Annotated in this window: 52 protein-coding genes (1 of these 52 running past the window's edge); 34 read left to right on the top strand and 18 right to left on the bottom strand. The window is 41.4% G+C overall.

The window, feature by feature from the left end; all coding sequences use genetic code 11:
- The 3 genes from F9Y84_RS10445 to F9Y84_RS10435 form a co-directional block, all read left to right on the top strand.
- Window positions 1-176, top strand: partial view of a DUF642 domain-containing protein gene (locus F9Y84_RS10445; protein WP_168756757.1) — the end only. It extends 1,048 nt beyond the left edge of the window; the window shows 176 of its 1,224 coding nt (coding positions 1,049-1,224); the start codon falls outside the window, past its left edge; the stop codon is at window positions 174-176.
- Window positions 177-541: 365 nt separating this feature from the next.
- Window positions 542-1,765, top strand: a complete 1,224-nt coding sequence (locus F9Y84_RS10440) for a DUF642 domain-containing protein (RefSeq protein ID WP_168756756.1) — start codon at window positions 542-544, stop codon at window positions 1,763-1,765.
- Between the two features lie 737 nt (window positions 1,766-2,502).
- Window positions 2,503-3,711 (top strand): tyrosine-type recombinase/integrase, encoded by a 1,209-nt coding sequence (locus F9Y84_RS10435; RefSeq protein ID WP_147391372.1) that lies wholly within the window; start codon window positions 2,503-2,505, stop codon window positions 3,709-3,711.
- A gap of 192 nt (window positions 3,712-3,903) precedes the next feature.
- Here F9Y84_RS10435 and F9Y84_RS10430 read toward each other — a convergent pair whose 3' ends face one another.
- Window positions 3,904-5,457, bottom strand: a complete 1,554-nt coding sequence (locus F9Y84_RS10430) for a methyl-accepting chemotaxis protein (protein ID WP_125252948.1) — start codon at window positions 5,455-5,457, stop codon at window positions 3,904-3,906.
- Window positions 5,458-5,691: 234 nt separating this feature from the next.
- Here F9Y84_RS10430 and hemH point away from each other — a divergent pair, with 234 nt between their 5' ends.
- Window positions 5,692-6,711 (top strand): ferrochelatase, encoded by a 1,020-nt coding sequence (hemH, locus tag F9Y84_RS10425; RefSeq protein WP_125252947.1) that lies wholly within the window; start codon window positions 5,692-5,694, stop codon window positions 6,709-6,711.
- 524 nt (window positions 6,712-7,235) lie between these two features.
- On the opposite strand, the gene F9Y84_RS10420 is transcribed toward hemH, so the two are convergent.
- Complete coding sequence (locus F9Y84_RS10420; RefSeq protein WP_244297415.1) at window positions 7,236-9,332, bottom strand: putative bifunctional diguanylate cyclase/phosphodiesterase; 2,097 nt, start codon at window positions 9,330-9,332, stop codon at window positions 7,236-7,238.
- A gap of 18 nt (window positions 9,333-9,350) precedes the next feature.
- Window positions 9,351-9,794: a GAF domain-containing protein gene (locus tag F9Y84_RS22175; protein WP_225740821.1), complete on the bottom strand. Its 444-nt coding sequence runs from the start codon at window positions 9,792-9,794 to the stop codon at window positions 9,351-9,353.
- Between the two features lie 306 nt (window positions 9,795-10,100).
- Here F9Y84_RS22175 and F9Y84_RS10415 point away from each other — a divergent pair, with 306 nt between their 5' ends.
- The gene (locus F9Y84_RS10415) at window positions 10,101-10,349 is read left to right on the top strand and encodes a hypothetical protein (RefSeq protein WP_147390883.1); all 249 of its coding nucleotides are present in this window, start codon (window positions 10,101-10,103) and stop codon (window positions 10,347-10,349) included.
- 32 nt (window positions 10,350-10,381) lie between these two features.
- Here the strand turns inward: F9Y84_RS10415 and F9Y84_RS10410 are convergent, their stop codons facing one another.
- Together F9Y84_RS10410 and F9Y84_RS10405 are read right to left on the bottom strand one after the other, a co-directional pair.
- Window positions 10,382-11,791, bottom strand: a complete 1,410-nt coding sequence (locus tag F9Y84_RS10410; protein WP_128731515.1) for a YfcC family protein — start codon at window positions 11,789-11,791, stop codon at window positions 10,382-10,384.
- A 92-nt stretch (window positions 11,792-11,883) separates the two neighbouring features.
- A complete protein-coding gene (locus F9Y84_RS10405; RefSeq protein ID WP_147390882.1) occupies window positions 11,884-13,473 on the bottom strand; it encodes a sensor domain-containing diguanylate cyclase in 1,590 nt (529 codons plus the stop codon).
- 227 nt (window positions 13,474-13,700) lie between these two features.
- Here F9Y84_RS10405 and F9Y84_RS10400 point away from each other — a divergent pair, with 227 nt between their 5' ends.
- Complete coding sequence (locus F9Y84_RS10400) at window positions 13,701-13,910, top strand: hypothetical protein (RefSeq protein ID WP_147390881.1); 210 nt, start codon at window positions 13,701-13,703, stop codon at window positions 13,908-13,910.
- Between the two features lie 402 nt (window positions 13,911-14,312).
- Here the strand turns inward: F9Y84_RS10400 and F9Y84_RS10395 are convergent, their stop codons facing one another.
- Complete coding sequence (locus tag F9Y84_RS10395; protein ID WP_147390880.1) at window positions 14,313-15,497, bottom strand: alkaline phosphatase family protein; 1,185 nt, start codon at window positions 15,495-15,497, stop codon at window positions 14,313-14,315.
- 242 nt (window positions 15,498-15,739) lie between these two features.
- Between F9Y84_RS10395 and F9Y84_RS10390 the strand changes: the two genes are divergently transcribed.
- Genes F9Y84_RS10390 through F9Y84_RS10380 form a run of 3 tightly spaced genes read left to right on the top strand, consistent with a single transcriptional unit; the run spans window position 15,740 to window position 18,639 of the window.
- On the top strand, window positions 15,740-16,285 hold the full coding sequence (locus F9Y84_RS10390) for a GbsR/MarR family transcriptional regulator (protein ID WP_125252941.1): 546 nt from the start codon (window positions 15,740-15,742) through the stop codon (window positions 16,283-16,285).
- Between the two features lie 16 nt (window positions 16,286-16,301).
- Window positions 16,302-17,648, top strand: a complete 1,347-nt coding sequence (locus F9Y84_RS10385; protein ID WP_147390879.1) for a cytochrome ubiquinol oxidase subunit I — start codon at window positions 16,302-16,304, stop codon at window positions 17,646-17,648.
- Entirely contained in the window at window positions 17,641-18,639 is a 999-nt protein-coding gene (locus tag F9Y84_RS10380) for a cytochrome d ubiquinol oxidase subunit II (RefSeq protein ID WP_147390878.1), read from the top strand. The genes F9Y84_RS10385 and F9Y84_RS10380 overlap by 8 nt, the downstream gene beginning before the upstream one ends.
- Window positions 18,640-18,716: 77 nt before the next feature.
- Here F9Y84_RS10380 and F9Y84_RS10375 read toward each other — a convergent pair whose 3' ends face one another.
- Window positions 18,717-19,733: a lytic murein transglycosylase gene (locus F9Y84_RS10375; RefSeq protein WP_125252938.1), complete on the bottom strand. Its 1,017-nt coding sequence runs from the start codon at window positions 19,731-19,733 to the stop codon at window positions 18,717-18,719.
- Window positions 19,730-20,011, bottom strand: a complete 282-nt coding sequence (locus F9Y84_RS10370) for a YcgL domain-containing protein (protein WP_125252937.1) — start codon at window positions 20,009-20,011, stop codon at window positions 19,730-19,732. The genes F9Y84_RS10375 and F9Y84_RS10370 overlap by 4 nt, the downstream gene beginning before the upstream one ends.
- Before the next feature lie 135 nt (window positions 20,012-20,146).
- Here F9Y84_RS10370 and minC point away from each other — a divergent pair, with 135 nt between their 5' ends.
- The 3 genes from minC to minE are packed head-to-tail and all read left to right on the top strand — an operon-like array spanning window position 20,147 to window position 21,928.
- Window positions 20,147-20,851 carry a septum site-determining protein MinC gene (gene minC / locus F9Y84_RS10365; RefSeq protein WP_125252936.1) on the top strand — a complete coding sequence of 235 codons (705 nt, stop codon included), beginning with the start codon at window positions 20,147-20,149 and terminating at the stop codon, window positions 20,849-20,851.
- Window positions 20,852-20,856: 5 nt separating this feature from the next.
- Window positions 20,857-21,666: a septum site-determining protein MinD gene (gene minD, locus F9Y84_RS10360; protein ID WP_147390877.1), complete on the top strand. Its 810-nt coding sequence runs from the start codon at window positions 20,857-20,859 to the stop codon at window positions 21,664-21,666.
- A 1-nt stretch (window position 21,667) separates the two neighbouring features.
- The gene (minE, locus tag F9Y84_RS10355; protein ID WP_010372964.1) at window positions 21,668-21,928 is read left to right on the top strand and encodes a cell division topological specificity factor MinE; all 261 of its coding nucleotides are present in this window, start codon (window positions 21,668-21,670) and stop codon (window positions 21,926-21,928) included.
- 195 nt (window positions 21,929-22,123) lie between these two features.
- Here minE and rnd read toward each other — a convergent pair whose 3' ends face one another.
- The 3 genes from rnd to F9Y84_RS10340 form a co-directional block, all read right to left on the bottom strand.
- Window positions 22,124-23,251, bottom strand: a complete 1,128-nt coding sequence (gene rnd, locus F9Y84_RS10350) for a ribonuclease D (RefSeq protein ID WP_147389859.1) — start codon at window positions 23,249-23,251, stop codon at window positions 22,124-22,126.
- Window positions 23,252-23,329: 78 nt separating this feature from the next.
- On the bottom strand, window positions 23,330-24,982 hold the full coding sequence (gene fadD, locus F9Y84_RS10345; protein ID WP_147389857.1) for a long-chain-fatty-acid--CoA ligase FadD: 1,653 nt from the start codon (window positions 24,980-24,982) through the stop codon (window positions 23,330-23,332).
- Window positions 24,983-25,227: 245 nt separating this feature from the next.
- A complete protein-coding gene (locus F9Y84_RS10340; protein ID WP_147389855.1) occupies window positions 25,228-26,082 on the bottom strand; it encodes an alpha/beta fold hydrolase in 855 nt (284 codons plus the stop codon).
- A gap of 174 nt (window positions 26,083-26,256) precedes the next feature.
- On the opposite strand from F9Y84_RS10340, the gene F9Y84_RS10335 reads away from it, so the two are divergent.
- Entirely contained in the window at window positions 26,257-27,549 is a 1,293-nt protein-coding gene (locus tag F9Y84_RS10335; protein ID WP_147389853.1) for an alkaline phosphatase, read from the top strand.
- 142 nt (window positions 27,550-27,691) lie between these two features.
- Here the strand turns inward: F9Y84_RS10335 and F9Y84_RS10330 are convergent, their stop codons facing one another.
- The 5 genes from F9Y84_RS10330 to F9Y84_RS10310 all read right to left on the bottom strand — a co-directional run bounded on the left by F9Y84_RS10330 (window position 27,692) and on the right by F9Y84_RS10310 (window position 31,473).
- A complete protein-coding gene (locus tag F9Y84_RS10330; RefSeq protein ID WP_147389851.1) occupies window positions 27,692-27,988 on the bottom strand; it encodes a hypothetical protein in 297 nt (98 codons plus the stop codon).
- 43 nt (window positions 27,989-28,031) lie between these two features.
- On the bottom strand, window positions 28,032-28,718 hold the full coding sequence (gene tsaB, locus F9Y84_RS10325; protein WP_147389850.1) for a tRNA (adenosine(37)-N6)-threonylcarbamoyltransferase complex dimerization subunit type 1 TsaB: 687 nt from the start codon (window positions 28,716-28,718) through the stop codon (window positions 28,032-28,034).
- Entirely contained in the window at window positions 28,708-30,630 is a 1,923-nt protein-coding gene (yoaA, locus tag F9Y84_RS10320; protein ID WP_167508254.1) for a DNA repair helicase YoaA, read from the bottom strand. Before yoaA ends, tsaB begins: the two co-directional genes overlap by 11 nt.
- Before the next feature lie 98 nt (window positions 30,631-30,728).
- Window positions 30,729-31,073 (bottom strand): hypothetical protein, encoded by a 345-nt coding sequence (locus tag F9Y84_RS10315; protein WP_128731530.1) that lies wholly within the window; start codon window positions 31,071-31,073, stop codon window positions 30,729-30,731.
- Between the two features lie 154 nt (window positions 31,074-31,227).
- The gene (locus tag F9Y84_RS10310; RefSeq protein ID WP_147389847.1) at window positions 31,228-31,473 is read right to left on the bottom strand and encodes a hypothetical protein; all 246 of its coding nucleotides are present in this window, start codon (window positions 31,471-31,473) and stop codon (window positions 31,228-31,230) included.
- Between the two features lie 336 nt (window positions 31,474-31,809).
- Here F9Y84_RS10310 and hisG point away from each other — a divergent pair, with 336 nt between their 5' ends.
- From hisG to F9Y84_RS10250, 12 genes are all read left to right on the top strand, one after another.
- The gene (gene hisG, locus F9Y84_RS10305; RefSeq protein WP_125252925.1) at window positions 31,810-32,709 is read left to right on the top strand and encodes an ATP phosphoribosyltransferase; all 900 of its coding nucleotides are present in this window, start codon (window positions 31,810-31,812) and stop codon (window positions 32,707-32,709) included.
- 4 nt (window positions 32,710-32,713) lie between these two features.
- Window positions 32,714-34,009 (top strand): histidinol dehydrogenase, encoded by a 1,296-nt coding sequence (hisD, locus tag F9Y84_RS10300; RefSeq protein WP_147389846.1) that lies wholly within the window; start codon window positions 32,714-32,716, stop codon window positions 34,007-34,009.
- The gene (gene hisC / locus F9Y84_RS10295; RefSeq protein WP_125252923.1) at window positions 34,002-35,069 is read left to right on the top strand and encodes a histidinol-phosphate transaminase; all 1,068 of its coding nucleotides are present in this window, start codon (window positions 34,002-34,004) and stop codon (window positions 35,067-35,069) included. Before hisD ends, hisC begins: the two co-directional genes overlap by 8 nt.
- Window positions 35,066-36,127, top strand: a complete 1,062-nt coding sequence (hisB, locus tag F9Y84_RS10290; protein WP_125252922.1) for a bifunctional histidinol-phosphatase/imidazoleglycerol-phosphate dehydratase HisB — start codon at window positions 35,066-35,068, stop codon at window positions 36,125-36,127. The genes hisC and hisB overlap by 4 nt, the downstream gene beginning before the upstream one ends.
- Window positions 36,124-36,714 (top strand): imidazole glycerol phosphate synthase subunit HisH, encoded by a 591-nt coding sequence (hisH, locus tag F9Y84_RS10285; RefSeq protein ID WP_147389844.1) that lies wholly within the window; start codon window positions 36,124-36,126, stop codon window positions 36,712-36,714. Before hisB ends, hisH begins: the two co-directional genes overlap by 4 nt.
- An 11-nt stretch (window positions 36,715-36,725) precedes the next feature.
- A complete protein-coding gene (locus tag F9Y84_RS10280; protein WP_125252920.1) occupies window positions 36,726-37,460 on the top strand; it encodes a 1-(5-phosphoribosyl)-5-[(5-phosphoribosylamino)methylideneamino] imidazole-4-carboxamide isomerase in 735 nt (244 codons plus the stop codon).
- Window positions 37,442-38,215 carry an imidazole glycerol phosphate synthase subunit HisF gene (hisF, locus tag F9Y84_RS10275; RefSeq protein ID WP_147389842.1) on the top strand — a complete coding sequence of 258 codons (774 nt, stop codon included), beginning with the start codon at window positions 37,442-37,444 and terminating at the stop codon, window positions 38,213-38,215. The genes F9Y84_RS10280 and hisF overlap by 19 nt, the downstream gene beginning before the upstream one ends.
- Entirely contained in the window at window positions 38,212-38,823 is a 612-nt protein-coding gene (hisIE, locus tag F9Y84_RS10270; RefSeq protein WP_147389840.1) for a bifunctional phosphoribosyl-AMP cyclohydrolase/phosphoribosyl-ATP diphosphatase HisIE, read from the top strand. The genes hisF and hisIE overlap by 4 nt, the downstream gene beginning before the upstream one ends.
- Before the next feature lie 190 nt (window positions 38,824-39,013).
- The gene (locus F9Y84_RS10265) at window positions 39,014-39,289 is read left to right on the top strand and encodes a hypothetical protein (RefSeq protein WP_147389838.1); all 276 of its coding nucleotides are present in this window, start codon (window positions 39,014-39,016) and stop codon (window positions 39,287-39,289) included.
- Window positions 39,290-39,377: 88 nt separating this feature from the next.
- Window positions 39,378-39,878, top strand: coding sequence for a hypothetical protein (locus F9Y84_RS10260; RefSeq protein WP_147389836.1), 501 nt, complete (start codon window positions 39,378-39,380; stop codon window positions 39,876-39,878).
- A gap of 182 nt (window positions 39,879-40,060) precedes the next feature.
- A complete protein-coding gene (locus tag F9Y84_RS10255) occupies window positions 40,061-40,822 on the top strand; it encodes a glycosyltransferase family 25 protein (RefSeq protein WP_147389834.1) in 762 nt (253 codons plus the stop codon).
- A 184-nt stretch (window positions 40,823-41,006) separates the two neighbouring features.
- On the top strand, window positions 41,007-41,555 hold the full coding sequence (locus F9Y84_RS10250; protein WP_147389832.1) for a YkvA family protein: 549 nt from the start codon (window positions 41,007-41,009) through the stop codon (window positions 41,553-41,555).
- Window positions 41,556-41,627: 72 nt separating this feature from the next.
- Here F9Y84_RS10250 and F9Y84_RS10245 read toward each other — a convergent pair whose 3' ends face one another.
- A complete protein-coding gene (locus F9Y84_RS10245; protein WP_147389830.1) occupies window positions 41,628-43,406 on the bottom strand; it encodes a M61 family metallopeptidase in 1,779 nt (592 codons plus the stop codon).
- Window positions 43,407-43,582: 176 nt separating this feature from the next.
- Here F9Y84_RS10245 and F9Y84_RS10240 point away from each other — a divergent pair, with 176 nt between their 5' ends.
- From F9Y84_RS10240 to F9Y84_RS10215, 6 genes are all read left to right on the top strand, one after another.
- A complete protein-coding gene (locus F9Y84_RS10240) occupies window positions 43,583-45,115 on the top strand; it encodes a GGDEF domain-containing protein (RefSeq protein WP_125252912.1) in 1,533 nt (510 codons plus the stop codon).
- A gap of 104 nt (window positions 45,116-45,219) precedes the next feature.
- Window positions 45,220-46,563, top strand: coding sequence for a nucleotide 5'-monophosphate nucleosidase PpnN (gene ppnN / locus F9Y84_RS10235; RefSeq protein ID WP_147389828.1), 1,344 nt, complete (start codon window positions 45,220-45,222; stop codon window positions 46,561-46,563).
- Between the two features lie 5 nt (window positions 46,564-46,568).
- On the top strand, window positions 46,569-47,339 hold the full coding sequence (gene xni / locus F9Y84_RS10230) for a flap endonuclease Xni (RefSeq protein WP_128731544.1): 771 nt from the start codon (window positions 46,569-46,571) through the stop codon (window positions 47,337-47,339).
- A 574-nt stretch (window positions 47,340-47,913) separates the two neighbouring features.
- Window positions 47,914-48,297 carry a DUF3192 domain-containing protein gene (locus F9Y84_RS10225; RefSeq protein WP_125252909.1) on the top strand — a complete coding sequence of 128 codons (384 nt, stop codon included), beginning with the start codon at window positions 47,914-47,916 and terminating at the stop codon, window positions 48,295-48,297.
- A 5-nt stretch (window positions 48,298-48,302) separates the two neighbouring features.
- Window positions 48,303-49,994, top strand: coding sequence for a hypothetical protein (locus tag F9Y84_RS10220; RefSeq protein ID WP_147389826.1), 1,692 nt, complete (start codon window positions 48,303-48,305; stop codon window positions 49,992-49,994).
- A gap of 196 nt (window positions 49,995-50,190) precedes the next feature.
- Window positions 50,191-51,198, top strand: coding sequence for an isocitrate dehydrogenase (locus F9Y84_RS10215; RefSeq protein ID WP_128731546.1), 1,008 nt, complete (start codon window positions 50,191-50,193; stop codon window positions 51,196-51,198).
- A 121-nt stretch (window positions 51,199-51,319) separates the two neighbouring features.
- Here F9Y84_RS10215 and F9Y84_RS10210 read toward each other — a convergent pair whose 3' ends face one another.
- Window positions 51,320-54,301: an immune inhibitor A domain-containing protein gene (locus F9Y84_RS10210; protein WP_147389823.1), complete on the bottom strand. Its 2,982-nt coding sequence runs from the start codon at window positions 54,299-54,301 to the stop codon at window positions 51,320-51,322.
- 368 nt (window positions 54,302-54,669) lie between these two features.
- Between F9Y84_RS10210 and F9Y84_RS10205 the strand changes: the two genes are divergently transcribed.
- The 3 genes from F9Y84_RS10205 to F9Y84_RS10195 all read left to right on the top strand — a co-directional run bounded on the left by F9Y84_RS10205 (window position 54,670) and on the right by F9Y84_RS10195 (window position 57,500).
- A complete protein-coding gene (locus F9Y84_RS10205; RefSeq protein WP_147389821.1) occupies window positions 54,670-56,391 on the top strand; it encodes an acetolactate synthase 3 large subunit in 1,722 nt (573 codons plus the stop codon).
- On the top strand, window positions 56,391-56,888 hold the full coding sequence (gene ilvN / locus F9Y84_RS10200; RefSeq protein ID WP_125252904.1) for an acetolactate synthase small subunit: 498 nt from the start codon (window positions 56,391-56,393) through the stop codon (window positions 56,886-56,888). The genes F9Y84_RS10205 and ilvN overlap by 1 nt, the downstream gene beginning before the upstream one ends.
- A 111-nt stretch (window positions 56,889-56,999) precedes the next feature.
- On the top strand, window positions 57,000-57,500 hold the full coding sequence (locus F9Y84_RS10195) for a DUF4240 domain-containing protein (protein WP_125252903.1): 501 nt from the start codon (window positions 57,000-57,002) through the stop codon (window positions 57,498-57,500).
- Window positions 57,501-57,671: the final 171 nt, after the last annotated feature.

Raw genomic sequence — 57,671 nt, 5'->3', positions numbered from 1 at the left:
TAAATTGGGCTTCGGGTCTTGCAGTGAGTAGCGATGGCACATTATATGTGTCTGGGCGTAACAAAGGTGAGGATGCAAAACTTTATACGCTAGATGCGAATACAGGCGAAGCGACTTATGTCATGGACGCACCGGAGCATATTAACGATTTAACCTATGTGGCTAATTGCCAATAACCATTAATGCAGTAGCGTTAAAATAAAGGCGAGGGGAGTCCCTCGCTTTTTTGTTTTTACGTCAGAGCAGTAACCGATACGACACACCTACTAAAAGAATGTTGATCTATTACGTTTTATTCTCTTGCCGGTATGAATAACTTTGCTCCATTGGTCTATTCAATATTGATATAGGGTTTGCCTACGCTAAAAAATCACTTTTCGTAAAATGAAAATCCGCAATTGCATTCTGCGAATAAACTTGAAACTTCAAGAGAAAAGATACAAATAAAAAGTGTAAGCTATTGATAAATATTGAGTTATTCACTGTTTGTGTTGGCATGTATTGTGCAGTAAATATACAGGTACTTTAACGGAGATTTATTATGAGAGCAGCTCTATTATACTCAGCGCTAATTATTTTACCGTTTGCCACAATAGGCTCGCCAAACTTAGTTAGTAATGGGTCGTTTGAAAATAACTCGGTGTTGACAGGAACTTGGGGGTTAGTGAACGAGATTGAGGGGTGGACGATAGCTGGTGCTCAGCTAGAAATTCAAAAATCAACCATTAGTTTTATAAACTCGCAAGATGGCAGTAACCACGTTGAACTCGACTCGACGGGCAACTATACCATCTACCAAGATCTTGCGACGACTGCTGGTAACAAATACAAAGTAAGTTTTTATTATTCAGCAAGGGTTGAAGGAGATAATTCGACAAACCGTGCCAGAGTATGGTTTGGAGATACAACTTTAACTACTATGAATGCCAACACATTAGGGTGGCAGAAGTTTGAATATACGGTCGTTGCATCAAGTGAGGTTACTCAACTAAGGTTTCAAGGAATGGGTCGTTCAGACTCTTTAGGTGCGTTACTCGACAACGTTGTTGTGACAGAAGAAGCACAGACACCAGCACCAACGACGGGTTGTAAAGTGGGTGTTTATGGCATAAACAACTTCGGCGAACAGAGCAATAGTTATGTTTACCACTTTGATACCAGTGGTGGTACGTATTCATATGTAGAAGGCGTCGATAACACCGCCTCTAACATCGCGGCGCACAACGGTGAGCTATATTTTATGGAGCAGAATAACGGTACGACCAAAGCTTCATCACTGTGGAAAGTTTCGCTAGATAGCGCCGAGCAAACGCTCGCAGCCAATACCGTGTCTTGGCCGATTTACCGCTCAGCGGTTACCCCAGATGGTACAAAGCTCCTTTCAAGCAGTAAAACGTACTTGTACGAGTTTGACTTACAAAGTGGTGCAAAAACGGTACTAGGCAAATTAAGCTATGCAGGTGATGACTTCTCACATGGCGATATTGCATACTCAGCTGACACGAATCTAATTTATGTGTTAACAGGCAAAGCATTGTATGTGCTTGACAAAGGAGCCATGACGTTAGACTTAGTGGGTGAGCATGGCGTAAATTGGGCTTCGGGTCTTGCAGTGAGTATCGATGGCACATTATATGTGTCTGGGCGTAACAAAGGTGAGGATGCAAAACTTTATACGCTAGATGCTAATACAGGCGAAGCGACTTATGTCATGGATGCACCGGAGCATATTAACGATTTAACCTATGTCGCTAATTGCCAATAACCATTAATGCAGTAGCGTTAAAATAAAGGCGAGGGGAGTTCCTCGCTTTTTTATAAATGAAGGTTCACTCTAAGGTGTTAAAATATATGGGAACATTGAAACGTTGTGGCCACACAGTCCACTTCGCATAACATGTGTGATGTCTGACCGCGTAAGATTTGAAATATTTTAGCGAAAGCTCTTGCTAGACTGTTCAGCTTTTTTTAGGTTCAAGCCATGGTTCAAAAAACAAAACCAACAGCTTGTTAAGCAAGTTTAAGCAGACTGCTCATGCCTAGTTTTTACCCCAGTATGGTCGAACCATTAAGTTTGATTAAGCCAATACACATCTAAAGCAAATAATCCAAATTTCAACAAAATCACGCAAGGATCTACTGGAGCACATTCATACTCGGGTGTTTACAAAAGCAAGTGCAACAAAAACACAGCTTTTAGATGATTTATATTGTTCAGTGGTAACCTCTATTGACCAAGGCGAGAAGATTATGCCTGTTAGAAAATGTTTTGATGAAGTAGTAGCTAAGAATGGGTGTTCGTACATTGGTAAACGAGGTGGGTGAACTCTAGTTATCTACCAAGATAATATGAATACAGCGCGCGCTGCGGACATAACAAGCCAAAATGTCTCATATTTAACTATTTAACATAACGTAAATTATGGGTTGTTTTGTTTGGGTTGCACTATTCGTGTTATCGTTACTATAATATGTCCAATACTAACCAATATCGGACTTTTTATGGTTCTGCCTTTAGTCGATACTTTTAAGCAACTTAGGTATCAAATCGCGCATCTAGAAGATAATACGTTAGCACATGAATATCCAGAGTTGGCTAAATTCTTAGTCGTGCATAATAAATCTTTGCCTGTTGAAGCGGAACTGCAGTTTCTATTTCAGTTTTTATATGTTTACGGTCGTAAATCAGAGGCTACTTTTAATCGGTTCCGTAATGAGCTTGAGCGTTTTTATTTGTGGTCATGGCTGATAGCACAAAAGTCTGTATTTGATTTAAAACGTGAAGATGTTGAAGCATATGTTGATTTTGTTGTTGAGCCGGACAAAGCATGGACGCAAACTTCTGTTCAATGGCGCTACAAACAAGACCAAGGGATCCGTAGAGTTAATAAGAATTGGCGCCCTTTTGTTCTAAAAGAAAATGGTGCGAGCCAACAGACATTGGCCGCAATGTTTACGGCACTTAACGTGTTTTATAAGTTTGCAATTTTGGAGGAAAAATCATTCACCAATTTTGTTCCTGTGGTAAAGAAAAATAGTCCCTACTTGGTTGTACAGTCACAAATAAACCTTCCCGACACATTGAGTGATCTGCAGTGGGAATACGTATTCGGAGTCACCCGTGACTTATGTGAGCAACAACCGGATTTAGAGCGAAACCTTTTCGTTCTTGCGTGTTTAAAAGGTTTATATTTACGTATTTCTGAACTGTCAGATCGCCCTCATTGGTCTCCTGTTATGAGTCACTTTTGGCAAGATCAAGATGACTTTTGGTATCTCAGGATCATGGGTAAAGGTAATAAGTTGCGAGACGTGACATTAAGTGAAGATTTTATTGGTTACTTAAAACGCTATCGCCACTATCGAGGTTTAAGTGCCCTCCCACGTGTTGATGAGCCATATCCGATTATCCATAAGTTACGCGGACAAGGTGGTATGAATGTTCGCCAATTACGCCGTATAGTTCAGCAGAGCTTTGATTTGGCAGTAGATAAGTTAAAAGAGGATGGATTCACAGAAGAATCAGAGCAATTACAAGCCGCAACATCACATTGGTTGAGGCACACTGGTGCGACTCACGACGCACAGCATCGCCCGCTTAAGCACCTATCAGAAGATCTTGGGCATGCAAAAATTGCAACTACAGACCAAATTTATATTCAAACTAATATTAAAGAGCGGGCAAAATCTGGGCTAAAACGAAAAATATAGCCTAATCAATACAATCTAGATCTGCTGCTACAAAAAATTAAAAATGGTGTCTAACCTACTGTTTCTACAAGTGTTACAACAGGTATGGCTACGGGAAAAATGAAGTGGAATACTTACTCAGAGGTTAAATTAGCGTAACAAAATGCCACACATTACTTAATGTGTGGCATATGGATGTTCATATTATCGCGGCTAATTACGCTTGAATCGTACAATTAATTCGTGCATCTCTTTTGCAATTGACTCTAAATCTTTACTTTCTTGATGCACTTTATCTGCACTATCTAGACTATTATTTGCAAGTTGAGCAATATTGACTACCTGTTGGTTAATATCGTCTGATACGGTTGCTTGCTGTTCAACTGATGTTGCAATTTGCATGGACATATCACTTATCTGTATTACAGCTTGAGTAATTTGCTGAAGCATATCAGTACTTTGGTTCAGCTGATCAATACCGTGAAGAGATTCTTCCTGACCTTGTTGAGCGATATTAACAGATGCTTGTGTGCTGCTAGTTAGCTCTTCGATGATAGCGTGGATCTCTTTTGTTGACTCTTGAGTACGCTGTGCTAGATGCCTTACCTCGTCTGCGACTACGGCAAAGCCCCTACCTTGCTCTCCCGCTCTTGCAGCTTCGATGGCGGCATTTAGTGCCAACAAATTCGTCTGCTCTGCAATTTGTTCGATAATTTGTGCGGCTGCCGCTATTTTATCAGTTTGTTTAGAAACGCCTTCAACGGAGCTGCGAATATCCGAAATTGTGTTACTCAGGTCGCTAAATGCTACTTTGGTTTTGTTGGCGATTTGCTCTGTCTGAGACGTCAACTCCAATGAATTTTGTGCATCTTTGGCGCTCAGCTGAACGCTATTTGAGACATCATTAATAGTTGTAGTCATTTCATTCATTGCTGTTGCTACAAGCTCGGTTTCAGATTGTTGCTTTTGTAGGTCTGCGTAGGTTGCTTGTGCTTCGTTACTGGCAGTATGTGCACCTTTTGAAACGTTTTGCGCGGCATGCTCTACCCTGGTAAGGATAGTGTCAAGATGGGCGCGTTCGCTTTTTAAGCGTACTTGGATAGACGCCATCGTGCCATCCCAAGTGGAGTAAACTTGTTGTGAAATTTCGTCGCAAAAGCTATGAGCAAGCTCAGACTCTAAGCGCTTTAGTTGCTCTTTATCGCGCCAAGTTGCATAAGCCGAGTATCCGAGCATATTTGCCATCAGCCAGAAGAATCCTGCAGACTCGGAAACAAAATACCACAGCAATAATGATGAGATAATGTTGAAAACAGGCCAGATAATCCGTAGTTTCGGCAGGCCTATGCCACCGCTTTTGTTACTGTTAACGCTACTATATAGCTGGCTTGCACGTTCAACAGTTGACCTATCAGGGCAGCTTCTCACTGACTCATAACCAACAATTTGGCCATTTTCAGTGATTGGAGTCACGTACGCGTCCACCCAATAATGATCGCCATTTTTACATCTATTTTTTACGATCCCCATCCACGGCTTACCAGTTTTAAGCTGCTTCCACATTGTAGCAAAAGCAATAGGCGGCATATCTGGATGGCGAACAAGGTTGTGAGGCTGACCAATTAACTCGTCACGCGAAAAGCCGCTAATGTCGATAAGTGCTTGATTACAGTCAATAATATTGCCTTTTAGGTCAGTGACTGAAATCAGTTTTACGTCACGAGAAAACGTTTTTTCTCTTTGAGTTATTGGGTGGTTGGTTCTCATTTAAATATTCCAAAACTACAGATATTTTATTTTCCTTTTGTGAATGCAGGAAAATACGCCCTCACACACTGAATAGCAATAGAGAAGGGATTAATTAACGATAATTACAACTATAGTGTGAGAGATTTCGCGGCGCAAATTGATTTGATCGAGTTTAGATCTAAATTGGGCTTACTCACGTACAAGCTTTCTTGTAAAATAATAGCACTTGAATAATAACCTAAGGAGCGTTTGGTGTCTCGCTTTTCAGCAATTACTGATAACCCACATGAAGGTAGATTTAACTCCAAAACAGGGATTTTGATAACCAACTTAGGTAGCCCTGATGCACCTACTGCAAAAGCCCTTAGGGTCTATCTTGCTGAGTTTCTCTCTGATCCACGCATCGTTGAAATTCCAAGGTTGATTTGGCTGATGATTTTGCACGGAATCATCCTTCGGGTTCGTCCAAAGAAATCAGCCCACGCCTACCAGTCTATTTGGACCGACGAAGGCTCACCGCTCATCACCATTAGTAAAGCCCAAACTGCTAAGATCGAGAAGCAACTTCGTGATGAAGGCTTTAACGATATAGAAGTCGAACTGGCGATGCGTTATGGAAACCCTTCCATAGAATCCGGCTTGGAAAAGCTGCGAAATAAAGGTGTGACTCGAATTATTATCGTTCCTCTTTATCCACAATATTCCAGCGCCACAACGGGTTCAACCTTTGATCAGGTGTCTAAAGTCTTGCGAGGATGGCGTTGGGTTCCCGAGCTACACTTCATAAATGGGTATCACAAACACCCTCTGTACATAGAATCACTGGCGAACTCTATTAAAGAAGATTTAGAAGTGCATGGAGAGCCAGAAAAATTGGTATTTTCATATCACGGTACTCCGAAGCTATTCTTAGATAGGGGCGATCCGTATCACTGTTTTTGCCAACAAACGACTCGCCTTGTGGTTGAAAAGCTGGCGTTAGACAAAGATAAAGTGATAACTACGTTCCAGAGTCGCTTTGGTAAGGCAGAATGGTTGCAGCCATATACTGACAAAACGTTAGAAAGCCTTCCAAGTCAAGGAGTAAAAGATGTGGCAATATTGAGTCCCGCTTTTAGTGCTGATTGTTTAGAAACACTGGAAGAACTTGAAGTTGAGAACAGAGAGGTTTTTGAGTCATCAGGTGGTGACAAATACCGCTACATTCCAGCGCTTAATGATCGTGATGATCATATCAAAGCAATCACGGCGCTTATTAAACCGCTACTTTAGAACAGTTGCAATTAACCAGAGGATTTACCGATGAGGTAAATCCCCTATCCTCACTGGCGCTTCTATATTATATTCCCAATCCACACTATCGATTACTCCAAAACGGATATAAGATCAAAACCATGTGGCGCAAGCTCGGTGTTAAAGTCATCGAGTTTGTCTGTTATACCAATTTTCTTAATTAAGAGGTCTATTTTGAGGCGAGAAAACCTTGTCGATAGCCCCGCTACCGCCAAGGTACCTACTTCCTGTAGGCAAGTTTGCTATTTATTTGTTCTAGATAAGCAATTTTTAACGATGTTAGCGTCAGATTTACTCCTTCAAATTGAACAAATATTAAGTCAAATTGGTATTAATTAACAGATTGAATACATAAAAATTTCAGGCTTAGTATAACCGCGTTGTGTCATGTTGACGTTGTGGTATCAGTGTAGACTCGTTATTGATTATTGGGCGGATACACGGTATTTCTTTATTTAAAAGCAGAGTATTACCCTAATGAAGAGCAGCTAACAACACCTCATTTATCGTTCAGCTGCTGTTTCACGCTCTGCACCAGCAAATTCAACAAAAGCATTGGTATGTAAGAGTGTTAAACATGCTTCGATTGGCTTTGCCGGACTGTAGAAAAACCCTTGTATGTGGTGACAGCCTAGCTCTCGTAATTTCTCCAGTTGGCTTAGGTGCTCCACACCTTCAGCTATGACGTCAATACTTAACTTGTCACTAAGTTTGATCAGGCAATCTATCATAACTTGCTTGTTTAAATCAGACATCAAGCTGTCGACAAAGCTCTTATCAATTTTTAGATAATCCACTTGGTTTTCAATCAAGTTACTTAAAGAAGAGTAACCGGTGCAAAAGTCATCAAGTGATACTTTTACTCCATGCTTTCTCAACTCATTTAATGTTCTCCAAGTATAGCGGTTTGTTGCCAGAGATTCTGTCACTTCAATCGTGATTGAATCATAGGGGATTTGAGCATTTTCAATGGCACTGGTGATTAACTTTACTTGATTAATACTGGCTTTAAATTCACTTACCGAGCGGTTGATTGAAATTCCCACATCTGAAAAGCCTGCTTTATGGATCTGCGCTAAATCTTGGCAGCTTTTTTCGAGCACAAATTGACCAACTAAGTGTATCAGTCCAAACTCTTCCGCAATGGGGATAAACGTGCCTGGCGATACCATTCCATACTCATCATCAAACCAGCGAACAAGCGCTTCCAACTTGGTAATATGATGAGTATCTGCGTTCACGATAGGTTGATAGTAGACAGTAAGCGTTTTCTCTTTCAATGCTTGTTTCAATCTATCTTTGAGTTTTATTTTGTTCAGATAAGCATTTTGTATGGTGGCATTATGGAGTGCAACCTGACCTCGCTCTGCTTTTTTCACGCTGTTGAGTGCATGTGCTGCATTTCTTAACAAGTTAGCTGCGGTGATCCGAGAGCCAGCCTCAAGTTGCGCTACGCCTGTTGAGCAAGTCAACTCTATTGTTATTTCACTAAATACATATGGTTGAGATAATTTTTGTGATAACTTTTCAGCAACTTTTAATGCACTCTCTACATCACTATGGCTAAGTAATAATGCAAACTCATCACCGCCATATCTTGCGATAATATCATTTTGCCGCACGGCATTTTTGAGCCTCTTTGCGACTGATATAAGAACCTTATCTCCAATTTCGGGACCAAACACGTCGTTGACTTCTTTAAATCTATCGAGTCCAATAAATAATAATGAGCAACTTGTGTTATTGCTTCTAGAACCAGAAATTTTCTCCTCTAAACGCTGCATAAAGCTACGACGATTTAGTAAGGCCGTAAGTGGTTCATGATTAGCATAAAAAGTAAGTTGTGACTCGTTCCGCTTCCATTCGGTAATATCTCGGAATATTCCGACATAGTTGGCTATTTCACCGCGTTCATCTTTTACTACACTCAGTGTCAGCTCTTCTGGATAAATTTGGCCATTTTTGCGGCGGTTTTGAATTTCACCTTTCCAGTGGCCATGTGTATAAAGCGATGACCACATTGACTCATAAAAAGCTTTATCCTGCTTTCCAGATGACAATACTGCTGGATCTTGACCTATTAATTCATAGCCGGTGTAACCAGTTAGTCTTTCGAATGCGCGGTTTACCATAATGATCTTATTTTTGCTATTGGTGATCATAATGGCTTCTGTTGCATGTTCAAATACAACGTTGGTTAATTCAAGTTGCTTATTGAGCGAAGATATATAACTAATATCTTGGATTGTCGCGGTAAACGCCAATTCGTCACCATGATGCGGGTCATTTTCAACCTGACCAATAATTCGCAGTAAACCACTATGGTCATCACGCGTTATTAATGAGACTTGTAAATCCACATACCTTATTTCACCAGACTTTACCTTGTTTAATGCGTTTTTGACCCGCTCACTATCCTCAGATGTTAATTTCTCTAATAGCAACGACAATGTAGGAGCTGTTGTATGAGATTTTAATAGGTGATTTAGGTGCGTGGAAAAGTAATGTTTATTCTGTTTAAGTTGCCATGTCCAAGTCGATAAGTTTGCAATTTGTTCGCCCTTAGCTAGTTGTTTAAGGAGCAGCCCTTGTTTGGTCAATTCGATGTTATGGCTTAGCTAAGTCGCTATTAGGTGGCCAAGTTCTTGAAACCACTCTTTCTGCTCCGTTGTTATTACCTTTTCTTTATTAAACATACAGACCAAAATACCAATAGGTTTATGATCTAGTGCTCGCAAGGTAACGCCAAGATACCCTTCAATACAAAGTACACGGAGAATATCATCTTGTTCATATAGCTGTTGTAGGCCACATGTTACGTTGCAGACATCACTACTGGCTTTAGCATCCGAGCACGGTGTACCCTCAAGGTCGTAGATAATATTGTCAACTTCTTCACCTTTTTGTAGATACATTAGTGTTTTTACACGGGTATCGTCATCAATAAACTTGCCTACAAAACAATGATCCGCATCAAACAGTTGATGCAGTTGGTTCAATGCAAATTGATACCGTTGGGAAGTAGAAGTCAAATTGTAAAATTGGCTAAAGGTTAAATTCATAACATTCTGTTTGGCTAAAGATAGCGGCAACTTTTTTTGTTTAGTAGGTAATAGTAGCTTATAAAACTACAGACAATATAAATGCAGATCAATAAATTTGCTTTAAGTGGCTTATGTTTGCCTTAAAATTTTAGGTTTTTAATGACGCTATACTTCTATCATCTAGTCTTAATGCTTGTGCTCGTTTTTAGTATATCAGGCGCGAGCTGTATATTAGTGTGCTTTGCTTGCAAGGGGTTAGGCCTTTTAGCGCCAGCCGTGTAATACCAAATAACCCTAATACTTGCTCAATTTGAAGAAGTAAATTTGACGCTAACTGCGTCAAAAACTTCTTATTTAGAGCAACTAAGTAGCAAAATTTTTGCCTTGCCTACTGAGCTAGGTACTTTGGCGATAGCAGGGTACGGTAGCGGAGTTATTGCCAAGATTTTCATGCCTAAAATAGCTCTCTTCATTAAGCCAGTTGATATGAAGAAATCGCTGAAAATGTTATTTGAAGAAGGTGTTTGGAAAAATATCACTTGCGATGAGCAAGCTGACTTTAGGATCAGGTAATGCAGTTTGCATTACCTGATTTACTTTTGGAATTAGCTAACTAACTGTGGCTGTACATCAAGTCCATAGCCAAACATGACTGCAAGCACTAAAACAGTAGCCGCAGCAAACATTAACTTAGCCATCAATGGTAAACAAAATCTAAACCAGTGTGTATACGGGACGCCAGCCATTCCTAAAATACCCATAAGTACGGCATTAGTTGGCACTATCATGTTAGAGAAGCCATCACCAAATTGATAGGCTAATACGGCAACTTGTCTAGGCACACCAACTAAGTCACCAACAGGTACCATCAATGGCATAGTCACGTAGGCTTGTCCTGATCCAGAAGGAATAAACATGTTTAACAATGTTTGGATAAGTAGCATCCCGACAGCAGAAATTTCAGCTGCAACGTAAGACAGAGGTGTCGATAACCCATTCACTATAGTATGAAGGATTTGGCCGTCTTCCAGAATTAAAGCAATACCACGGGCAACACCAATTAATACAGCGGTTGTGACAAGATCAGAAACGCCTTCGATAAAGCGGTTTGCAGCTTCATCAGCTGAAAGTTTACCTAAAATAGAAATAATGATACCCCAAGCAATAAACAATCCGCCTAGCTCATAAAGATACCAGCCTTGCGTTGCTATGCCCCAAACCGCGCATACAAGAGTGATGATAAATGTAGCAAGCACGGCTTGGTGTCTGCCGTTAAGCTGTGGGTAACTAGGTTGTGTTTGTCCAGCTAACGGACACGGAACATCTTTCATCATCGAAGCGTTTGGATCTAATTGAACTTTTTTAGTGTAGCTCCAGACATGATGAAAGCCGATCAATACAAAAGGAACAAAAATAGCGAAGCGCAGCCAAATACCTGAATAAACAGGAACCTCGGCAATTTGTTGTGCAATTAACACGGTAAACGGATTAAACGCTGAGACGCCATAACCTATACCATAACCGGCAATTATCATGCCCACAGCCGTCATTGCGTCAAGTTTCATTGCTTTACAAAGCGCAACGAGAATAAGTACAAATGGGATATACTCGCCAGCGGTACCAATCGCACTCGAAGCAATAGCAAAGCAAAACACAACCATAAAAATAAGCTTTTGCGGCTTATCTCCATGTTTTTCCAATAACCTTCCAATTAATGCGTCTACTGTGCCAGTTGCACGAGCTATGGCAAGTACACCACCCACAATCATTACAAAGAAGATTACATCTTGCGCTGCTGCAAAAGCACGGGGAATTGCTTTTAACAAGTCCCAAGGGGTGAGTTGTACAGATTCTTGTGCAATATGGTAAGTACCAGGTAATACAACTTGTCGACCTGACTCTGTAGTCGCAGTATCAAAAAAGCCTTGAGGGATAACCCAAGTAGATATTAGTGCAATAAGCATCATACCCAAAAGTAACACTAAGGTATGAGGAACTTTCAATGTTTTTGCCATGGAAAGTACAGCTCCAAAAAGGTAACGATAAAATTGCTCAGCATCTTACCGATATTCGGAGCATATTTCACTTTTTAATAGTAGATTTTAAATTAGGCGGCATTGTGATTAGCTAAAACAGCCTGCTCAACTCTATTTCTACCGTTAGCTTTGGCTTGATATAAACTTCTGTCAGCAAGTTTTAACGCATGATGTAAATCCTCAGAGCATGTCGGCCAATGTGATACGCCTAAAGAGATAGTAATATGTCCGGCATCAGCAAATACGGTGGTTTCAGTACAGTGACGTAACCGTTCGGCAATTTTGGTTGCTTGGCTGATCTCAACATGAGGCAGAAACATGAGAAATTCTTCCCCACCACTTCGACATAAATGGTCTTGCTCTCTGGCATTGCGACGCATCAATTCTGCGAGTTTTTGAATGACGGTGTCGCCAATATGATGGCCAAAGGTGTCATTCACGCGTTTAAAGTGGTCAATATCTAGGGCAATAATACTAAATGGGGTCGCCTGTTCGTATGCTGTTTCGAGCCATTTTTCCATCCCGCGGCGGTTAAATAAGAGGGTTAATTGGTCTTGCTTTCGTTCATCATCAAAACGCTGTACTTGCGCTCCTAGATGTTTAACACTGCCGTGCATAGCCTGATATAACCATGTAGCTTCATAATACCAAGTGGCTACGTGCGGGAAGTCGATGTTACGCCCATCTTGTACCTGCTCTGATAATTTAGCCAATCGCCATAGTGGTTTGGCTATTAGTCCTCCAAACCCCAATACGCAGATAAGCAAAAATACTGTAAATGGAACAGTGGTTTTTAGTACATGGCTCATGGTGTCAGAAAGCTGCGACATCGTAACCGCGAGAGGACGCTGAGCTACAACTCCCCACCCGCTAGTTTCAACAGAAGCATATCCAGCCAACATTTCAACCCCCTGTGTATTGATAATCTGGTTTGCGCCTGAACCTTTTCGAGTCAATGAAGTTACGACCTCATTTGCAGTGACATCCTGGCCAATACGATGATCGTCGTGATGATAAATAAGCTTGCCATTAGGCCCTGTTACATAAACATAGGTTTTATCTTGGTGGTGATGATTTGAGAGTAATTTACCTAAAATATTATCGCCTTTGAGGTAAATCCCAGCGGCGATAAAGCCTAAATAGTTGCCATTGTTATCAAATATGGGATGAGTTGGGCTAACCATTAAGTTGCCTGCGGGTGAAATAAATGGGCCTACTATATAGGGAGTCTGTTTACGAAGTGGCGAGGTTTCTACCTCATTCTTTAGCATCGTTCCGGTGATCCCCAGAGAGCTTGGTTGTGCGCCAATTATTTTGCCACTAGCACTAACGAGGACAACAGAGTCGAAGCTATTGGTGCGTACCAGCATTTGTTTTAACTCGTTATCGATCTGTGCACTATTATTCAGATTTTGGGCAATCACATTACTTGAGGCCTTTAATTGCATCAAAACAGATTGTAAAAAAAGGTCTGTCACATCTGCCAGCTTGGTAGCGTATGCACGGTTCGCTTCCAACGTGTCAGTTACCATCACCTGCTTTTGTACTTGATAACTGGAAAACAAGGCGTTTAATAGTGAGGTAAATATGCAAAGTGACGCGAGGATAAGTATCAACTTTTTAAGATCTAGCCAGTGTGTTGTTTTATTTATTTGTACCACTAAAAATTCTCTTTAATGTACGTCCATGACATTTTAGCTATTCAAATGAGTGATACAGTTAATCTATATCAAACTATGATCTGAGCAATAGCTTATCTGTTTGCTAAAAGATGTATGCTTGCATTATAACCAGTTAGCTAAAAATATTTAGTTTTCTTAACGGATTGTTGGAATTGTCGTCATTATAGGGTGTAAAATATTCTGAACATGAATACAGCGAACCCCTGATGAAAAAAAAGAAAACGAACCCGTTAGTCGGCCATTTTACTTTTGCTTGCTTGGCATTGGCGGCAATTTGGATGTTTGTGACAGATAAAGATACATTGATTGTCCTTAATTCCTTGGTTTTAGTTTATGTGGTCTTCGCATTAGGGCGTCGTTTGATGCAATTTTCAAATAAAAAGCCAAGCCCTCCAACCTCAAAAAAATCGAAATGATACTAGCTCACCTTATGTACGGATAAGAGATCTTCTAACTCATCAGTACTAAGCCATAACTTAATTTTTCCCTTGTCCAGCTAGAGCGTTTTAGGGTGAAGTCGCTTCGCGCCCTGCCCTCGCTAATGTGCCTAGATGCTGTAGGCAAAGCTAATACCAACTTGACTTAATACTTACTCAATTTGAAGGAGTAAATCTGACGCTGCCAGTGCTAAAACTTGCTGCTAGAACGGTATTAATTCTCCGTGGTTCAGGTTAGCTATATTAAGCGGTTGAACATTTTTAACGCAGCTAAGACGGTAATCTACCTTTGGACAATAGCTGTAAAATTAACGTGATAGCTAGAATACGAGCTGAGGATTAGCTCGTATTCCTTAATTGTTTTAGCGACAAAGTAGGCGACTACTGCCTGACTAACTTGAGTAAGTTCTCACCTTTACTATCAAGCTGATTAAGCGGCTTTAATCCCATTATGTGGGCAAGTGTCGGATACACCTCTAAATTACTTGCTTGTTTAACAGAAACGCCAGATTTAAAAGCAGGTCCTTGTGCAACAAAAAAGGCAGCCATATCGTCTGTAATCTCATAGCCATGGGTTCCATAATAGCTATGTTTCCCTTGCTGCATAAATACAATAGGTGCTTTGGCTTGCAAGATAATATCGCCAATACGAGGTGAGGTGCCTCCGTGCAATTGTATTTTTCGTGACTTTGAGAGCACCTCGAAGCGCCCTTTAGCTTTATCCTTTAGTTTTTCCTCTAATGCTGAGATATCTAAATTCTTATCATGATAGGAGTATAGGGACAAACGGGTGCCACTATTTTTAATCATCCACCCTTTTGGTATCTCTAACTCATCAATGAAAACTGACTTTTCAGGCAAGACTTCGGCCATCCCATGATCTGAGACCAACACCAAATTGATTTTAATATCGTCTTTAGCAAGTTCATTGACGAAATCGCCTATAAGCGAATCAACATATTGCACCGCTTTTTTAGTTTCGTCGTGATCAGGTCCAAACTCGTGTCCTTTACTGTCTACTAAAGAGAAATAGCTGGCCACAAATAAGGGTCTTTGCGCTTTTGGAAGTTTTAACCAATTATGGATCTGATTGAGACGATTTTTATAATCCGCTTTTTTTGAGTAATGGTAGTAATAATCAGGTGTCATGCCATTTACTCTCGCGTCTGATTCTGGCCAAAAGTAAGCTGCTGATTTGTGCCCGTGCATTTTAACCAAATTCCAGAGGGGGATCCCAGCTATCCAAGTACTATCGACTTTACCCATCCCCATTTTATAACAAGCTTCACGCTGCTTATCACAAAAGTAATTATCGACGATACCATGGTTGAGAGGCTTTAAGCCTGTGACAATAGAAAGGTGATTTGGGAACGTTTTACTTGGATATTGCGGCCACATCTTTGTAGCGCGAACACCGGTGCTGGCGAGCTTTGCGATATTTTTGGCATCATGTTTTTCGATATAATCCCATCGAAAGCCATCAATCGAAATTAAGACAGTTGACACCTTCTGCGCACATACCGCGCTACTGAATAAAGTTAAAATGACAAAAAGTGTTTTGAGCATGTGTGGTTCCCTGTGTGATTAACTACCGATACGTGAGCATGTGTTGCACCCGCTTACGATCGTATGCCGCATTAAATCACAACAATATGAAATTGCTATTTATTTGCGTTAAATAGATCACAAAAGTGGATATTAGGAGAAGGTTCACTTTTGCTCTGTTCTAATTGAGCATAATTAATGCTTGATCTAAGTCAAAGTGAACTATATATTAAAGTTTCAATAATTACTGAAAGTTTAAAAGTATGAACTTGTCACCAAAAATAGAAAATTTTGTACTCCACTGCGGTGAAATGGGCAGCCGTTGGGGTTTTAATAGAACAATTGGGCAAATGGTTGGCTTGTTGGTTATTAATGAGCAACCATTGACAGCGAATGAGATTGCAGATGCGTTAAAAATATCTCGTGGTAACGTTAGTATGGGGATCAAAGAATTACAATCTTGGCAACTCGTTAGAGTTCATCACATTCCTGGTGATCGCAAAGAATACTACTCTCCAAATGGGTCTATTTGGGATCTTGCAAACCGGGTCTTTGAAGAAAGAAGAAAAAGAGAAATAGACCCTACCCTTACTCTACTGAGAGATCAAATTCTAGATAGTGCAAACTCACCAGAAGAAGTGTATGCACAACAACAAATGCAAACGATTCACGACCTACTTGAAACCGTTACTAAGTGGTCTGCTGAGCTACAAAGGCTGTCTCCAGAGCAATTACAGTCACTAATGAAGCTCGGGTCGTCAGTTAGTAAGGTAATAGATTTAAAGGATAAATTATTACGTAAGTCTTAAAAGTGCGAGGTGCGTCATGCTTGATACATTACTGTTGTCGCGAATACAGTTCGCGGCAAATATTAGTTTCCATATACTTTTTCCTACGATCACCATTGCATTAGCATGGTTTCTCGCTTTCTTTAAAATCAAGTATGACTTAACTGAGCATCCGGTTTGGGTAAGAGCCTATCGCTTCTGGGTTAAAATCTTCGCGCTTACCTTTGCGCTGGGTGTGGTTAGTGGTATTACCATGTCGTTTCAGTTTGGTACTAATTGGCCAGGGTTTATGGAGAAAGTTGGAAATATCGCGGGGCCACTTTTGGGTTATGAGGTACTCACCGCCTTTTTCATGGAAGCGACCTTTTTAGGGATAATGCTGTTTGGCATGAAGCGTGTCCCTCCTAAAATCCACACACTGTCCACTTTTATTGTTGCAATAGGCACTACACTCTCGGCATTTTGGATCTTGTCTTTAAATAGCTGGATGCAAACACCTACAGGTTTTGAGCTTAGGGACGGTGTAGCATACCCTACAGACTGGTTCGCGATTATATTTAATCCGTCTTTTGGTTACCGCTTTTTTCATATGTTGCTTGCAAGCGCATTAACTGCGTCATTTTTAATAGCAGGAGTAAGTGCTTATCGCTTACTTAAAAATGACGACAAGCATGCTCCAAAAAAAGCATTGACTGTAGCTTTAACAGTCGCAGCCCTTCTCACTCCGATACAAGCTTTTGTCGGCGATTTACACGGCCTAAATACGCTCAAACATCAACCACAAAAAATTGCAGCAATGGAAGGCGTATGGGAGACAGAAAAAGGTGCACCGCTCTTACTCTTTGCAATTCCCAACGAGGAAGAAAGGCGCAATGAATTTGCAATAGGCATTCCTAATATGGCGAGCTTTATTCTTACCCACGACGTTAATGGTGAAATTAAAGGGCTTAACGAATTTAAAGGTGAACACCCACCAGTTAAGCCCGTCTTTTTCGGCTTTAGAATTATGGTTGGAATGGGGATGCTGATGATTTTAGTCGCGTTTGTCACCCGATTTACGCTTTGGAAAAAGGGCGAGCTACCCAAGTGGCAGCTAAAAGCGCTTGTAGCGATGACCTTTTCGGGCTGGGTAGCGACTCTTGCAGGATGGTACGTCACGGAAATTGGACGTCAACCATACATTGTTAGTGGCATTTTACGGGTAGAAGATGCAGTGACCAACATCGCTTCAGAAAATGTCTTGTTCACGCTCATAGGATACCTAACGATATATGCCATATTGCTTTATGCCTATATCAGGACATTATTTCACACTGCGAATAAGTCCGTTGAAGTTGAAGAGTATGATATGAAAGAGTTTGCAGCGGAGGTATCACGTGTTTAATCCCGAATATTTATCACTAATCTATGCAGGGTTAATGGCACTAGCTATTGTGGTTTACGCTATTTTAGATGGCTATGATCTTGGGGTTGGTATGTTGATCCCGCTAGATGACAAAGAAACAGCCGATACCATGATCGCATCTATAGGTCCATTTTGGGATGCTAATGAAACATGGTTAGTCTTGGCAGTAGGCCTTGCATTTATCGCGTTTCCTCAAGCGCATAGCATGATTTTACAGGCCTTGTATATACCTGTTGTATTTTTGTTGTTCGGTTTAATCATGCGTGGTGTTGCTTTTGACTTTAGAGCAAAAGCCCGAGTTAAACGACAAAGGCGCTGGGATAAAGTATTTAAGTTTGGCTCGTTACTGACTGCATTTGCACAAGGTTATATGTTAGGGCTTTATGTCGTAGGTTTTGACGATTCGTTGCTAGCCCACGCATTCGCGGCTTTGAGTGGTATTGGTGTGGTTTGCGCATATGGATTAATTGGCTCAGCATGGCTTATTATGAAATGTGAAGGTCAACTACAGCTAGCTGCTATAAAGTGGTGTAAGCACTTTTCTCGTGTCGCTTTCGTTGGGGTGATCTTAGTTTCTATCATCAACCCGCTCATAAATGAATGGATATATGAGCGCTGGTTTAGTTTACCGATGGCACTCGTTGTGCTACCTGCACCTATAATCTGTTTGCTACTTTTTGTGGTCTTGGAAAGCGTATTGCACAAATTACCCAAAGCGACAGAAGCAGGAGCTTGGCTTCCATTCTTTATTTCAGCTTTTATCTTTCTACTGTGCTTCTTTGGTCTGGTTTACAGCTTTTATCCATACGTGGTGCCAGGAAAGCTGACTATATTTGATGCCGTAGCAGATCCCTCCGCACTCACTTTCTTATTATATGGCGTGGTTGTCGTCGTACCGACGTTAATTGCCTACACATTATTTTCGTACCGAGTCTTTTGGGGCAAGGTTCAGCCTTTGTCTTATTATTGACACTTGCATACATTAGCCCAACCAAAAGGCAGCTTGTTGGAAGCTGCCTTTTTTATAATGCTAGAGTAGCGCGCGATTTATATTTTTGGATAACCGATCCGATCAGACAAAAAGCCAACACTGGTCGCAAAATAGTAAGAGCGATTCCAGTTCATCAATGCTTTGTAGTTATCATAGGCAAGATACATACGGCCATTTGCATCGTCAGGCATTACTAATGCAGCACTAATATTAACATTCGGTAGATCACTACCATCCATTCTGCGCAGTCCAAGGGCTTGCCATTCTTGTAGAGAACGTTCTGATTTACGCCACTCTCCTAGCCACTCTTTATGTGACTTAGTACCGCGTTTTAAAATATAACTTGTGTCAAAGCCTTCAGGTAATTTCACTTGGCGACCCCAAGTTAGATTGTCATTCCAGCCAACACTTTTAAGATAATTTGCTATTGATGCAAATGCGTCTTCTTGGGTTGTCCAGATGTCTTTTCGACCATCTTGATTGTAATCTACAGCATAAGAGGTAAAAGAGGTTGGCATGAATTGAGTTTGACCCATCGCACCTGCCCAAGAACCTTTGAAGTTGTTTAGATCAATATGGCCATCTCTTAAAATATCTAATGCAGCCCATAATTGACGTTTGTATAAGGCTTCTCTTCGACCGTCAAAAGCAAGCGTCACAAGTGCGCTAATTACAGGGTAGCCACCTTGAATACGACCAAAGTTACTTTCTAGACCCCAAAGTGCGACAATAAAACGAGCTTGTACACCATATTCTTTTGCAACTTTTTCTAGCGTGCTCTGGTGTTCTTTATATAGCTTACGCGCTCGTTGGATTTTCCATTCTGGAACACGTTTAGGTAAATATGTCTCGAGTGTTTCAACAATTTCTGGCTGTGTTTTGTCTGCCTTTATCACTTTCTCTTTGAAAGTAGCGGTAGCAAAAGCGTCATCAACTAATTGTTGAGAATAGCCTTTATCAATCGCCTCTTGCTTTAAATTATTGAGATATTCATCAAACTTAGCCTGAGTATTGGCAAAGACTGAGGTAGACAGGCAAACTGAGGCTACTAATAAGGAAATTTTTTTTATCACGTGTCTGTTACTCCATTTTGCTTTCTAAATTCATCTAACAAACTTTCAGTGTGTGGTGGAAGCTGCAAGTAAAACCCATCATCTGTTAACTTTTGCTTAACTGTGTCTAGATCCGCAATTCCTAGTTTTTCTCTTCTAGCAAGATCCACAATCATGACATAGATTGGTGTACCGAAAGTTTCCATTAAAGGTGCAGGTACGCTGGAAAAATCATCTCTTTTAGAAACAAACAGGTAGGTATCCGCTTTTTTTGGACTTTTGTATATGGCAGTGAGCATTATAAGCCTATAAATTCTTGCTAATCATTGGCGGTCACTATACCATGCTATTAGTAAGTTGTGGAAAGTTTTACTACCCGCTAAAGTCAAGTAAATAAGGCGCTAGCGGCGGTTGTAACAGAAATTTGAGTGCATATGTCAAAACAAACATTCGAACTAAAAGGAAATCTATTTACACTCTCTGTGCTACAGTTGTTTTCTTTAGATTTAACAAAATTACGACAAGAGCTAGATAGCAAAATATCGCAGGCACCAAAGTTCTTTTTGGGTGCTCCAATTGTGGTTAATTTAGCTGAAGTTCAGGAACAAAATGTAGAATTCAAAGAGTTAAAGCAGACACTAATTGATTTACAGCTCAATCCGGTAGGTGTATGTAACGGTACTCAAAGTCAACACGACTTAGCTAAAGAGGCAGGGTTTTCTGTACTAAATTATTCAAGGGATGTGCAACCGAGTACCCCTTCACAATCTCAAGCGGCTGAAGTAGTAGAAAAACAAGTGTATCTGCCAGCGCAAATTGTGAACGGAACGGTACGCAGTGGTCAGCAGATTTATGCAAAAGACCGTGACTTGATCGTACTAGGTGCGGTAAGCCATGGAGCGGAAGTTATCGCAGATGGTAACGTACATATATACGGTACTTTGCGTGGTCGAGCAATCGCTGGTGCACAGGGCCAACCAGACACCAGTATATTTTGTCAGCGCTTAGAAGCTGAGCTAGTGTCGATTAATGGGAGTTATTGGATCAGTGATTCGTTACAAGGCGAACACTGGGGTCAAGCTGCTCAAATAACACAACAAGACGAATCATTAAAAATTACAGCTTTGGTCAAAGGATAAATCAGATGGCAAAAATTATTGTCGTAACTTCGGGTAAAGGCGGTGTTGGTAAGACAACGTCGAGTGCAGCAATTGGTACAGGCTTAGCGCTAAAGGGTTATAAAACAGCCATAGTCGATTTTGATATTGGTCTAAGAAACCTTGACTTAATTATGGGTTGTGAACGCCGTGTAGTCTATGACTTTGTTAATGTCATTAATGGTGAAGCAAACCTCAACCAAGCACTCATCAAAGATAAACGGGTTGAAAAACTATATATTCTTCCGGCCTCTCAAACCCGTGATAAAGATGCGTTGACACGTGAAGGTGTTGAGCGAGTTTTAAATGAAATGAAAGAAGGCTTTGATTTCATTATTTGTGACTCACCTGCAGGTATTGAAGCAGGGGCAATGATGGCACTTTACTTTGCAGATGAAGCTGTTGTCACGACGAACCCGGAAGTATCTTCTGTACGAGATTCCGACAGAATTTTAGGTATCTTACAAAGTAAATCTCGCCGAGCTGAGCTAGGTTTAGAGCCAGTAAAAGAACATTTGCTACTAACTCGATATAATCCAGAGCGTGTTGATAGCGGTGAAATGCTCTCAGTTGATGATGTAAAAGAAATCTTAGCGATTGATTTGCTTGGCGTTATCCCTGAGTCAAAGTCTGTATTGAATGCTTCAAACTCAGGGCAACCTGTGATCCTTGACCAAGAATCAGACGCAGGCCAAGCTTATAGCGATGCAATCAGCCGTTTGTTAGGTGAAATCGTCGATTTTCGTTTTTTACAGGTCGAGAAGAAAGGTATCTTCAAACGGATCTTTGGAGGGTAATGTGTCTTTACTAGATTATTTTCGTTCAGAAAAGAAAAACAGTGCGTCGTTGGCAAAAGAGCGACTGCAAATAATTGTCGCACATGAGCGTTCCAAACGAGGAACGCCTGACTACCTGCCGCAGCTAAAGCAGGATATTTTGGATGTTATCCGAAAATACGTGAAGGTAGACTCAGATGCGGTAAATGTTCAGTTTGAGCAAAATGAAGACGATTTAGCTGTGCTTGAATTAAATGTCACACTACCTGACGATGAAAAGTAATACCAATTAGCTTAATTAAGTGCTCTATTTTGAGGCGAGAAAATATAGTCGATAACCAGGCAAAAATTTTGTTATTTAGTTGTTCTAAATGAGAAATTTTTAACGCCGTTAGCGTCATATTTGCTTCGCCAAATTAAACAGGTACTAAGTGAAATTGGTATAAATATAAAAAAGGGCTTTTATAGCCCTTTTTTATTACCACCAGTTCTTTAGTCTGTCTTCAAGTAGCTCAGCACGCCAGCCTAGTGCTAGATCAGGTTTCATAAGTAGCTTTTTTTCTGCCTCAGATTTTTTCCACGACCAGCTAATCACTTGATTGATTTGCTTTTTAGAGGCGAAAACATCGGCTGGGATCTGGTTTTCTTTTGCGACCTCAGTGATGATAAGCTTTATTTCTTTACATGCAGCTTTATAACCTTTGAAATCAATGAGCCGCTTTACGCGTTGTGGACAATCTTGCTCGACAATTTGCTTGCCCTTTTCAATGCAAGCAAGAATTTCCTTACCCGATCGATTTACTTCCATAGGCTCAACCCCTGGCACATTACGCAAACTACCGAGTGTACTTGGACGGCGTTTGGCTATCTCAACCATATTATGTTCTTTTAGTACAAAATTAAGCGCCAAATTTTTTTTCTCAGCTTTTGCACGTCGCCAAGCCGCTAGCTCTTTTAAAATTGCGAGATCTCTTGGCTTTAATTGCCATACATTTTTAATATCTAAATAAAGTAGTGGATCGGGTTGGCGGAAGCTACGCTTTTGTGCAAGCAGCTCACTTTCTTTCAATACTATGCTAAATAGCTGCTTTTCTTCGATTTGGTTAAGGATCTGCTGAAAGCATGGTAGTAAATGAAAAACATCTGATGCAGCGTAATCTAATTGCTTTTGCGTTAATGGACGGCGCAACCAATCTGTCCTTGATTCACTCTTATCAATATCAACATTACTTAACTGCTTAACCATATTGGCAAAGCCGATACAGCTGCCCTCTCCTAGTAACTGTAGCGCAAACTGAGTATCAAAAATGGGTGATGGTATAAAACCTGCAAATTTCAAAAATACTTCAATATCCTCTGAAGGAGAGTGAAGCACTTTTAAGATATCCGTATTGGCAAATAAAGCCCAAAGCGATTGAAAGTCCATTTCAATTAATGGATCTATCAGAGCAAGATGACTTCCATCAAATATTTGTAGTAACGCGATTTCGGGATATAAAGTGCGACGACGCATAAACTCGGTATCAACAGCAAGTACTTTTGCGGTTGAAATTTTAGCTACAAACTCATCTAGTGCTTGTTGGCTTTCAATGACTTGATACTGCACTTTTACTCCCATGCAATTATGTGGCTAACTGGTGCAAATCGTTAGCGATAAAAAAGCCGGCTGATGCCGGCTTTTTTGTTATTCTTTTAACGCTCTACGCAGTATTTTACCTACATTGGTTTTCGGTAGTTCATCTCTAAACTCCACCAACTTTGGTACCTTATAGTTCGTTAGATTATCTCGGCAATGCGCAATTATATCTTTTTCTGTTAAAGAAGGGTCTTTTTTAACGATAAAAACTTTTACTTGCTCGCCACTTACTTCATGTGGCACGCCGACAGCTGCAACTTCAAGCACACCTTCGTGCATCGCAACAACTTCTTCAATTTCATTAGGAAATACGTTAAAGCCAGATACCAAAATCATATCTTTTTTACGATCCACAATATAGAAGAAACCATCGTCATCGTAAGTTGCAATATCACCAGTCGCAAACCAGCCATCTTTTAAACATTCAGCTGTCGCATCCGGTCGGTTATAGTAACCAGCCATTACTTGTGGCCCTTTTACGCACAACTCACCCGGTTCACCTTTAGGGGTTTCATTACCATTTTCGTCGATTATCTTAATGTCAGTACTTGGCGCTGGTAAACCTATTGAGCCGTTGTACGCATCTAAATCGTGCGGACAGATAGTAACTAATGGCGCACATTCGGTTAATCCGTAGCCTTCCATCAGTTTCGATTTGGTTATTTTCTGCCAACGCTCTGCTACAGGTCGTTGTACGGCCATGCCACCACCCAAGGACATTTTCAAGGTCGAAAAGTCGAGATCAGCAAATCCTGGTGTGTTCAATAAACCATTAAATAGCGTATTTACGCCGGTAATTGCTGTAAATGGATATTTTGCAAGTTCTTTAACAAAAGCAGGCATATCACGAGGGTTGGTGATCAAAATATTATGACCACCGTACTTCATAAACGTCAAGCAGTTCGCCGTTAACGCAAAAATATGATAAAGCGGTAAAGCCGTGATAACGACCTCTTTGCCTTTGTCTAACACTTTGTCTAGACAGCCGGAGACTTGTTCTAGGTTAGCAACCATGTTGCCATGCGTTAACATCGCTCCTTTTGAAACTCCAGTTGTTCCACCTGTGTATTGTAAAAAAGCAAGGTCGCTAAGCGAAATATCTGGTTTGTTGTATTTTGCAGGATCTGCTGCAATTACATGCTTGAAAGGGATCGTGTTCGCCAAGCTAAAATCTGGAACCATTTTTTTGAAGTGCTTCACAACAAAGTTTACTAGGTGCTTTTTCAATCCGCCCAGCATATCGCCAATTTCAGTTAGCACAACATGTTTAACCTGCGTTTTAGGCAAGGCTTGCTCTAAAGTGTGAGCAAAGTTCGCAAGAATAAAAATGGCCTTTGATTCAGAGTCATTCAACTGATGCTCAAGCTCTCGCACTGTATATAGTGGGTTGACATTTACAACCGTACAGCCAGCACGCAGCACACCCAAAATAGTAATAGGGGTTTGTAGTAAATTCGGCATCATTACAGCAACTTTGTCGCCGCGACCAAGTTTTAATTCATTTTGTATATAACTAGCAACTGCTTTTGTTTTTTCATCAACTTGCTGATAAGTCAGTGTTTTACCCATATTCGAATAGGCTGGGTACTGTGCATAATCGGCAAAACTTTTTTCAAATAATTCAAGCAATGAGTTGTAATGCTCTGGGTCGATAGTTTCAGGCATACCCTCTGGGTAGCGCTTCAGCCAGATTTTTTCCACTCTTAGCTCCTGTGTTCTCGTTATTTTTATATTCACCCTAAACCATAAACGATGTAAGGCACTTTAACAATTGAGCAAATACTCTAAAACCGCCATGTTCCCACAATATTTGAGGATTTACAATCAAGATGCTGTTGAAACGTGGCCTTTAACGCTCATAATGGTATTTCTTTCCTTCATTAGTTTATTCTTTGAACTCCCTTTTTTATCAATAGCCAAGTATTGCGCTGTCGGTATCTACCGCTTTAAGAAACTGACACCGACCTTTGGTGTCGTGCAATTAGCTTACAGCATATTTCGGGGTTTTCCATATGGCAATGATGACCTCCTGAAACTTTTTCTATTGTTAGCGAATCAAAACATGATTTAAATAGTTGGTACTGTTTATCAATCATTGCAAAACCCTGCTCAGCCAAAATTAATAAAGTAGGTACAATAGTCCCCTCAAGCGCTGACTTTGCTTGCGCCACTGAAAAGCGAAAACCGGAATGTTGCTTCAGTCTAGGATCAAGAGTGAGTTGGACGCCCTGATTATGTTGTTTGGTGTTTCTATTCATGAGTAAAGTCGCAATGTCTATGGATACATCGCTGACCTTACATCGTAGCTGTGCCAAAGTATTTATATCAGGATACACTCTGGGTGTAGATTGTTTTAACTTATCTCGGGAATTAAAAGCGTTGATGAGTTGTTTCTTCGTTTCAGGCTCAGGCGTATTCACTATGCCAATACCTTCAATAAGGGCTAGTGATAGGCACCGCTCTGGATAACAAGCGGCAAATAGATTCGCTATCATCGCTCCCATTGAGTGTCCGACGAAATGGCACTGGGCTAGCTGTGCAAGATCTAAAAAACTTTTTAGATCATAAACGTAGTCTATAAAGTAATAGAAAGCGTCCTCACTTTTCCAGTCTGAGCGGCCATGTCCTGGCAAGTCAAGCGCAATGTGAGTATACAATTCTTCAGAAAACGGTTGAAACGGTAAAAAGCTATTACTGTTATCCTGCCATCCATGGAGGTAAATGATAGTTTGCCGGCCACTGCCCCATGTTTGATAGGCAAATGGCCCGATTTTTTGTTCTTTTATCGCATATAAAGACATCAAAGAATTCTTTTTGTGTTCATCGTTGCATCATTGATTTATTATCTTACCGTGACATATTTGAACTTACTACTTTGATTTGTAGAAAATTTTGCTTAATACAATTGGTTATTAATTTAGTAGTAGTAAGGTTTAGATAAAACATTTTCTTTATGAATGTACACGGGAATAACAATGAATTTTAAGACTCGCCTTTTAGCATCAGTGATAGGAATGCTTGTTGCTGCTCCTGCTGTTGCAGCTCCAAAAAACATCATTTACATGATAGGTGATGGTATGGGACCAACATACACAACCGCATATCGATATTTTAAAGATGATCCAGCAACAAAAGTTGTTGAACCAACCGTTTTTGACTCCATTTTGGTTGGCATGGCGCATACCTACCCTGATGACGACACGATTGTAACTGACAGCGCAGCAGGTGCAACGGCATTGAGCACCGGAACAAAAAGCTACAACGGCGCTATCGCGGTAGATACTCACAAAGCGCATTTAGAAACCATGCTGGAAGTTGCTAAGAAGAAAGGTAAAACAACCGCACTAGTTGCGACATCGCAAATTAATCATGCAACCCCAGCAAGCTTTGCTTCTCATAACGAATCTCGTCGCAACTACGACGAGATCGCCAATGACTATGTAGATAACAAGATAGCAGGTAAATTACCTGTCGATCTTATGCTCGGTGGTGGTACCAAATACTTTATTCGCGAAGACAGAAATTTGGTTAACGAGTTCAAAGAAGCGGGTTATCAATACGTAGATGATTTGTCCAAGCTTGACACGTTAAATAAAGTCCCAGCAATTGGTTTATTTGCCGAGGTCGGTCTACCGTTTGCTATTGATGAGGAGCCACAGCGCTTAACGAAAATGACCCAAACGGCACTATCGTTATTGGAAAACCAAAATGACAAAGGGTTTTTCTTAATGGTAGAGGGCAGTCAGATTGACTGGTGTGGGCACGCGAACGACATCGCTTGTGCGATGCGTGAAATGGATGATTTTGCAGAGTCAATCAAACTTGCAAAAGCATTTGTTGACAGCAACCCTGATACCATTCTTGTCGTGACAGCTGATCACTCCACAGGCGGCTTAACTCTTGGTGCAAATGGTCAATATCGCTGGGAGCGTGATGTGATAGCCAACGTAAAGGGCTCTGCTGGTGAGATAGCCAAAGCACTCGTGGATGCAAAAGATGTAAAGGCTACATGGAAAGCTCTGACGGGGCTTGAGTATGATAGTGCGACTGAACTGAATGTAAAAGAAGCATTGTCACAAGGGCCAAAAGCGTTGAGTACGGTCGTTAAAGAGACAATTAGCGATGCGTCTTTCACTGGTTGGACAACGAGCGGTCATACTGCAATCGATGTACCTGTTTTTGCTCACGGTATGGGCAAAGAAAGGTTTATTGGTTCGCAAAATAACACTAAGATCGCCGATAAATTAATTGAGTTTATTAAAAAGTAACGACATCTCTGTCGGTTGCGGAGTGACGGACAAGATTTTCTCGCCTCAAAATAGACCACTTAATTAAAACAATTGGTATAAGCTTAAAAACAAATAAGGTCAGCATGTGCTGACCTTATTTACTTCAAACGCTTTAGAGGTATTACGCGTAAACCGACACCCCAATCATATTTTTAATCTCATCTCGCCTTGCTTCCGTGGCGATTGCTTTGTATTCACTAATGGCTTGCCCAGTGCGAAAATTCGGACGATCATAAATAGTAGAGCGTTGCTGCATTTGAAATTGCTCTACGAGTGCAATGCCCTTTTCGCTGGTTTTGATTTGGGCGGTGTTGAGCTTGGCAGTATTTCCCTCTTCAATAGCAGGACTCACCGCCTTTTTAGGCTGTGGTTTTACTTGGTAAGTACCAGCTTGTTGTACTATTGAATTTAATTTCACCGCTTAACTCTTAAATACACTGTGCTTGTTTAAAAATACGCCTTTATTCGCGGCCTGGCAACTTTTTCCATGTCACCGTGTCTCGAACATATTGTGGTTGTGCTTCGGCAGCATCAACTGATAATCCTTTAGTGAAGGCATCATCTGCTATAAATAGCATGTAATAGGCGTCTGGTAGTGTAATGCTATCGAGCTCCTCACAGGCAAGCTGCGAAGCAAGCTCAGGAAATGCTTGCCATCCTGTTCCAACTCCTACCGCACCGCTTACACTAAAGTCTATGTTTTCGGGTTTTATTACAGTTTCTTCTGATGTCGCTTGGATAACTCTACCGTTTAGGCCATTATACTGACAAAGGTAAATCTCTCCCATACGCGCATCTATTGCTGAGACTACGTTATCTTTACCGGTTTCCATCCATACCTGTTGTGCCATGGCGTGTAAGGTAGAAACACCAACTAATTTTAACCCTGATGAGTATGCCAGTCCTTGTGCCACTGCGGTACTGATTCTCACTCCGGTAAAACTTCCAGGGCCGCGTCCAAACACTATACCATCAAGCTCGTTAAGGGTAATGTCGGCTTCGCGTAAAATCCTCTCCACCAGCGGCAATATTTTTTGACTGTGCTGCTGTGGGCAAACCTCAAAATGGCGAATAAACTTGCCTTCGTAATGCAGGGCGATACTGAGTGCTTCAGTGGAGGCGTCTATGGCCAATAGGTTATTTTTCATTTTTGTCTATATTCTCTAAAAATCGAATTGCCTTGCTCAAGTCTCTTGTTCGAGACATGTTAGGCAAACTACTTAAAAACGTCTGGCCGTATTTTCTCGTAACTAAGCGATTATCGCAAATAATCAGTACACCTTTATCGTTGGCGTCTCTAATTAAACGCCCAACCCCCTGTTTTAAAGCGATAACAGCTTGAGGTAATTGTATTGCATCAAAAGGCTCTAAGCCACGCATCTCAGCGTCTCTCATTCGAGCTTGCAATAATGGATCATCTGGTGATGCGAAAGGTAATTTGTCAATCATAACACAACTTAGGGTATCACCACGTACATCAACGCCCTCCCAAAAGGAAGCTGTGCCCAGCAGTACCGCATTACCATGGCGAATAAACTGCTCTAGTATGATGCGCTTGGAAGCTTGTCCTTGCATAAATATTGGGTATTGCAATGCGGTATTTAGCCCTTCATAGACTAAGTGCATAGCTCGATAGCTAGTAAAGAGTAAAAATGTGCGCCCTTTTGCTGCGTTGATCACTTGCTTGGCAAGCTTTACTAGGGCGTGTGGCATTAAGTCATCACGGGTTTCTGGGAGATAGCGCGGCAGACAAAGTAATGCTTGGTGCTTGTAGTTAAAAGGACTTTCCACAATAAACTGTGAAGTCGGACTTAGCCCTAAGCTACGACTAAAATGCTCTAATGAATTATCAACAGATAAAGTTGCTGAAGTGAAGACAAAACTTGCCTCTGTAGTCTTTATAATGTCGGCAAATTTGCTTGAGACATCAAGAGGTGTCACGTGGATAGATAAAAACCGCCTTGTGGTTTCAAACCAATAACTAAACCCGGTTTGGCTAGTGTCAAATGCACGTTCAAACTGATTTTTAAAGCTCATCACCTTTTCAAAGGGGTGTTCTATCTTGTCACTTCTATCAAGGCAGAGCTTTAGCACTTTATAGAGAAAGTCTAAATTACCGATCACTCGGTGCATTGCATCGCAAATTGGTTTATTTGCCAGCGCCTCTCGCCAGTCACCTCGAGCACCATCGGAGCCAAAAACCAAACGTAAATCTGCGACACTGGTTTCGAGCTTATTGAGTGTTTTACCAAGTTGTAACATATCGGGAATGTCTGAGCGGTAAATAACTCTGATATCATTGATTAGTGCCTGCAGTGCTTTGGTGCTGATGGTTTCACCAAAATAGTCACTGGCGATCTCTGGTAATTGGTGAGCTTCATCGAAAATATAACAATCAGCGGTTGGCATCAGCTCGGCAAAGCCGGAGTCTTTGACAGCCATATCAGCAAAAAATAGATGGTGGTTAATGACCACAACATCAGCATCGGCGGCTTTTAGTCTGGCTTTTCGGATATAGCAATCTTCGTAGTCAGGGCACTCTTTACCTAAGCAATTGTCTGACGTTGAAGTGACGTAAGGTAAAACTTTTGCGTCTTCTTCGATACCGACACAATCTGCCAAGTCGCCGCTTTGTGTTTCAGAAGCAAATTTTGCCACCATAGCAAGCTGGTGCATGACATCTGGATCATCGGTTGGTACATGGCTTACATGCTGTGCTAAGCGATATGGACAGAGATAGTTACTTCTACCTTTCAACAAAGTTACATTTTTACCACTGGTGAGTACCTTTTTTAGTGTGGGTACATCACGATGAAATAATTGCTCTTGCAACGCTTTGGAACCGGTAGAGACGATGACTTTACCTTTGCTCTCAAAAGCCGGTATCAAATATGCGAATGTTTTACCAGTGCCGGTACCAGCTTCCGCGACGCATTGGCCGCCACTTTGTAAGGTTTCTTCCACTGCTACGGCCATATCAATTTGTGGCTGCCTTGGTTGATAGCCTGGAAAATGTTGAGCTAGTGGGCCCGCAGAAGAAAAAATAGATGATACAGCCAAAGTAATGCAAATATACAAACAGACAGGTCGCGAAATTGTATGTGGCTATGCACCAAATCGCAACCGCTGTTTAGCAATAATCGAAGCTCGAACTCAGGTTAATGAACCGGCTGCGTTTTAATTTTAATAATACCTATCACTGTTATGAGGACATAAATAAGGTATAAGCCTATTTTACTGGACCATGTAGATTCTGGTGAAGGTATGACAACACGTAAATAATCGTTTAAAAACAGCATGCCAACCCCAACAATGATGGCAGTAAATTTAAAGTGGCGGTAGCTGGCTGAAGATATGGTAAATAAAGACACAAGCAAAAGTGTTAGGCTTATATAAAACGCCAAAACAGCCATACTACCTGGCACAATACTGGGAGCTAGCGCCAGTACAGATAAGGTAACAACGCCCCAACCTGCAAAGGTTTTTACTGATTTATGCGCCATGTGATTTCTCCTTAAAAAAATGGCGGTTAGCTTCGGTACATCTACTATAACTTAATAGAATTATCAGTGCTCTGTATTTCGTAAAATAAGCGGATTAAGCTATACGGCTGACTCATTGAAGGTTTGCTTAAATTTTTATTTGCGACTGAAAAGGTCACGCCCAAGTATCTAAATTTTCGCCTTTGTGCTCTTCGTGCGATTTTTCTTCTTCGTCTTTCTCATCATCGTCCTCTTTAATTTTTTTATGTTCAGCAGTCTGATGTATAAGCTCGACATCGGTTTTTTGATCTTTTTTAACCTTTTCAATTTTATAATGCTGTACACCAGCAACGTGAAATGCTGATTTATGTGCGACATCGAGTCTTACAATTGGACCTAAAAAAGGTTTAAATGCGTCCATACATCCCTCCTCTAACCTACTGGTGAACTTACTTATTATCGACCGTTATATGCTATTCTTTAATTTGCATTAAAAAATGGTTGCCAAAGAGAAGATTATTATGTTTATCTATAAATGAACTTTTTAAACAGCAGATATATTACAAAGGTAACATCATGCTAAACACACTGACAGCACTTCATCACCATCATCATCACACGGGATAACCTGTCAGTTATTTCGCTGGTGGGTTATTCCTTAAAGGAACCTCCGGCGAGACATAAAGTATAGTCAAAGTTTATTTCGCCCCGAGGTTCCGCCTCGGGGTTTTTCGTTTATAGAATTAGGAAATAAATAATGAGCAACAGTAACCGTTTAAGAATTGCAATCCAAAAATCAGGCCGCCTTTCAAAAGATTGCCAAGCTTTACTCAAGCAACTTGGCGTAAAGCTAAACCTGCGTGAACAGCGCTTAATTGCACACTCGACTAACATGCCTATTGACGTACTGAGAGTACGTGATGACGATATTCCTGGTCTAGTGATGGATGGGGTTTGTGACCTCGGTATTGTAGGTGAAAATGTTCTAGAGGAAGCGCAAGCTGAGCGCCTTCGTAACGAGCAGTGTGCTGAGGTAAACAAGCTGGCTAAGTTAGACTTTGGGTTTTGTCGTTTAGCGTTAGCTTGGCCGCAAGAACTTGGACAACAAGATAAAGATTGGTTTAACGGTAAGCGTATTGCAACCACCTACCCTGAAATATTAAAACAATACCTTAAACGTGAAAATATCGACGCGAGTGTCGTTATGTTAACAGGCTCTGTAGAGGTGGCACCGCGCGCAGGACTTGCTGACGCTATCTGCGATTTAGTATCAACCGGTGCAACCCTTGAAGCCAACGGACTGATGCAAGGCGATACCATCTTAGAATCTAACGCCTGTCTTATCCAAAATGCTGCGCTTACTGATCAAAGCAAACTTGCACTTATCGATAAACTCATGCCGCGCCTAAAGGGGGTAAAACAGGCAAAAGAAAGCAAATACATCATGATGCATGCACCAAAGAATAAGCTAGATGAAGTTTGCGCACTGTTACCTGGCACGGGTCAACCTACTTTGCTTGCACTAGCCGGAAGCGACGAATATGTTGCACTTCACATGGTTAGCTCTGAGACGCTATTTTGGGAGACCATGGAAGAGTTAAAGGCGCTTGGTGCAAACTCTATTCTAGTTATGCCAATAGAAAAGATGATGGAGTAATAGCATGTTTGATTGGCAGTCAGCTACGAGTGTTCAGCGAGCCGAATGCTTAAGTCGCCCAGCGGTGAAAGTAGGTGATAAAGTAAAGGCGGCGGTTGAGAATATCATCGATAATGTTGCGAAAAATGGTGATAAAGCACTGCTTGGCTACGCTGAGCAGTTTGATGCTCGTATCAGCCCAAGAATAAGAGTATCAGATTCAGAAATCATACAAAGTGAGTTTGCTTTAGAACCTGATCTGAAAAACGCCATTGATCAGGCATACAGCAACATCAAAAGGTTTCACCAGTTGCAAACTCCTCAAAGTAAGCAGATTGAGACTCAACCGGGTGTTATTTGTGAACTTAGATTTCAAGCGATCGAAGCGGTTGGGTTATATGTGCCAGGTGGAAGCGCGCCGCTGCCTTCTTCCGTATTAATGCAAGGTGTTTGTGCGCAGCTAAGCGGCGCGAAAACAATTGTATTAGCAACCCCAGTCAAAGGTGATAGTCAGATCAACCCTGCGATTTTATACGCGGCTAAACTCTGTGGCGTTACTGATATTATTGAATGTGGTGGTGCAGGTGCAATTGCCGCGATGGCATTAGGCACAGATAGTGTGCCCAAAGTGAACAAGATATTTGGCCCAGGTAATAGTTTTGTCACCATGGCAAAACAGCTGCTTTGTCAATCAGTACCTGGATTGGCAATTGATATGCCTGCGGGTCCGTCCGAGGTGTTAGTGATTGCTGATAAGGGCGCGAACCCTGAATTTATTGCCGCAGATCTGCTTTCTCAAGCAGAACATGGTGAAGACTCTCAAGTTATTTTGTTAGCGACTGAGGCTCAGTTAATTAAGGACACCGAAGTTGCGATCGAACGCCAATTAAGAGTCCTTAGTCGCGCTGATATCGCCAGAGCCGCACTTAAAAATAGCACGCTGATTTTAGTCGAGAGTGTTGAGCAAGCGTTTGAAATATCGGCAGAGTATGGGCCTGAACACCTTATCTTACAGATTAGGGAGGCTGAGCGCTTCTTACCACTTGTGAAAAATGCAGGTTCAGTGTTTGTTGGAGACTATACGCCAGAGTCTGCGGGTGATTATGCGTCTGGTACCAATCACGTATTGCCAACCTACGGTTATTCAAAAACCTACTCAAGTTTAAATTTGATGGATTTTTACAAGGCTTACACTGTACAAACCATCACTAAGGAAGGTCTGCGTGGTTTGAGTTCCGCCATTCTACCTTTAGCTCAAGCTGAAGGGTTAGACGCACACGCAAATGCCGTTAAAGTAAGGCTGGAGAATAATAATGACTAATATTGCACTACCCGAAAATATAGAAAAGTTGAAAGCCTACAGCTCTGCAAAAAGTGAAAAACTGACAGGGAACACATGGCTAAACGCCAACGAAAGTCCTTACACTCGTTTACTTGAAATGCGTTTTGATAACTTAAATCGTTACCCTGATCCACAACCAGAAGCTGTGATCGAGGGTTATGCACGCTACGCACAAGTTGAACAAAGTAATGTATTGATGACTCGTGGTGCCGATGAAGGGATCGAGCTTTTGGTAAGAACTTACTGTGAGCCAAGTAAAGACAGTATTGCGATTTTTACGCCAACATACGGTATGTACAAAGTCACGGCGAATACACATAACATCGCCATTAACGAATTAAGTCAAGAGCAGCTTGCCAATGAGGACACGGACGCACTACTCCCCGCAATTGGTGAAGCTAAACTCGTATTTGTGTGTAATCCAAATAACCCGACAGGAGCATTACAACCAATACGCAAAGTCGCAGCTCTTGCTGATAAGCTTAAAGGCCGTGCGATTGTCGTCGTTGATGAAGCGTATATTGAGTTTTGTGAAGACAAGAGTTGCGTAGAGCTTATCAAAACATTTCCTAATGTCGTTGTACTACGCACGTTATCTAAGGCGTTCGCACTAGCAGGGCTTCGTGTGGGTTTTATGTTAGCCAGTGAATCGCTATTAGCGCCGATCAGAAAAGTTATCGCACCCTACCCTGTTTCAACGGTAGTAGCGCAAATTGCAGCAACTGCACTAACGTCTGATGCGCTAACGCAGATGCGCCGTCAAGTCTCTATTTTGAACCTAGCAAAAAAGAAGCTTATACAATGGCTACAAAACAGCGAGTTCGTAAACGCAATACTATGCGGCGAAGGCAACTTTGTTACTTTGCAGCTAACCGACAAGCAATTTGTACAACAAGCGATGCGCCAAGGCTTAATAATGCGCCCATTTGTGCTGTTTGGCGAGGACAATTGGTTGCGGATCTCCATCGGCAACGAACAAGAACTAAAACAAGTAGAAACCTGGCTGAAACAATGCCAAGTCACTGAGGAAGTATCATGAGCGCCCCATATTTATTCATAGACCGTGACGGCACCATTATTGAAGAGCCAATGATTGACAAACAAGTCGACAGCCTTGAAAAGCTGGCATTGTTGCCGAATGTGATCCCAGCGCTGCTATCGCTGCAAGCTTTTGGCTACAAACTGGTGATGGTGTCGAATCAAGACGGCCTTGGGACTGAGAGCTTCCCCACAGCAGATTTTGATGCTCCTCAAGATAAAATGATGCAAATTCTAACTAGTCAAGGGATCCGTTTTGAAGAGGTGTTAATATGCCCTCACTTTGATGAGGATAACTGTCAATGTCGTAAACCTAAAACTGGGTTACTCACGGAGTTAATGCGCTCTGGTAAAGTGGATTTGAGCAAGTCATTTGTTATTGGTGATAGACAAACCGATATTCAGCTAGCTGAAAATCTGTGTATCGAAGGTATTCTCTATGAAAATAACTGGCCTGCGATTGTAACGCAATTAACCACATTAAATCGCAGCGCACAAATTGTCAGAAATACCAAAGAAACTCAGATCTCGGTAGCGATAAATTTAGATCAACAAGCCAATGGCGAGATTTCAACGGGTCTTGGATTCTTTGACCATATGTTAGATCAAATAAGAACTCACGCTAATCTGGGCCTATATATTCAAGCCAAAGGGGATTTGCACATAGATGAGCACCACTTAGTCGAAGATATAGGTATTGCCCTTGGTCAAGCATTCAGAACTGCGCTTGGCACCAAGTCACAAATCGCTCGCTATGGCTTTGCATTGCCTATGGATGAGTGTAAGGCAGAGTGCCAACTGGATTTGTCTGGACGCGCTTCTTTTGTACTGAATGCCAACTTCACCAGAGATAAAGTCGGTGATTTGGATGTTCAAATGGTTGAACACTTTTTCAAGTCTTTTGCAGATAATGCGGCGGTAAGCTTAATCTTGAGTGTAAGTGAAGGCAACGCACACCATCAGGTTGAGGGCTTATTTAAGGCATTCTCACGGGCTATACGTATGGCAATTGCAACGGATGCGTCGCAGCAAACGGCAAGTTCGAAGGGGTGTTTATGATTGCAATTATTAATACCGGTTGTGCCAACATTAACTCTGTGCGCTTTGCATTTGAGCGCCTTGGTGTCACACCGGAAGTGATCACCACACCGGAGAAATTATCTGAGTTTGAACGCGCTATTCTACCCGGTGTAGGCCACGCCAATGTGGCAATGAAGCGGTTAAATGAACAAGGCTGGACGGAGGCAATAGCTGACTATCAGAGGCCTTTGATGGGTATTTGCTTAGGGATGCAGCTGCTTTGTGAATCGACTGAAGAAGGCAACGTAGCTTGCCTAGATCGCATTCCGGGTAAGGTTGAGTTATTGGAGACCAATGATTTAACAGCGCCGCATATGGGTTGGAATAATCTTCGTGTGGTGAAGTCTCACGCGCTCACTGCAGGACTCAGCGAACAAGACCAAGTGTACTTTGTGCACAGTTTTGCGCATACCATCAATCAATCGACATTGGTTTCGGGTGAGTACGGTCAAGCGTTTTCTGCGATTGTTGCAAACGACAATTATGCCGGCATGCAGTTTCATCCAGAGCGCAGCGGCAGAGTCGGTGCACAGCTTTTACAAAACTTTATTAATTGGCAAATTTAAAAGGACGAACAATGATTATTCCCGCTTTAGATGTATTAGAGAACAATATTGTTCGTTTGTATCAAGGCAAATATGAAACCGCACAGTTTTACCCATTTGATTTAGCAGAACGTTTGCTTGAGTATCAAAATGCTGGCGCAACCAAGCTACATTTAGTGGATCTGGAAGGGGCGCGAGATCCGAACAAAAAGCAATGGCGCACCATCCAAGCCGCGACTCGAGCGTTGTCTGTTCCGTTTCAAATAGGGGGCGGTATTCGCAGTATTGATGATGTAAAGCAGTGGCTTGAAGCTGGTGCCGCTCAGGTCGTAATCGGTTCGATGGCGGTAGAAAAGCAGCAAGAAGTTGCTACTTGGATAAAAGAGTTTGGTGCAGATAGATTTGTTATTGCACTAGATGTTAATAGAACTGAAAGTGGTTGGTCTCCTGCTACTCACGGCTGGCTTAACGATGCAAAAACTGACTTGTTTGCGTTATTAGATTTTTATGTTGAGCAAGGGGTAGTAGATTTTTTATGTACGGATATCAGTAAAGACGGCACTATGGCAGGCCCTTCTTTTTCTTTATATGACGATATTACCAAGCACAATAGCATAATTAAAGTTCAGGCTTCTGGAGGCGTAAGCTCACTGGATGATATTGCCCGTCTTGCCAAACAACAAGTGGGTGGAGTGATACTCGGGAAATCACTGCTTGAGGGTGTATTTAGCGTTGAGGAGGCACTGGCATGTTATCAAAACGCATAATTCCTTGTTTAGATGTAAAAGACGGCCAAGTTGTTAAGGGCGTAAAATTTCAAGGTCATGAAGTAGTTGGGGATATTCTTGAACTTGCGGAGCGTTATAGCGCCGCAGGTGCTGATGAATTGGTGTTTTACGAAATCAGCGCCAGTGTGGAAAAGCGTTTATTAGACGTAAATTGGGTCGCTGAGATTGCCAGGCATATCGAGATTCCATTTTGTGTTGCTGGTGGAATTAAGTCGGTGGCGGACGCCGCTCGGGTGCTTGAGCAAGGAGCAGATAAAATTTCTATTAACAGCCCTGCGATTGCGCGTCCTGAACTTATTAAAGAGTTACATGACGAATTTGGCAAACAATGTGTAGTCGTTGGTATAGACAGTTTCTATGATAAGCAAACCCAAGAGTATTTAGTGTACCAGTTAACAGGCGATCCGAACGCCGCAAGTCGGACTCGATACAAAACCCAAGAATGGGTGAAACAAGTACAAGCGCTCGGAGCGGGAGAAATTGTGCTCAACTGTATGAACCAAGATGGTGTGCGTAATGGCTATGATATAGAGCAGCTCAGCGCAATTAGAGAATTGTGCAAAGTGCCGCTTATCGCCTCTGGCGGTGCTGGCAGCATGCAGGACTTTGTTGATGTGTTTACACAAACGAATGTTGATGGAGCTTTGGCGGCAAGTGTATTTCACAAAGGTGTAATCGAAATTCCTAAGCTCAAGCAGTTTTTAATAAATAATGATGTGGCAGCACGACAATGATAATTAATAAACAAAACATGGCAGAAGTGGATTTCGAAAAATCCGAACTTATACCAGCAATAGTGCAAGATGCGTTGACAGGCGTAGTATTAATGCAGGGCTTTATGAATAGAGATGCCCTTGAGGTTACATTAGACAAACGGCTTGTTACTTTTTATTCGCGCTCCAAATCACGCCTGTGGACAAAAGGTGAAACGTCAAACAATGTTTTAGAGTTGGTAGAAGTACACACAGATTGTGATAAAGACAGTTTACTGATCTACGCCACCGCGCAAGGTCCAACTTGCCATTTAGGTAGCGAAAGCTGCTTCGCAGACACCATGCCACAGCTTGCATTTTTAGGAAAGCTTGAGCGTGTAATTGCACAAAGAAAAAATGCCTCACCGGAGAGCAGTTACACCGCCTCTTTATTTGCAAAAGATTTGAGCCGCAGCTGCCAAAAAGTTGGAGAAGAAGGAGTTGAGGTTGCGCTGGCTGCGATGAAAAATGACAATGAAGAGCTGCTTAATGAATCTGCTGATCTTCTCTATCACCTTATTGTGCTGTTGCAGCGACAAGGCTTAACTCTCAGTGAGGTGGTTAATACCCTTGAACTTAGACACAAGTGACGGCTTATCTACGCTGTTGACTGGTTGCAGAGTAACGCCTGTAACCAGTAAGTTGATGATTGTAATATAGGGCAACACTTGCTCAGTTTAACTGCCCTACACTTTTCGTAACTTTACAATTATGCGCTGGTATTTTAATAGTCTAGGGTTTAGGGTTAAAGCTGCTACGGTAAAAAGCATGGATTTGAAGATGAAAATAAAAACATTGGCTTTATTGTTATTAGGTGTGCTAACTACTGGTTGTTCAACACTTTCGGCAGATCAACAGGCTACAGTGAACGGTATGTCGATCTGTGAAAAGTACACTGCGCTAGTTGACCTCTCTTCAGGTAGGCTTTCAGTATTAAAAGGTTTGCAAGTGGGCGCAGAACTAGTTAAGGCATGGAATGGGGATGTTAAGTCACACCTCGTTGGTAATTCATGTAAGATAATCGAATATAGATCAACACCCACTCAGTTTAACTGAACTACACTTTTCGTGACTTTACAATTATACGGTAGTATTTTAATCGTCTACGGTTAAAACTGTTATGGTAAAAAGCATGGATTTAAAGATGAAAATAAAAACATTGGCTTTATTGTTACTTGGTGTGCTAACAACGGGTTGTTCAACGCTTTCACCAGATCAACAGGCAAAAGTTAACGATATGTCGAGCTGTGAAAAACTCACGACGCTAGTTGACGCTTCTTCAAGTAGGTTTTCAGTGTTAAAAGGCGTACAGGTAGGCGCAAAACTAATTAAGACATGGCAAGCCAAGGCACATCTCGTTGGTAACTCTTGTCAGATAATCGAAAGCAGTAAAGGAAAGACAATATATACTTGCCAAGAACAGTTTGAGGACTACCAAAGTGCAGTTAAAATTCATCAATATGCGCAAAGCATGGTGACACAGTGCCTGGGTAGCAATTGGATGGTATCTTCTCAAGAGAATGGTGAAGTTTTACATACCGACATCACCTCAGCATCAACAACAAGTGCGATAAGTATTGCTTTGGGTAAAGGTCTAGATAAGCGGTCCCCATGGGTTGTGAGTTTAGAAATAAGCGACAAATAATTTCTGTAATAACCCCCAATTTTTATGTTGATACCTGGTTGGGGCTTTCATTGTACCTAATACGTTGATATTTTGATGTGATATAGGCCTTATCGCTCGCTAGTTTAAGCCAGTCTGTCATTGTGTTGTCATACAAGCGCAGCACACTTTGTGTAAGTCAATCAAACACTATCAGCTTACACATGACAGACTTGAATATCTTTCTCATCAATTTAGATTCTAGTAAAGACCGTTTAAAAGAGTCCGCTCGTCAATTTGATAAATTTAACCTCTCTTTTGAGCGGATCAGCGCCGTAGATGGTGCTTCAATAAGCAATCAAGAGCTGGAAACTCATTACAGTAGGGAAAAAAATGCTCGCCAGTATTACCGTGCGCTTACCGTAGGTGAAATAGGTTGTTACATGAGCCACCTTAAAGTGCTGGAAGAAATTGTCGCTAGGCAGCTTCCTTATGCTTTCGTGTTTGAGGATGACTTTCAATTACAGGCTGACTTAAGAGAAATCGATAGCAAAGTATTAGCTTTGCCTTTTGATTGGGATATGATCAAGTTGTATCAGTCGCAAAAAAATCGTCGGACAGCCTTTGCTACTCATCAAATCGACAGCGATCTTTCTTTGGTGATCCCCAATAAAGTCCCCGCTGGAACCGTTGCACAAATTATTAGTTTTGGAGGGGCTAAAAAAATACTTGCGCATGCACGCCCATTTGGCAGACCAATTGATATTGACTATCAACACTTTTGGGAAAAGCAAGTGAGTGTTTTATTAGCCTTTCCTTGCCCCGTTAACCATGGCGAAATATTTGACAGTACAGTAGGCCGTGAGTTTTTAAGTCGTAACGAAAAAGGTAACTTTTGGCTAAAACAGCGACTTCAAATTAATAAGTTTTTTAACAATAAGTCCAACCGAAAGTTAATACAAAAACAGTATCAACCGTATTTTTAATTTATTGACTCCAAAACTCACGGTATAGCTTTTATACAAAGGTCATAATATGGAAAAAATAAGTATTAAAAGTGTAACTTTTGAGAAGACATCTGAGTGAGATGTGCTAGTATCTAAGATTATTGCAATAAGTTTAACTTTTTGCTTAAACCGTTAATAATAACAACGTTGAGGGAGCACAGACGTGTCTATAGAAATCAACTTTGAACTCTCTGATTCAGATCTTGAACACTTCCGTGGAATGATGAAAGCCGCAATTGAAAAAAGTGGTGATGTAAGTGATGCTGAAATTATTTCAAAAGCACGCGATTTAGTCGCAACGATGGAAAAATCTAACCTTCCCGAGTTTGTGAGTACTCGTCTTATTTCATTACAGACGTTAATTGACGCTGTATTGGATGAAGAATGGCAAATGCCTGAAGATGAAAAACGTGAGATTATGGCGTCGCTAGCCTACTTCAGCGAACCTGAAGATATGGTGCCAGACCATATTCCGGTATTAGGTTATGTTGACGATGCAATTATGATTGAACTTGTGCTACAAGAATTATCTCTTGATTTAAAAGCGTATCGTGAGTTTTGTGGATTCCGTGCAACGGAGGAAGCAAGACGGGGCGATGCTGCAAAGGTTGACCGTGAAAGTTGGTTAGCTGGCACTCGTTCTCAGATCCGTTCTTCTATGCGTAGAGGTCGTTCAAAGAATCGCTCTCGATTCTTCTCTCGCATCATGTAGTAGAAGCCTAGTATTTTTTACTGAGGTAGAAATTATAAAGGGCTGATAACTATCAGCCCTTTTTGCTTTTAGCTATTTTTTCTCATTAGGGTGTGCGACGCCCATCCAAGCTTTGTATAGCATGGCTTGTTGTGCTGATGGCGTTTCAGTGAAGGTGATTTTTTTAGGCTTGTCGTAATCGCGGTTTAGTGTCAGCTCTGTAGTCATTAGTTTATCCCTACGAATAAAATCAACTTTCACCGTTTGTCCAGGCACAAAGTGCGCTAAGCTTGCCGATAAACTATCCCTTACGTGATGCTTATCAAAGGCAACGATTAGATCTCCAGCAGTAAGCCCAGCTCGCCAAGCGTTACCATCTCTAGCTACATGAAGCAGCTTCAGAAGTTCACCTTGTTGTTTTGCTTTTCCTTCAAGGTTAGCTACCACGCTTGCTGATTTGGGATGCTTATATTCTAATCCCACTTTGTCGAATAACGCATTAAAGTCTATGTTCGCTGGTTTATCCACATGGTTTGCCCACCAAGCGTGATAATCTCGTCCAGTCAATTGTTTTAAAATGCGTTTGACGTCTTCACTTGTAAAGCTATTAGGTAATTTATGTTGTTTATATAGCTGGCTGTGTACGTCACGGTAACTTATTTTTCCATTTGATTTCTCAAGTAGGTCGATGTCCAGCGCCATCGAGACTAATGCCCCCTCTGAATAGATGTTGGTGCTATAGTTACTACCATGATCGCCACCTTGATTTATCCATTTATCAAAGCTGCTTGCGGCAACAGATTGCACCTGACGCCCCGGGGTGTCAAGATGACGGTTAACGCGCTTGGTAAGCATGTTGAGATATTCATCATTAGTGGTTATTCCTGCGCTAAGTAGCAAATAGTCTTCAAAATAGCTTGTCGAACCTTCAGCTAACCACAACAGATCAGTATAATTTGGAGCAACATAATCATACGGAACCATACCAGCAGGACGGTAATTTTTAACATTCCAAGTGTGAATAAATTCGTGTGCTGCGGTTGAAATAAAGCCGATATAATCATCACGGTCTTTAAAACTATCTCTGTGCCTTTGTATAATGGTCGAATTTAGGTGCTCCGTGGCACCACGAGCGCCACTCGTTGCATGAACCATAAATACGTAGCGCTCATAAGGGTAGTCATGCCATATGAGAGTGCCGGTTTTGACCAGTTTTTTCAGATCTGTCAGCATCAGATCAACGTCGTAATTCCCCTCCCCCCAAATTACCAATTCGTACTGACGACCATCTACTTGGAACTTATGTAATTGGTTAATGCCGGTTTCAATCGGAGAATCAAGTAAAATGTCATAATTATCAGCTTTAAAGCTGTGTTTGGAATCCGCAAAGTTCATGCCAGAGACTGAACGCCACTCCATTGGTACGTCTAAGTCTATTTTTATGGGTTCTGCTCTAAAAGACTCGCTAAACATAAGGAACCCGGAGGCATCAATAAACGCATGGGTGTCATCAATATGTCTCGCCCGAAGACCGAGTTCATTTGCATATACTTGGTATTGTAATTTCAGTTCTGTCGGCTCAGATAGATGCACTCGCCACGTGTTTTTATCCATCTTCTCCCACTTGAGAGCCTTTCCATCGTGTCCTTCTGCGGCGAAGAAACGAATGCCGTTTGCCAAATTCAATATCTCATAACGCCCAGTGCGCCAGTCCGGAAGCTGCACATCTATACTAGTTTGTGTTGAATGCGGGAATGTCACTTCGACATCAGCTAAGTGATGCTGCGGCTGCGTGATGGTGACTTGATAGTTGACGTCGGCGTGAGCGTGTAGTGCGGTAATACAAGCAAGTGCTATTAGGCTTTTTTTCATCGTATTAAATGTCAGTTATGAATACGATTAATCTATCAAATCAAGACCTTCTAGGCGAAGTAATATCGACGAGTGAACAGCAAAGTCGGACATGTTACAGCCATAAATTTATGCGCATATTGGCTAAATTTGTTGTAGACTAAGTATCTAAGAGATCAAATCATAACTGGAAATCTGTGACTGATAACGCCGTAATGCTCGAGCAAAAGTTAAAACAAGCCATTGAAGCAAGAAAGACGCTTGAGGACGCAAGAAAACAACAAGTAGAGCTATTAACTCAGTTTGCTGCAAAGCTTTCTCTCGCCTGTAAGGGGCAGGATGTTTCTCTGGACAATCAGCTAGCTAAGTTTCGTATCGCACTCAATAAAGGTGTTGATTTTGAACAGCTTGCTCCCTTTATTGACGGTATATCGGAACCATTAAAAGCGCAGGAAGCCATAAACTCTACGAATCAAAAGGCGTTACAAGCTTCAATCCGCCACAGTGGTAAACTCTTGCAAAAGCTCAAAGGTGTACCAAATGAGTCACGCCGAAAACTGAGACACTTATTAGACGTTGAATTACAGGACATCAGTTCTACGAACGCATATCTTCCAGCACTAGAGACCTTGGTCTCAATTTATCAAACTGTGTTACAGGCAAAAACAGAAGTCAATGATGTTGCCGCAGGGAGCAGTCAGCCTCAACTCGCGGCAGAGTTGCAAGCGCTAATCAACGAACTTATTTTTGAAGACGATGCTGTCGACAAAGTAAAAGAGATCAGAGAGGGAGTCGCTCAGGATGACACCCTAGATAATCTATACAGCGCAGCAACCGAAATAATTAGAATTATTGCTCAGACCATTGCTCGAGAGCGGCAATCTGCGCAGGGCTTTTTAGTTTCATTAAATCAGACTTTAGAAGAGTTGCATCGTTCTATTGTTGAAACAACAGCCCGATCTAAATCAGCATCACAAGAATTAAAGTCTTTGAACAGTAAGATTGAGCTAAAAATTCAAAATCTCAATGAGCAAACTCAAAATGCAAGTTCTATTACTGCACTAAAGGCGCTAGTTGATAATGAGCTCAAGTTATTAAGCGCAGATTTAATAGCTAGAGAAAAGCTGGAAAAAAATGAGCGAGATGCACTTCTTGATTCATTCGATGCAATTAATAATCGTATTAATATGCTCGAAGCGAAAGTGTCGAGTTATCAAAAGCGGCTGAGTGAGCAAAAATTTAAAAGTTTACTCGATAGCCTTACTAAGTTGCCGAACCGCGCTGCATTTGATGAGCGTTTGACCCATGAAATGCACTTGTTTGAAGTCAATGACACCGAAGTTACGCTCGTTGTGATTGATGTTGATCATTTTAAATCTATCAATGACAAATATGGACATAGTGCTGGCGATAAAACCTTGCAAGTGATAGCCAGAGCCTTGAAAAAATCGATCCGTAAAAGCGATTTTATTGCTCGTTATGGTGGTGAGGAATTTGTCTTATTGATGCCTGGAATGCCCGTTAGCCAGGCACAAAAACCGCTAGAAAAGGTAAGGCAAGTTGTAAAATCTATTCCGTTTAAATTCAAAGAAAAGCAAGTTGAAATTACAATTTCTCTCGGTGCAACACAGTTTAAAAAAGGAGACACGACTTTGAGTGCCTTCGATAGAGCTGATGCTGCACTATATGACGCGAAAAATAGTGGCCGTGATAGATTGTGCTTCAAATAACACAAATCTTTGGGCTGTTGAAAGGAAATGGTGGTGCGATTAAATATGGATAATTTGTAAGAAGTTGGCACTACCCTATTCGCACAACAAAAAGGAGTAAGCCTATGCAAATAGAGCTAAACCCAACAGGGGTTCTTAACTTATTATCAAAATTAGAAGTTGACTTGCTACAGCAGTCTACCACCAGTGAAAGATATAGGCTTTTTAGAAACTGTGCATTAGCTGTACTTAACGTTGGCAGTCATACTGACTCTAGCTCTGAAATTTATGATAAATATGAAGATTTTGATATTCAACTGCTTGCTCGAGAACGTGGTATCAAAATTGCGCTGAATAACCCTCCAGAGTCAGCTTTTGTTGATGGCAAGATTATTACTGGCATTCATGAACATATCTTTTCAGTAATCAGGGACATTCTGTTCATCTGTCAAAAATATCATGGTGAAAATAAAACCCCGGTTGAAATCACACACATGGTGTTCGATATGCTCAGAAACGCAGATGCGTTAGAGGTGAACAAAGATCCTAATTTGATTGTGTGCTGGGGAGGCCATTCCATCAATGAAGTTGAGTATAAATACACCAAAGAGGTCGGCTATCAGTTGGGGCTTCGCGGGTTAAATATTTGTACCGGTTGTGGGCCTGGTGCGATGAAAGGACCAATGAAAGGTGCAACGATTGGTCATGCTAAACAGCGTGTCTCAAGTAATCGTTATCTTGGCCTAACAGAGCCGAGCATCATTGCAGCAGAGCCTCCTAACCCGATAGTGAATGAATTAGTTATTTTGCCGGATATCGAGAAACGCCTTGAAGCTTTTGTCCGCGTTGCACATGGCATTATCATTTTTCCTGGTGGTGCTGGAACCGCAGAGGAGCTACTGTACCTGCTTGGGATCTTACTGCACCCTGATAATGAGAAGCAGTGTCTTCCGGTTATATTAACAGGTCCAAAAGAGTCAGCTGCCTACTTTGAGGAACTTAGCACGTTTGTTGAAAAAACCTTGGGTAAGGAAGCATTGTCTAAGTTTGAGATTATTGTAGATGATCCGGAGCTAGTGGCTAAAAAGCTTAAAGCATCGATGGTAACCGTTCGCGAATATCGTAAATCACAAGGTGATGCGTACTATTTCAACTGGACGCTTAAAATTGAGAATGACTTTCAGCACCCTTTTGCGCCAACACATGAAAATATGTCCGCGCTAGACCTGCATCTAGCACAGCCAAAACAGCAGCTTGCCGCTAATTTGCGGCGTGCATTTTCTGGTATTGTTGCGGGTAATGTTAAAGATGAAGGGATAACTGCAATCAAGCAACATGGACCTTATGAGTTAACTGGAGATAAGTCTCTTATGGCCGATATGGATAAACTGCTGGGGGCGTTTGTTGTTCAAGGGCGAATGAAATTGCCGGGAAGCAAGTATATACCTTGTTATAAAATTAAAGCTTAAATTGAATGAAAAATTTGTTGTTAATTGATGCGCTTAACTTGATTAGGCGCATTTATGCTGTTAACGAACCAAAGCACAGCGAACATCAACAGGCGCACATTACAGCCTGTTGTCAAAGGGTAGAGCAAGCCGCAAGAAGCTTGCTTAAGAAATCAGCCGCGACCCATGCCGTGGCTGTATTTGATGGCGACAAAAGCTGGCGCTATCACTTTTACTCAAAATATAAAGAAAACCGACAGCCCATGCCCGAGTCGCTAAGCAGCAATCTCGACAGATTCGCCACTGCATTTACTAATACAGGTATTAAGTGTTTCAATCCGGTACATGATGAAGCCGACGACATTATCGCTACATTAGCAACGAAGGCGGCAAAAGCAAATGTCTCCGCGATTATTGTTTCCACAGATAAAGGCTTCCTCCCCTTAATTAGTGAGGAAATTGCTATTTATGATTACTTTAAAAAGTCAACAATCTCTCTTGAAGACATTAAAAGCCGATTTTCAGTTACACAAAACAAGCTTGAAATCTTCTGGGCGTTGAGTGGTGACAAAACCAATAATATTCCTGGAGTGACTGGGGTTGGTGTGAAAACAGCGCAGGAGCTATTAGCAAAGCACAGTCGTCTTGATGATATGCTTATAGATGATGAGATAAAGCCCGCTGTTAAAGCCAAGCTTGAAGCAGGTGTTGAAAACTATATTACTAGTCTGGCATTGGTCACGTTAAGAAAAGATATCGAGATAGGGTTTAGTCTTAAAGATATTAGAGTTGGATAGTAATATAAATAGAAATATAAATTGTGCAGCTAGGTGGCGTAAAGGAGCCATTTTGAGCAAAGGCCAGCGTGCAAAATATTGCTACATCACTGTGTCGTTTTGCATTCTTTCTCAAGCGTTAGGTATTTCTTAAGACCTTTGATATATTAGCTAAAGATTAAGATGTTTTTCTTTATAAATTATTGTTTTTAAAGAAAACCTTGCATTTATTATTGTTTAACCTGAAATTTGGATAAAGAATATTCTAACTCATTGTTGCTAAAGCACAGTTTTGTTTTTTCACTTGTCTAGTGAGAGAGTTTTTGCGAAACATCGCTTCCGCGTCCTGCTCTCGCTAAGGCTCCTACATGTTGTAGGCAAGAAGAATTTAAGCGCCAGTAGCTGGCTATTGGAAATGAATTCAACGCAGTTAGCGTGGAAACTGGCTGCTAGAAAGGCATAAATTATCCGAACATCATGTTGTTTAGTTAGTCTGTACTGAGCAGATTATCTGTTAAGACGAAACGGCATGTTAATATCTTAATCTCTGTACGTAGCGTATGTTGGTGATTATACATTTTTATTGAGCAGTTAGATGATTAGAAAGATTTTACAGTACATATTTCTAGGCCTTGCGGTATACGTTTCTGTGGTCTTTCTTGTTATTAACTACTACAAAGATGATCCTCAGGCAATGATATGGCAAGACAGAGAGGCTTTTAATAATCGCTTTATCGGGAATTTAAGTCTAGAACAACCCGTGAATATTGATGTTGTGTTGGATACACTCGGTAGTCCTGATTTAACCTATGTGAAGAAAAGAGCAGATAACACCGTCGTGCAAATTGTTTTTTATCGGACTCAGCTGGTTAAACCTGATGGTATCACCACCGAAGATGAATGTACCGGTTTACTGTTTGAAAATGGTGTTTTGACGCTTTGGGGCCCAGGTGCCAGAGTGACCTTTGATAAAGTGTAGAGTTAATGGAATCTAGGATCGTAACAAGTAAAACGCTATTTGCTTTGACACAAGGAACGCATAAAGTATTACGGCTTTACTACCAAAAGGAGCGTTGGTCGTCGATATACCCTACTCTGGTAAAGCTGGCACAACTATATATGGACTGCTATGAACATTCACCTAGTAGCATGCACGCTCAGCTTGGATTATATTCTCAAAACTTAGGCTACAACACTAACCTTGTAATTAATCAAAATGTGCTAATTTGTATGGCTTGTCACAGTTTGCGCTATTCAAGAGCAATCACTGAGGAACTATTACTTGCCAGTTTTGCCGATTATTTATGTGTGGCGCGAGAAAGTGATCAATTAGCTTGTGGGAAACCATTGAATCCTCAGCAAGATAAGCTCTGGAAAGTTAGGCACCAAGTGGCAGTCCAGATCCTCAGTGATGGGAAAACACCAGACCTACAGTGTCTTCGTGTCTTATCGCGACTTTCAAGCTATGACAGCAAGCTCATCTCAAAAGCGCCACAGCGTTTTAATGATCATGCTTCTTTGATAGTGGCATTAGCGCATCGACTAGCTAGTTTAATCACGCCAACAAAGCAACAGCCAGCCTTTCCACTCGATAAGGCGATAAAGCTACTTTATTCTCGGCTTTCCTATCACTACGCACTTAAAGTACTATCCGCAATGTCCGACGCAATGGTAAAACATCCAGCAGGATTATTATGTGACATAAACAAAGAGCTAGGACTTTTAGTCGTTCAATGTAACAAAGAGAAAGTCATCGCTATTATTGATAATGGACAAGCTAAAAAGCTTGCCAAAGCCAGCCGAGCGTTTGATTTTCGCTGTGGGGTTACGTTTAGCTCAGATGCTAAACTGCTATACAATATTTGGGACAGAGCACAAGCACCAGAGCCCACCTCTTTTGGTGTTGATAACACGCATTTGCTAGAGGCGGTAAAGGCTCTTTCTTTTAGTCAATTTCAAAGCATTCGGTCATTAGAAAAGCTGGTATGTGAATTCGAGTCAGTTTCTCTAGCGTTACAAGTTGCGGCAAAACAGTATAATCGAGAAAATCTAAAAGCCGCTTCGGTACGACATTCACTGGCGATGGTGGGTCTAGATGCTGCCGGTTTATTAGCACAGCGAGTATTGTTAGAACAAATCATTGCCCGTCACAAAACGCCTTTCACCGATGATGTACTTCATAAGTATGGAGTGATAAGTCAAGTTATCGCTTTGTACGTAGGTGATAGTTATGGTGAAGAATTTGAGCGTTTACTCTCTCCTTTTGCCGCAGTCATTGCATTTTTGGTGCTGAAGCAAGGCGTAGAGATCCAACATACCACTGCATTACATACCCGGGATTTCTCAGAAGCGCAGATATCAGTGGCCAATTTATTTGGCGTTAGAGCGTTGGCACAAGACAAATTTGTTGAATTTAATCATTATTATTTTGATAAAAGCATCCTACATAAGGCGATGCTAGACAGTGAAACACTCAAGAAATCCCAAGCAAATACGCAATGCAAGCTTTTTACTTTTATCAAACTAGCAGTGTTAAGTGTTATCTCTCCTAATTTTGTTCCTACGGCGTGGCAAAAACAATTGATTGATCAAATACTGTCCGATAGCCACTTTGCAAATGCACAGAATTTTAATGCAGCACTACTTGAGGTTGGTTTTTACTCAGCTATTGAGTGATATTTATTCTATAAATAATATCAATAACAAGCATAAATCTTATGTATGTGGTTTTTACATTCCATACTGGAATAAGACCTAATTAATTGCTATAAAACGCGGCTTAAACAAGCGAACGTACACCGTTGTTAATTTCTACTAGACTTAGTCTGTAATTCTTTTCAGGTGTATCACAACTTTTGATAAAGGAAAAAACATGGCACAGCAAACCATCACAGTTATCCGTGGCGACGGCATTGGCCCTAGCATCATCGATTCAGCTATCGAGATCTTAAAAGCCGTAGGTTGCGACTATGAATACGAATACGTAGACGCAGGTTTGGCTGCTTTAGAAAAAACAGGTGAATTACTTCCTGCTGCAACGTTAGAGGCAATCGAGCGTAATAAAATTACGCTAAAGGGTCCACTTACAACACCTGTTGGCGAAGGTTTTACTTCTATCAACGTAACATTACGTAAGCAGTTTGGTCTTTACGCAAACGTTCGCCCAGTTAAGTCTTTTGAAGGGACTAAAGCGCGTTACGATGATATTGACATCATTACTGTTCGTGAAAATACACAAGGTATGTACTCTGGTCTTGGCCAAGTAGTATCAGAAGATGGTAGCGAAGCAGAAGCAATGTCTAAAATCACGCGTGAAGGCGCTGAAAAGATAGTGACTTTTGCTTACGAGCTAGCAAAGCGTGAAGGTCGTAAAAAAGTCACTGCAGTTCACAAAGCGAATATCCTAAAGTCTACATCAGGCCTTTTCCTTAAAGTGGCTCGTGAAGTTGGTGAGCGTTACCCTGAAATTGAGTCAGCAGAAATGATTGTTGACGCAACATGTATGAAGTTGGTGATGACACCAGAAGAGTTTGATGTAATTGTGACGACAAACCTATTTGGTGACATTTTATCTGACCTTTGTGCGGGTCTTGTTGGTGGCCTTGGTATGGCTCCTGGTGCGAATATTGGTAGCGATGCCGCTATTTTTGAAGCAGTACATGGTAGCGCACCAGATATCGCAGGTAAAAACTTAGCTAACCCAACTTCAGTTATTTTGGCGTCAATTCAAATGCTTGAATATCTTGGTGAAGCAGAAAAAGCGGAAAGAATCCGCAGTGCAGTTGCTGATGTGATTAAGAGCGGCGATCGTACTACTCGTGACTTAGGCGGTAGCCACGGTACAACTGACTTTACTCAAGCTGTTATTGAGCGCCTGTAGTATAAATTAGCTTATATAGACGAAGTTTAAAAATCTAGAGCTGACTTCGGATTATTTAAGCGCTGCCATTGATAGGGAGAATATCTCCCTATCAATAATCTATGTTAGCTATAATGCTACCTTAACTTTGCTTTCTTTTTAGTCCCATTACTATTGCAATTAGCAAGAGCAACCATCCCATAGCACCACCAGATGAACTTTCATTAGTGTTGTCTATCGTGTCAGGTTGTGTTATTGGTGCTGTGACTACGACGTCAACGTTTGCATTGACGCTTTGGCCTAAACCATCCGATAACGTTAACAACACACTATATGTCCCTGCTTGGTCATAACTATGCGTTGTTGATAACCCCACGCCTTGCATACCATCACCAAATTGCCACTGTGCTTGGTAGTTGCCGTCCCCCCCACTAGCGCTAGCGTTAAAGTTAGCTTGTAAATTAGAGATTGTTGCTGTTGCATCTACTTGTAAAGGCACAATAACATCTACACTTTTTGTACTACTAACAGTGGCTCCATCGGCATCTGTTACATTGAGTGTGACAGTGTAGTTGCCACTGAACTCAAAGCTGTGTTCAATCGGATTTACAGCTGCGGTTTGATTATCTCCAAAATTCCATTGAAGTTGATAAGGAGGCTTTCCGCCATTGATGTCAGCATTAAAGAGGATCCTCTCTCCATTAGCTGTAGCGGCAATTTGGTTGATACTAAGTGGTAATACGACGACATTACCAACGTTAGCGATTGTATTTAATGAAGAGCTTGAACCGTCAATCTTTGTTCTTGTGAATAAAACAGAGTAGCTCCCGGTATTTTGATAGCTATGGGTTGGCGAGAGCGCATTACTTGTTTGGCCATCGCCAAAGTTCCAACTAAAAGTGTCTGACTCATTTAGCGCAAGCCCTTTTACACTAAAAGTTACGGTGTTTTGTGATTGTGCTTGCGCAATTTGAGGGTCGTTAGTATAAACCAGACTTACTTCTGCGCTACTGGCGTCCTCTGATATCGATTTTAGCAGTACTTGAACTCCAAATGCTGGTAAAACAACACCAGACTCTTTCTGTTGGGTAAACGAGTAATCTTGAGTATCATTAAATATGCTGATAGCTGCGAGATTTTGATCGCCAAGCCCAGGCTTTTGTTCATCTAACCTAAGCGTTGCATCTTTAACTTGTATGACACTGGTGGCAAGTGAAGCACCGTCGCTTTTGTATATTGGGTTTTGATCCTGATCAACCACTAACATATCACCAGAGCCTGGATGTAATGATGTGGAGTTGTTGCTTTCGTTATTATTGCTATACCATAACAATACCCCAGAGTTGTAACCGGTCAACGAAAGTCCCGAATCAATTCCCCTAAATGAGCGCAGGTGAGCGTAGTATGCGTTACTTTGTGTTGCTCTATATCTCGATATTTTTCGAAAGCCACTGTATTGCAGCTCGTTTGTTGACTCTGCTGTGTTAAGGTATACCTGTGCACCGTCCGCGATAATTTGGATGTTGTCTATCAATACACCTTTGAGGGTTTCAAATGCGTCAGTCCGGTATAATAACCCAATAGTGACGGTTTGGCCTTTATATGACGAGAGATCGAAAGATAAGGTGATGGGATTTGACCCAAATGCAGATGATTCACCATCCATGTAATTAGTGATCCCTGCATAATTTGGATGTGTTGCTTTGGTCGTGTTACCTGAGATTGGTTGTCCGTTTATAGTAACTTGGAAAACATCATAATTTAGTTCAATGCTATAGTCTGCCAACATGGTTAACGAAATGTCAGCCGCATTTGGTAATGTAAGGGCGAAGCTGGCACTATTATTCAACTTATCACCTTGACCTGAATAGTAGTGATAATTGCCATCAAGTGGTGCAATAAATGGCTCTAACTCAGCAGGTAAAGTGATCTTAATTTGGTTTGTGGTGCTTTCATTTACACCAATATCCGTCAGTGAGATTGTTTGCTCAGTATTTATATCATCAAGTGTATATTCTGATTGCGCAATCCAATTACCTGCGTAATTTTGTTGTAAAAACTCCAAACTTTTGGGGGAAAACTGGGTTGGCTGTGAACCACTTAATTGCCCTAAGTAGCTACCTGAAGACATGACCGACCATAGTGCGACAGGCTCGCCGATGTCGTTGGAGTTTAAGTCATACTCGTCTGGTAATCCTAAATCATGACCAAACTCATGAACAACTACACCGATGGCTGCGTCTATTGGATTGATTGTGTAGTTATAAATCTTATAGCTTGTGTTAGGGATTGATTTAGGTTGATTGTTTTCATCGAAGACGAAAAAGCGGTGAGACCAAATTGCATCACCATCTAGTACCCCTCCGCCCGCTTCTTGACCAATGCTTGAGTGGAATAACATCACATGGTCTACTACCCCGTCAGGTTCCAGTCTGTTGCCGTCACCATCAATATCATTGAGATCGGTTTTGTCGTATTCAGATAAATCAATATTAAATTCAGATACTGCTTTTGTTACAGCTTCAAAGACAAGTTCTTCGGGTCTTAAATCGCGAGTATTGCCCTCTTGCCTACCATAATAGGCGGCATTCTGATCTGCGCTGACCCAACCAAAAGCATTACCCACTATCTTAAAGCTACCTCCTGATACCGCTTGATAGTATTGTGTTGCAGATTGCAGAGCTTCACCATTGGGGCCTGAGTAGCCATTATTTGAATATAAAAGCCCTTGGTAGTGCGACACGGGGTAACTTGCGTAGTACATGTCTGTGTCGTTCGGATTTAGTCGGTTTTGATTATAAGGTAAGTCAGGGAAGTCAACCAAAATAGCGAGCACTTTAGCTTCATTGAGCACCTGTGTCGTCGCAGGTGTATTATATTGCTTGCTAAGTTTGCTTATGCCTCCCAATGCACTTTTTATAGCATAGGGAGTCTTTATATCTTGAGTGATAGGCTTGCCTTTGATGTACTCGGATAAAACCACGCCACGCTCATAGTCACTAAGTGCTCGTCCAAGTTTCTTTTCCTGCCAGTAAATCACTTGATCTCGATACAAAACTTGCGCAGGTGCGGCTGTGGATACCAGTAGCATTGCGCACAGCATGCCTAAATTGAAAATATTCATTCCAATACTCCAAAGCGAGTTAGAGTGTTAAGTTTAGCAGTTGTACGAATTTGTTCAGAGAAAGAGCCATATAAATAAAAAATTCAAATGAAGATAAATTTTAAATTGAAATGTAATATTTCAACAATTGAAAGGTAGAAAGGTAGAATTTATATCTAATCATGTGTAGGCTGAAGTTAATTTATTAATTAAGGCTTATTCAATGACACACTTTTTTCAAGTAATCGTTCTCGTGGTGGTACTGGTCTCTTCTTAGAGTTCAGCGGGGAGCTATTAGTTGAAAGAAATATACAAGCCCCGCAATCAGCGGGGCTTTTTTTGTTTAAAAGAATTAGTATCAGGTAGCACAATCGACGAGGAATGAGGTAATGGCAGAGCAATATAACGGCTCAGAGTTGGTAGTTAAAGCGTTGAGCGCATTAAAGGTTAAATACATATTTGGTTACCCTGGCGGTTCAGTATTGGATCTTTACGATGCACTTTTTCAGCAATCTGAAATTGAACATATACTAGTGAGACATGAGCAGGCTGCTACACATATGGCAGATGGCTATGCAAGAGCCACAGGTGAAGTTGGCGTAGTGTTAGCCACTAGTGGTCCTGGGGCAACAAACTGCATTACCGGTATTGCCACAGCTTATATGGACTCAATCCCAATGGTGGTATTGTCAGGGCAAGTTCCATCAAATCTCATTGGCGACGATGCCTTTCAGGAAACAGACATTGTTGGTTGTTCACGCCCTATCGTTAAACATAGTTTCAACTGTCGGAATGCCATTGATATTCCAGAAGTGTTGGCAAAAGCATTCTATTTAGCAAGTTCAGGAAGACCCGGGCCAGTAGTTGTTGAGCTTCCAAAGGACATTTTGAATCCTGCTTTGAGTTTTGATTTTGTTATGCCTCAAGATATTGATATGCGCACATATAATCCGAGTGTAAAGGGGCATTCCAAACAGATCCGAAAAGCCGTAGAAGCAATCATAGAAGCAAAACGCCTAGTTATATATTCTGGTGGCGGTATTATACTTTCTAATACTTCTGAAAAACTGACCGAGCTGGTTGAAAAACTCAATGCACCAATCACAAATACTTTAATGGGTCTTGGCGGGATAAGCGGCGAACACCCAAATTTTATTGGTATGTTGGGTATGCACGGTAGTTTAGAAGCAAATAAAGCGATGGCGAACGCAGACGTTATTTTGGCACTTGGTGCGCGATTTGACGATAGAGTGACCAATAACGTCAAAAAATTCTGCCCCAATGCAAAGATTGTCCATGTTGATGTTGATCCAACGTCTATTTCCAAGACTATTGTGGCACATATACCGGTTGTAGGCTGCTTGGACACAGTTATGGATCAACTTTTAAGGGGGATTGAAAAATGCGAAAAACGAATAGATAGAGCTGCTCAAGAAGACTGGTGGCAATGTATCACCAACTGGCGCTCGCAAAATTGTTTGGCTTTCACTCCTGGTGTAGACAAAATAAAACCGCAAACCGTTATCGAAAAACTTTATCAATTAACGCACGGAGAGGCTTATGTTTGCTCTGATGTAGGTCAGCACCAAATGTTTGCAGCTCAGTACTATCCTTTTAAAGCACCACGGCAATGGATTAACTCAGGGGGCTTGGGCACAATGGGGTTCGGACTACCTGCTGCAATGGGCGTTAAAATGGCATTTCCGAACAGTGAAGTGTTGTGCGTGACCGGAGACGGTTCCATCCAAATGAATATTCAAGAGCTATCTACCTGCTTGCAGTATGGTCTGGCAGTTAAAGTCATTTCGCTCAACAATCGATCGCTTGGCATGGTGCGTCAGTGGCAAGACATGATGTATGAAGGGCGTCATGCGAGCTCGTATATGGAATCGCTTCCAGATTTTGTCGCGCTCGCCGAGAGTTATGGGCATATTGGCATTAGAGTAGACACACCTGAGCAGCTTGATTCTGCGCTAGAAAAAGCTATGTCAATTAAAGATAGGCTCGTATTTTTAGATATTTTGGTCGATGAGTCTGAGCATGTATATCCGATGCAAATCAAGCAAGGTGCAATAGACGAGATGTGGTTAAAAAAAGGAGTAAAAGCATAATGAGAAGAATACTATCGATTTTATTAGAGAACGAGCCTGGCGCGCTTTCTCGTATTGTGGGATTGTTTTCTCAGCGTGCATACAACATAGATAGCTTGACTGTAGGCACCACCGCAGATAAAACGTTGTCACGTATTACTATCACTACTCAAGGTGATGACCGTATTGTTGAGCAAATTACAAAACAAGTTAATAAACTGGTGGATGTGCTCAAGGTGATTGACCTAACGGATATGCAGCATATCGAAAGAGAGTTATTATTAGTAAAAGTATACGCCAGAGACGAGGTAACTCGGGCTGCTATCAACCGCGTTGCTGAGGTTTTTCAAGCCAGTATTATAGACATGGGCAAGCAGAGTTACTTATTGCAGATGGTAAGCTCTGCTGAGCGTCTTGAATCCTTCCTAGATTTACTGCGCCACGAAAGCGATATTATCGAATTGGTACGTTCAGGTGCCGTTGGTATTGGTCGCGGTGATAAGGCACTGAAAGGCTAGCCATATTCAAGTGACGTAGGCTGGTGTATATGAAAACTCGACGCCTGCGTTCGTTTACTCAGCGCAGGTTACTGGCTATAATCGCCGCTTTGTATGCTTTAGATGAAACACATGGAACTTGACCGCTTCTGGGAGCTAGTTACCGCCCCTAATAATACACAAGATTGTGACTATTTAAAAACACGTTTATCAGCGCTTAGCTGCGAGGAACTTGCGCAGTTTGATGGTATATATACAAAAGAACTCAGGGCTTTGTGGCATTGGGATAATTGGAAAGTTGCCTATGTAATTGCTGGCTGTAATAGCGAATACGATTTTTTAGATTTTTGTAACTGGATCATTAGTCGCGGGTCTGAAGCGATAAGTATTCTTATAACAGAGCCTGATGAGCTTGCTAATAAATTTGCTATTGCAACTAAGGATGACTTACCTTACCCATTTATCGATGAGTTAGATCTCGTGGCTGGACTACTATATGAAGAGAAAAGCCAAGAAGAACTGCCTTATCATAGTGTGGTGAACTTTCCCCCGCAGGGCAAAAAGTTTAAGAATAAGCCCAAATTACTTAAAGCTGAACTTCCTCAGCTGTTTAACCGATATTGGCTCGGTTAAACAGCTAAGAAACCGCGTTTGATTAATTTTTATCGATTTTAAATTGAATTAGTTCAGACAAGATCTGACATTTCGATTTGAAAAATTGAGAGTTACCCGTTTTGATAAAGGTGTCGAATCTTTGTTCAAAACAACTAAGGAGTAACTCTCATGTTACATACTAACAATCCA

This window comes from Pseudoalteromonas peptidolytica (assembly GCF_012641745.1).
In the GTDB taxonomy this organism is placed as follows: domain Bacteria; phylum Pseudomonadota; class Gammaproteobacteria; order Enterobacterales; family Alteromonadaceae; genus Pseudoalteromonas; species Pseudoalteromonas peptidolytica.
This window is presented reverse-complemented; position numbering and strand designations above follow the sequence as displayed.

Bases quoted from the DNA above. Each gene is read 5' to 3' on its own strand.
- F9Y84_RS10440 (WP_168756756.1), top strand. From the start codon at position 542: ATGAGAGCAGCTCTATTATACTCAGCGCTAATTATTTTACCGTTTGCC.
- F9Y84_RS10435 (WP_147391372.1), top strand. From the start codon at position 2,503: ATGGTTCTGCCTTTAGTCGATACTTTTAAGCAACTTAGGTATCAAATC.
- F9Y84_RS10430 (WP_125252948.1), bottom strand. From the start codon at position 5,457: ATGAGAACCAACCACCCAATAACTCAAAGAGAAAAAACGTTTTCTCGT.
- F9Y84_RS22175 (WP_225740821.1), bottom strand. From the start codon at position 9,794: ATGAATTTAACCTTTAGCCAATTTTACAATTTGACTTCTACTTCCCAA.
- F9Y84_RS10410 (WP_128731515.1), bottom strand. From the start codon at position 11,791: ATGGCAAAAACATTGAAAGTTCCTCATACCTTAGTGTTACTTTTGGGT.
- F9Y84_RS10400 (WP_147390881.1), top strand. From the start codon at position 13,701: ATGAAAAAAAAGAAAACGAACCCGTTAGTCGGCCATTTTACTTTTGCT.
- F9Y84_RS10395 (WP_147390880.1), bottom strand. From the start codon at position 15,497: ATGCTCAAAACACTTTTTGTCATTTTAACTTTATTCAGTAGCGCGGTA.
- F9Y84_RS10390 (WP_125252941.1), top strand. From the start codon at position 15,740: ATGAACTTGTCACCAAAAATAGAAAATTTTGTACTCCACTGCGGTGAA.
- F9Y84_RS10385 (WP_147390879.1), top strand. From the start codon at position 16,302: ATGCTTGATACATTACTGTTGTCGCGAATACAGTTCGCGGCAAATATT.
- F9Y84_RS10370 (WP_125252937.1), bottom strand. From the start codon at position 20,011: ATGCTCACTGCCATATACAAAAGTCCAAAAAAAGCGGATACCTACCTG.
- minC (WP_125252936.1), top strand. From the start codon at position 20,147: ATGTCAAAACAAACATTCGAACTAAAAGGAAATCTATTTACACTCTCT.
- minD (WP_147390877.1), top strand. From the start codon at position 20,857: ATGGCAAAAATTATTGTCGTAACTTCGGGTAAAGGCGGTGTTGGTAAG.
- F9Y84_RS10340 (WP_147389855.1), bottom strand. From the start codon at position 26,082: ATGTCTTTATATGCGATAAAAGAACAAAAAATCGGGCCATTTGCCTAT.
- F9Y84_RS10335 (WP_147389853.1), top strand. From the start codon at position 26,257: ATGAATTTTAAGACTCGCCTTTTAGCATCAGTGATAGGAATGCTTGTT.
- tsaB (WP_147389850.1), bottom strand. From the start codon at position 28,718: ATGAAAAATAACCTATTGGCCATAGACGCCTCCACTGAAGCACTCAGT.
- F9Y84_RS10315 (WP_128731530.1), bottom strand. From the start codon at position 31,073: ATGGCGCATAAATCAGTAAAAACCTTTGCAGGTTGGGGCGTTGTTACC.
- F9Y84_RS10310 (WP_147389847.1), bottom strand. From the start codon at position 31,473: ATGGACGCATTTAAACCTTTTTTAGGTCCAATTGTAAGACTCGATGTC.
- hisG (WP_125252925.1), top strand. From the start codon at position 31,810: ATGAGCAACAGTAACCGTTTAAGAATTGCAATCCAAAAATCAGGCCGC.
- hisD (WP_147389846.1), top strand. From the start codon at position 32,714: ATGTTTGATTGGCAGTCAGCTACGAGTGTTCAGCGAGCCGAATGCTTA.
- hisC (WP_125252923.1), top strand. From the start codon at position 34,002: ATGACTAATATTGCACTACCCGAAAATATAGAAAAGTTGAAAGCCTAC.
- hisB (WP_125252922.1), top strand. From the start codon at position 35,066: ATGAGCGCCCCATATTTATTCATAGACCGTGACGGCACCATTATTGAA.
- hisH (WP_147389844.1), top strand. From the start codon at position 36,124: ATGATTGCAATTATTAATACCGGTTGTGCCAACATTAACTCTGTGCGC.
- F9Y84_RS10280 (WP_125252920.1), top strand. From the start codon at position 36,726: ATGATTATTCCCGCTTTAGATGTATTAGAGAACAATATTGTTCGTTTG.
- hisF (WP_147389842.1), top strand. From the start codon at position 37,442: ATGTTATCAAAACGCATAATTCCTTGTTTAGATGTAAAAGACGGCCAA.
- hisIE (WP_147389840.1), top strand. From the start codon at position 38,212: ATGATAATTAATAAACAAAACATGGCAGAAGTGGATTTCGAAAAATCC.
- F9Y84_RS10265 (WP_147389838.1), top strand. From the start codon at position 39,014: ATGAAAATAAAAACATTGGCTTTATTGTTATTAGGTGTGCTAACTACT.
- F9Y84_RS10260 (WP_147389836.1), top strand. From the start codon at position 39,378: ATGAAAATAAAAACATTGGCTTTATTGTTACTTGGTGTGCTAACAACG.
- F9Y84_RS10255 (WP_147389834.1), top strand. From the start codon at position 40,061: ATGACAGACTTGAATATCTTTCTCATCAATTTAGATTCTAGTAAAGAC.
- F9Y84_RS10245 (WP_147389830.1), bottom strand. From the start codon at position 43,406: ATGAAAAAAAGCCTAATAGCACTTGCTTGTATTACCGCACTACACGCT.
- ppnN (WP_147389828.1), top strand. From the start codon at position 45,220: ATGCAAATAGAGCTAAACCCAACAGGGGTTCTTAACTTATTATCAAAA.
- xni (WP_128731544.1), top strand. From the start codon at position 46,569: ATGAAAAATTTGTTGTTAATTGATGCGCTTAACTTGATTAGGCGCATT.
- F9Y84_RS10225 (WP_125252909.1), top strand. From the start codon at position 47,914: ATGATTAGAAAGATTTTACAGTACATATTTCTAGGCCTTGCGGTATAC.
- F9Y84_RS10220 (WP_147389826.1), top strand. From the start codon at position 48,303: ATGGAATCTAGGATCGTAACAAGTAAAACGCTATTTGCTTTGACACAA.
- F9Y84_RS10215 (WP_128731546.1), top strand. From the start codon at position 50,191: ATGGCACAGCAAACCATCACAGTTATCCGTGGCGACGGCATTGGCCCT.
- F9Y84_RS10210 (WP_147389823.1), bottom strand. From the start codon at position 54,301: ATGAATATTTTCAATTTAGGCATGCTGTGCGCAATGCTACTGGTATCC.
- F9Y84_RS10205 (WP_147389821.1), top strand. From the start codon at position 54,670: ATGGCAGAGCAATATAACGGCTCAGAGTTGGTAGTTAAAGCGTTGAGC.
- ilvN (WP_125252904.1), top strand. From the start codon at position 56,391: ATGAGAAGAATACTATCGATTTTATTAGAGAACGAGCCTGGCGCGCTT.
- F9Y84_RS10195 (WP_125252903.1), top strand. From the start codon at position 57,000: ATGGAACTTGACCGCTTCTGGGAGCTAGTTACCGCCCCTAATAATACA.